Raw genomic sequence first — 57,671 nt, 5'->3', positions numbered from 1 at the left:
TAGCAAGAAGAGATTGGGAAAGCCCTTCAATAATAGAGTTTAAAAGGCTGCCATCGCATGCTCCTTTGTATCAATGGTCAAATAAACAAGATGCGTGCCAAGATATAAAACCACAATCTATTCAATGTTTAAATGGATCATGGAATTTTAATTATTTTACTGCTCCCGAAGAGGTGCCAGAACAATGGGTGCAGGAGGACCTTGAAGATCACAAAACAATTCCTGTGCCATCAAATTGGCAAATATATGGTTATGATGCGCCTATCTATACGAATGTAACATATCCTATTCTTGTGAATCCTCCTTTTGTACCAAGACATAACCCCACAGGTTGTTACTCGCTCACATTTAATGTAGATGAAGAAAAACTAACTGACAAAAATTGCCACATTATATTTGACGGTGTTAATTCCGCTTTTTATTTGTGGTGTAATGGACAATGGGTTGGATATTCTCAGGATAGTCGCTTACCCGCAGAATTTAATTTAACTAATTATTTACATGCTGGGGTTAACCGAATAGCGGTTATGGTTTTACGCTGGTCTGATGGCACGTATCTAGAAGACCAAGATATGTGGCGTATGAGCGGTATTTTCCGTGATGTTAATTTACACTATAAGCCAAAAGATTATATCTCTGACTTCGCGGTAACGCCTTCTTTGCAGGATCATTACGATTATGGAAAACTTTCCATAGAAGTTACTGTTCATAGCGATCAAGCTCGCTATGAACACTTAAAAATTCAAGCTGAATTATGGTATGGTAAAGACCATATTTGTTCTGAAGTAAAAAGAATTGGCACTGATATTATTGATGAACGTGGTAACTATCATGATAAGGTTGACTTAGAGTTATCTGTAAATACTCCATTTCTATGGAGTGCAGAAGAACCACATTTATATCGTTTAGTGCTAAGTTTACTTGATACTCAAGATAATCTAATAGAATGTGAGGCTTGTAACGTTGGTTTTAGGGAAATAACTATAGAGAATGGCTTATTAAAATTAAATGGCCAACCCTTATTAATCCGTGGCACTAATCGCCATGAACACCATCCCGAACATGGTCAAGTCATGGATAAAGCAACGATGCTGCAAGATATTCTTTTAATGAAACAGCATAATTTTAATGCAGTACGATGCTCTCATTATCCAAACAATTTATTATGGTATAAATTATGTGATCAATATGGATTATATGTTGTTGATGAAGCCAATATAGAAACACACGGGATGACCCCGATGAACAGGTTAAGTAATGATCCTGTTTGGCTAAATGCCATGATGGCAAGAATTACACGTTTAGTCCCTCATCATCGTAATCACCCATCTATTATCATTTGGTCGCTGGGCAATGAATCTGGTTATGGGCATAACCATGATGCGATGTATCAATGGGTAAAGAAAACAGATCCATCAAGACCTGTTCAATATGAAGGGGGTGGGGCTAATAGTCCTGCCACTGATATTGTATGTCCAATGTATGCTCGGGTTGATCAAGATCAAAACTTTCCAGCGGTGCCTAAATTTGCTATTAAAAATTGGATCAGCATGCCTGATGAAAATAGACCATTAATTTTATGTGAGTATGCGCATGCAATGGGAAATAGCCTTGGAAGCTTCGATGAGTATTGGCAAGCGTTTCATCAATATCCCAGACTGCAAGGTGGATTTATATGGGATTGGGTTGATCAAGGTATTACGAAAGAAGAAAATGGCGTTACTTTCTATGCTTATGGTGGAGATTTTGGAGATAAACCCAATGATCGTCAATTCTGTTTGGATGGATTAGTCTTTCCAGATCGCACCCCTCATCCGACCCTATATGAAGCCCAACATGCACAACAATTTTTCAAATTTGAACTCGTAAGTAAAAATCCATTAACATTAAAAATTACCAGTGATTACTTATTTAGACATACAGATAATGAGTTATTAAAATGGTCTTTTGAATGGAATGGAAGAAAAGTTGCTCAAGGCCAATGTCTATTAAATATTACAGCCCAAAAAGACCAACTTATCGAAATTACTGAAATTCCAGAATATATAGGTGTTGGAGAGTTATGGTTTAACGTTGAAATCGTGCAACCTCAACCTACTATTTGGTCTGATGCAAATCACAAAACAGCATGGGATCAATGGTTAATTGCACAAACATTAGACTATCAATCTTTTGATAAAACAAGTTGTCTAGCTGCAATTACTGAGAAAGAAAACCTGCTTTCTATAAAAATTGATCAGTCTGTATGGCAATTTGACACTCAAACAGGACTACTGGTTCAGTGGAATAAAAATAATGCCCCAGCACTCCTTTCTCCTTTACAAGACAACTTTACCAGAGCACCGATAGATAATGATATTGGGGTAAGTGAAGTTGATCGTATTGATCCTAATGCTTGGATAGAGCGATGGAGCCATAGCGGATATTATCATTTAGAATCAACTTTAATTGATTATAAAATTGATGTTTTGAATGATGGCGTTTTCGTAAGAACAAAACATTATTATCAAGGAAATGGCCAGTGTTTGTTTATTAGTGAAAAAGAGTTTTTGCTTAGTCATGATAATCAAATGAAAGTGCAAGTGCATGTTGAAATTGCCAAAGGTCATCCTCAACCTGCTCGTATAGGATTAACGTGCTGTTTGAATGCAGATCCTAAAAATGTGACTTGGTTTGGTAAGGGCCCTTTTGAAAATTACCCTGATAGAAAAACGGCTGCTCAAGTAAGCCTATGGCAAGCTTGTATCGAAGAATTATATACTCCTTATATTTTCCCATCTGAAAACGGATTGCGTTGTGATACGCGAACTCTGGAAATTGAAGATCATCGATTATCTGGATTATTCCATTTTAGTATCAGTCAATATAGTCAAAAACAATTGATGGATACGTCACATCGTCACTTGTTGAAAAAAGAAAAGGGAATATGGCTGATCCTAGATGCACAACATATGGGCGTTGGTGGTGATGATTCATGGAGCCCAAGTGTACACTCTGAATATTTACTTTCAGATAATCATTACCATTATCAAATCTGCTGGTCTCGCTCATAAAAGGCAAAGGGGAAATCCATCATGTATTATCTTAAAAATCAAAATTTTTGGATTTTTGGATCTTTCTTTTTTCTATATTTCTTTATTATAGGTGCATATTTCCCTTTTTTCCCAATTTGGCTTGGTGAAATTCATCATGTCTCCAAATCTAATATGGGAATTATGTTTGCCAGCATTTCTTTTTTTGCATTGGTTTTCCAACCAATTTTTGGACTGTTATCAGATAAATTTGGAACAAAAAAGCATCTCTTATGGGTTATTGTTGGGATGTTGGTTTTGTTTGGCCCATTTTTTATATTCGTTCTTGGACCTTTGCTAAAAGTCAATATTTATATTGCTTCTGTGGTTGGTGGGTTTTACTTGGGCTTTATTTATAATGGTGGTGCACCTACGATTGAAGCATATATAGAAAAAGTCAGTCGTCATAATCATTTTGAATTTGGCAGAGCCAGAATGTTTGGATGTGTTGGTTGGGCAATATGCGCCTCTGTTGTTGGTTATATGATGACCATTAATAATGAGTTTGTTTTTTGGATGGGATCTGTTTTTGCAATCTGCTTAGCAATCTTGTTATATTTGTCCAACCCAGAAAATAAAAATACTCAAGAGGAGAAAATTACACCTGAAGTTCAAGAAAAACCTTTTGATATTGGTTTGGTATTACAATTATTTAAAAATCCTAGACTTTGGTTCCTAAGTTTATTTGTTATCGGTGTTTCTTGTACCTATGATGTCTTTGATCAACAATTCGCCAATTTTTTTGTATCCTTTTTTACATCAGAAGCTCAGGGAACAAGAGCTTTTGGATATGTTACCACGCTAGGAGAATTATTAAATGCGCTAGTGATGTTTTTTACTCCTTTAATTATTAATCGTATCGGGCCTAAAAATGGACTATTAATTGCGGGTTTCATTATGTCTATGCGGATTTTAGGATCAGCTTTTGCTACTTCTGTTATTGAAGTTATTATTTTGAAAACACTCCATATGTTTGAAGTTCCATTTTTAATTGTCGGGTGTTTTAAATATATTACTACTGTTTTTGAAATTAGATTATCAGCAACTATTTATCTTGTATGCTTTTGTTTTTTTAAACAAATTGCAATTATGTTAATGTCATATTTAACTGGAAACCTATATGAAACAATAGGATTTCAAGATACCTATATTATTTTGGGTATTATCGCCTTTAGTTTTTCAGTTATCTCTATTTTCACCTTAACAGGTGGTGATGTTGATGTGAACAAGGTTATTAATAAACAAGCTCCTACCATAGAGCCCACTTCATAAAAACCAATTTATATCTACATAAATTCAAATTATTTAAATGATAAAGTGACCGCTGATTATGATAATAAAAAGTTACTATGTAAACTCAACAACTCTATAGAAGAAATGGTGTTGTATTATATTTTAAAGTAACTTTTTGTCTCATTTTGCAACGATATTATCATGTGCAATTTCTGACTATAATAGATTAATTTCATTGTAATTTAAAGCAATATATTTAAAAAAAACCTTAAATATTGTTTGTAATATACAGTTAATTTAAGCAATATAGATCCTAGTCAAGTACATCATTTATCTTGACATAGTGAGACTGTAATTTTTCTGTCTTCATCAAAATTTATAGGCCCGCTGTTTCTAGATTATTAATATTCAGCACATCCAAATAAAATCTAATTTTTATGGATACTGAGAGGCTAATATAAATAAAAAAATTCAAACTTAATGAATTAATAAATAATCATTTGTGTGATGAGGTATCACCTTGCCACAAATCTGGAGTTCAAAGAAATATGAATAAAAACCAACATGATATGAGTGGGGTTGTGGATTTAATGCGTCCACAAACAACAGGTTCTGAACGTAAAAGCCATCCCATTTATGTAGATTTACTGCCACCTTGTAATGAAGCGTGTCCAGCAGGTGAAAATATTCAATCCTGGTTAGCACATGCACAAGCTGGAGATTATTACGAGGCATGGCTTGAGTTAACAAAAAACAACCCTTTCCCAGCTATTCATGGACGCGTTTGTTATCATCCTTGTGAAACGGCTTGTAACAGAGTAGAGCTGAACAGTTCAGTCAGTATCCATGCTGTTGAGCGCTTTTTAGGGGACAAAGCCCTAGAGGAAAATTGGCAATTCCAAAAAAATATACCAAATTCAGGAAAGCGCGTTATGGTTATTGGTGCTGGACCAAGTGGCCTTTCCGCTGCGTACCACCTTGCAATGCTTGGACATACTGTCGAGATTTTTGAAGCTGGCCCTGTATCTGGAGGAATGCTTCATTTTGGTATTCCTGCGTATCGTCTGCCACGTGATATCCTACAAAAAGAAGTTGATCGGTTGATTACTCTTGGTATCAAAATTAATCTTAATCATAAAATAACTGATGTATTAAATGATCAAAAAGCTGGAAATTTTGATGCGGTTTATTTAGCAATCGGTGCTCAAGCAGGCAGTAATATTAATATTCCCGCTCGTGATTCAGCAAAAATACTAGATGCTGTTGATGTATTAAAAAAAGCTGGTGTCGGTGAGAAGCCATTATTAGGACGTAAAGTAGTCATCTATGGTGGTGGTAATACGGCAATGGATTCTGCAAGAACAGCAAAAAGGCTGGGTGCTGATGACGCCATCATCGTTTATCGTCGTGATCAAAACCACATGCCGGCACACCAATTCGAAGTTGAAGAAGCATTAGAAGAGGGTGTGAAAATTAAATGGTTATCTACCATTAAAAACATGGATGGTACCAATATTACCATTGAAAAAGTAGTGTTAAATGATGAAGGCAAACCTGTGCCAACAGGCGAATTTGAAACTTTATCTGCTGATTCTTTAATACTTGCTGTTGGGCAAACGACAGAGACTGATTTTTTACGCAGTGTAGACGGCGTTGAGTTTAAAAAAGATGGTACGGTAATTGTAGATACACATATGCAAACAGGACATGCGGGTATTTTCGCAGGTGGTGATATGGTGCCAGCCGACAGAACGGTTACCACCGCAGTCGGACACGGTAAAAAAGCAGCACACTATGTTAATGCGTGGTTAAGAGATACATTGTACCAGCCTGCTGCCAAGCATAGAGTTATTCACTATCAAGGAATGAATCTGCCAATTTATTCAGACGCAACCAAATCAGAACAAGAAGAACTGTCTTTATCTAATCGAGATAATTTTAATGAGGTTATTGAAGGATTAACCGAACGACAAGCTCAATATGAAGCAAAACGATGTCTCTCCTGTGGGAATTGTTACGAATGTGACAATTGCTATGCTGCTTGTCCTGAAGGCGCCATTAAGAAATTAGGGGTAGGTCTTGGGTATAGTGTTGATTTAGACAAATGTACGGGTTGTGCTGCTTGTTATGAGCAATGTCCATGTCATGCCATTGATATGCAAAGTGAGATTTAGTGATGAGTAAAAGAATTATAATCGATGGTAATACAGCCGCCGCGGACGTTGCCTATCGCCTAAACGAAGTCTGTGCGATTTTCCCTATTACCCCCTCCTCTACAATGGCAGAACTTGCTGATGAATGGGCAGCACAGGCTAAAAAGAATATTTGGGGTAACATTCCTCATATTCAAGAAATGCAAAGTGAGGGTGGTGCTGCTGGAGCTGTGCATGGTGCTCTTCAGTCTGGTTCATTAACAACAACATTTACCGCCTCTCAAGGGTTAATGTTAATGCTACCTAATATGTATAAAATTGCAGGTGAGCTTACATCAACGGTTTTTCATGTCGCTGCTCGTGCGTTAGCTACTTCTGCTTTATCTATATTTGGTGATCACTCTGACGTCATGGCTGCCAGAACAACAGGATTTGCCTTGTTTAGTTCTGGAAATGTTCAAGAAGCCCATGACGCCGCATTACTTTCACAAGTAGCGACATTAAAATCACGCGTGCCTTTCTTACATTTCTTTGATGGTTTCAGAACCTCTCATGAATTAAATACACTCGAAATCTTAGACGATTCAGTGCTTAGAACGATGATCGATGATGAATTAGTTTATGCGCATCGTGCACGCGCTTTAAACCCAGAAAATCCATTCATTCGTGGTACTGCCCATAACCCAGATACTTTTTTTCAAGCACGTGAAGCTGTTAACCCTTATTATGAGAAAGTGCCTGATATTTTACGAGATGCAATGAATGAATTCGCAAGATTAACAGGGCGTCAGTATAAACTGTTTGATTATTATGGTGCAGAAGATCCTGAAAAAATCTTAATTTTAATGGGTGCTGGTGCGAAAACAGCTGTTCAAGCTGCTAAATTATTAGCTGCAAAAGGTGAAAAAGTTGGCGTTATCCAAGTTCGTCTTTTCCGTCCTTTTTCTATTCAATATTTGCTGGACGTTCTACCTAAAACAGTCAAAAAAATTGCAGTTTTAGAGCAACATAAAGAAGTTGGTTCCATTGGCGAGCCTTTATATCAAGATATTATTGTGGCAATGGCTCAAGCAATTGCAAGTAAAAAAATATCTGAAATGCCTCTTATCATTGGGGGGCGTTATGGTTTGTCTAACAAAGACTTTACTCCCGCAATGGCAATAGCTGTCTATGCAGAGCTAGATAAAGAACATCCTCGTAACAGCTTTACGATAGGCATTAATGATGATGTCAGCCATACCAGTTTAACTTTTGATAAAACATTAAATCCAGAATCAGATAAAGTCACCAGAGCCGTATTCTTTGGTTTAGGTGCTGATGGAACCGTGGGGGCTAATAAAAATAGTGTAAAAATTATTGGTGATGATGCTGGCCTTTATGCTCAAGGCTTCTTTGTTTATGACTCTCATAAATCAGGTGCGCAAACAATATCTCATTTACGTTTTGGGCCAGAACCTATTGATGCGCCTTATTTAATTGAGCATGCCAATTTTGTAGCATGTCATAAATTTGAATTTTTAGAGCGACAAGATATTTTAAAACTGGCTTCTCATAATTCTGTTTTTTTATTGAATGCACCTTATGATGCCAGTGAAATATGGGATAAATTATCCAAAGACGTTCAAGAACAGATTATCGAAAAAGACATCCAATTCTATGTCATTAATGCTAGTTCGGTAGCCAAAGAACTAGGCCTTGGCTTTAGGGTAAATACAATTTTACAAACTTGTTTCTTTTCTATTTCTGGCGTTTTAGATAAAGACCAAGCCATTAAAAGCATCAAAGCACATATTCAAAAAAGTTATGGCCGTAAAGGTGAACATGTTGTTCAACAAAACTATGCTGCTGTTGATGGTGCTTTAAAATATTTACAACAAGTTGATGTACCTAAAACAGTAACCAGCAAGCTTGAAAAAATAGCACTCGTTCCTGCAAATTCTTCAGACTTTATTAAACAAGTCACAGCAAAAATGTTTGCTGCTGAAGGGGATTCTATTCCAGTAAGTGCAGTTCCGGCAGATGGTACTTTTCCAAGTGGCACTTGTGCCCTAGAAAAACGTAATGTATCGGATATCATTCCTGAATGGCGTTCTGATCTTTGTATTCAATGTGGCCAATGCAGCTTTGTCTGTCCTCACTCAGTCATTCGCTCTCGTTACTATAACGAAAAAGAAGCCGCTAATGCTCCTGAAGGGTTTCAATCTGTTCCTGTAAATGCCAGAGGGTATCCTGAAAGCAGATTTACTTTACAGGTTTATATTGAAGATTGCACAGGCTGTGGGCTTTGTGTTGAGGCTTGTCCTGCATATAGTCTTATTGAGTCTGAAACAAAAGCGCTTAATATGATTGATAAAGCAGATATTTTTAAGCAAGAAAAAGCGAATATTGATTTTTTTGAGAAACTCCCTGTAAATAACAGAGCAGATGTCGATTTTTCCAATGTTCGTGGCGTGCAATTTCTACAACCACTCTTTGAGTTCCCAGGTGCCTGTGCTGGATGTGGCGAAACACCTTATTTAAAATTATTAAGTCAATTATTTGGCGACCGCATGCAAGTTGCGAATGCTACGGGTTGTTCCTCAATTTATGGCGGTAATTTACCTGTAACACCGTGGGCAAAAAATCATGAAGGGCGTGGACCTGCTTGGTCTAACTCATTATTTGAAGATAATGCTGAATTTGGATTAGGGTATCGTCTAGCTGCAAATAACCAATTAGAGCTTGCTGTTAAACAATTAAATGAACTGGCAGATATAGTAGATACTTCTTTAATTGATGACATTATTCACGCACCTCAGGATCAAGAATCTGAAATTCGTAGACAAAGAGAAAGAATTGCCGAGCTGAAAGTAAAACTATTACCCTTAAAAGATAAGGATGCACGTGTACAAAACATGTTGTCTTTGGTAGATCATCTTGTACGTCGCAGCATCTGGATTGTTGGTGGTGATGGTTGGGCTTATGACATTGGTTATGGTGGTTTAGATCATGTATTAGCCAGTGGTAAGAATGTAAATATACTCGTGTTAGATACCGAAGTTTATTCTAATACTGGAGGGCAAGCTTCTAAGGCAACACCAATGGCAGCTATTGCTAAATTTGCTACTGGAGGCAAACACACGCCTCGTAAAGATTTAGCACTACAAGCGATTGCTTATGGTAATGTGTATGTGGCCCAAGTCGCCATGGGTGCAAATCCACAGCAAACCTTGCAAGCCTTTAGAGAAGCAGAAACTTATGATGGTCCTTCTATTATCTTAGCATATAGCCATTGTATTGCTCATGGTATTGATATGACAAAAGGAATGAACCAACAACATCTAGCAACTGAAACGGGATATTGGCCTCTCTTTAGATTTGACCCAAGAATGAGAACTTATGGGCAAAATCCTTTCCGTTTAGATTCTAATAAACCCAATTTACCCTTATCAACCTACGCATATAATGAAATCCGATATAAAGCATTGTTAAAAAGCAATCCTAAAGAAGCAGAGTATCTAATGAAAATGGCGCAGAACTGGGTAAACGAACGCTACAGAACTTATGAAGATTTGGCTGCAAGAGATGGTAGTCGCTTTCAGCCGGATCCGTTTGAATCAGGTATAGCAGCAAGAGAAAGTGTGGGAGTATAAAAATGAACCAAAAAATAGACTTAACCAGTCAATATTTGGGTTTAACCTTAAAAACTCCTATCATCGCTTCTGCTTCACCTATGCATACAGATATGGAGTATTTAAAAACGCTTGAAAAAGCAGGAATAGCAGCAATTGTATTGCCCTCTCTTTTTCAAGAACAAATCGATTATGCCTTTGAAGAGCTTGATACACTTCATCATTATCATTCTGCTGAAGCCAGCAGCTATTTACCCATAGATAATATTGCCTCAGGCCCTTATGGAGTAGGCCCCGAAGCATATCTTAAACTTGTAGAAACAGCTAAGAAAACAGTTTCTGTGCCTGTTATTGCCAGTTTAAATGGATATACAAATAGTGCTTGGGTAGAATATGCAAAACTTATCCAAGAAGCTGGTGCAGATGCTTTAGAGCTAAATATTTTCTCTGTTCCTACAAATATTAATATCTCAAGCCAACAAATCGAGGATGGTTATATTAGTATTATCGCGAATATTCGTAAGCATGTCGATATTCCTTTGGCAGTAAAATTATCTCCTTATTTTACCTCAATGGGGAATCTTGCTCAGCGTATGATTGATGCAGGCGCAAATGGATTGGTTTTATTCAATAGAATAATGTCTCCCGATATAGATATACAAAATTTGGATATAACATCTCGTTATAGCCTCAGTAACATGAGTGAAGGGTTAATTGCTCTGCAATGGATAGGATTATTAGCACGACGGGTTAATGCATCTCTTGCAGCTTCAACTGGCGTTGATGACTATCAACAAGTTGTCAAATATTTATTGGCAGGAGCTGATACAGTAATGACAACCAGTGCGCTATTACGACATGGTCCAAACTATGTTGAAGCTTTACTTGATGGTCTTTGCATGTGGCTTAAAGCTCGTCAACAAACAGATCTTAAGTTAATGCGTGGTCAAATGAGCTGGCAGAAATTAAAAAACAATCAAGCCTATGAACGTAGCCATTATATTAAATTAGTTGGTTCCTTTCATCCTAAATAATTTACATCAATGAATAACGATTTTTCATAAAATAAAATTATAATATTTCAACATAAGGTGCTTTTATTAAGCATCTTATGTTTTTATAAATATTCATTTTTGCACTAGTTATATTTCTTGTTCGATATTTTAAAATCTCTTCGCTTTTTCTAAGCATGATGTTGTATAGTTCAACTGATCAACTCCCCCATAGAAATCTTCTATTAATCTGTCCAGTCATTATATGTTGGATATATATTTATAATTTTTCGTTATTAGCTAAATAATAAATCTGGATAAAGTTCTCAGAGATAGCTCTTTTAATTAAATACTTATTATTGAACTCTGATTGATCGAATGTTTAGTTTATATTTAGTGACAACTGACGCGCATAATCCTGTTTCGCTACCCTATATCATTGTATAATGTTTAATGATAACTTTAAGATGCAATGGTTAAAATATTCTAATTATTGTCCTTCTAGCAGTAACGCTCACATTTTGGCTATCAACCAATGAGCGAAACAATAAGAATGTATATTTTTTATCTAATACTTACCAATTATTATCGGTAAGCTTTAAATAAACCATTAAGTTACTAATGAAGCGACTATAACCTCTGAACTATCAATAAATATATTTATAATTATAGAAAATTTGATATCGAAACTTAACAAAAGCAGGTTAAGTTTAAACTAAGAAATATATAGATAGAATCTTTGTATTAAATTCGTAATTTTTCTGCTTACAAGGCAATCAATATGTCAAACACAGTAGTCTCCTCAGGTGAAATTGTTTCTAATATATCCATTTCCTATGGAGAACAGCTTATAATTTCTACATTTGGAAGTGCTTATAATACATCCATCTATTCTGGAGGACAGTTAACGGTTTCTACATTTGGAAACGCTTCCAATACATCCATCTATTCTGGAGGACAATTAACAGTATCGTCGTTAGGAGGAGTTTCTGACACATCCATTTATGCTGGCGGAAAATTAACAGTTGTTTCAAACGGGAATGCTTCTAATACCAGTATTTTATCTGATGGACAATTAACGGTATCTTCATATGGAAGAGTTTCTGATACATCCATTTATGCTGGCGGAAAATTAACAGTTGTTTCAAACGGGAATGCTTCTAATACCAATATTTTATCTGGTGGGAATTTAATAGTTACTTCTTATGGAAGTGTTTCTGATACATCTATTTATTCTGGTGGAAATTTAACAGTTTCTTCAAATGGCAGCGTTACTCGTACAATCATTCTCTCTGGTGCAGAGTTTGTCGCAGCCTCCGGAACAACTGTTACTGGTACAATGATTTCCGATGGAGGTCTATTTTCAATTATCTCTGGAGCAAATATTTCTCGTACAATGGTTTCTTCTGGAGGAGTATTTATAGTTTCTGCATTAGGGAGTGTTTCTGATACATCTATTTATTCTGGAGGTCTATTTTCTGTTATCTCTGGAGCAAGTGTTTCTCGTACAATTATTCTCTCTGGAGCAGAGTTTACCGCTTCCTCTGGAGCAAGTATTACTGATATAACGATTTCTGATGGAGGACTATTTACAGCTTCCCCAGGAGCAAATGTTAAGTATGTATCAATTTTATCTGGAGCACAACTTACAGTAGCTTCAGGAGCAAATGTCGCGAATATATCTATTTTATCTGGCGTACAATATGCGGTCTCTTCAGGGATAAATATTTCTGGTATATATGTTTCTTCTGGAGGGCAATTAACAGTTGCTTCAGGAGCAATTACATCTAGTGTATCTGTTTCTTCTGGAGGGCAGATCTCAGTTACTTCAGGAGCAAGTATTATTGATACAACTATTAACTCTGGAGGACAGTTAACAGTTGCCTCAGGGGCAATTACGTCGCGTGTAACAATTTTTTCTGGAGGGCAAATCTCAGTTGCTTCAGGAGCAAGTATTATTGATACAACTATTAACTCTGGAGGGCAGTTAACAGTTGCTTTAGGGGTGAATGTTTCTGGTATATTTATTTACTCTGGTGGACAACTAACTGTTTCCTCTGGGGTCACTATTTCTAATGCATATATTAACTCTGCCGATCTTATAGGCCCCTCAGGGGTGACGTTTTATAACGCAAGTATCGGAGGGGAGTTTACAATCCCTTCTAATATGAATTTTATTCATACGAGTGTTTATACTAGCGCTAAAATTATAGTTGCTTCGGGAGCAACTATGTCTGATACGCAGGTTTTTGCTCAAGGGACGCTTATAGTTGCCTCAGGAGCCATTATTTCTAATACAAGTGTTGGATCGCTTATTGTTTCTTCTGGCGGAAGTGCCATTAATACATATGTTTATGCTAATGGAGATGTAACAGTTTCCTCAGGTGGCTCTATTACTAGTGTAGATCTCGGAGGGTTACTGACGGTTTCTTCTGGTGGCAAAATAAATGGTGAAATAACTCTTCATGGGGGTTATGCCACAATTTATCCAGATGCTGGTGGAACAATCAATTTTCCCGGAAATGGTAATCATGGCTTAACTATTTCCGGTCTTGAAAATGGTGGTATCGTAACAACCTTAATCAACAATTTTGATGGTGCAAGCACGAGTTGGTCAGATCAAATTAAATTAGCAGGCATTCAAACCTCTAATGTTACTAACGTAGCCTTTGAAGATGTTAATGGAAATATCAATGGTGATTTTGTAACCTTAATTCTTAATAATGGTAATAAAATTTCCTTAAATATTCCTGGCGCCAAAAATGAAGGATATCATCTTGCATCTGATTCAACTGGTAATTTAATTTATGAGGTTTGTTTTCTTGCGGGTTCTATGATTAAAACGCTTGAAGGAGAAATCGCGGTAGAGGATATTCGTATTGGTGATAAAATCCTTAGTTTTAACTGGCAACAAAATAAAGAAGATGTTCAATCTGTTCGTTGGGTCGGAAATAAAACCGTAAAAGTTAATCCAACATTACATGATGATGAAGCAGGGTATCCTGTACGCATTTTAAAAGATGCTATTGCTGAAGGTATTCCTTGCAAAGATCTATTAATTACCCCTGAGCATTGTTTGTTTTTTAATGGAAAATTCACCCCTGCTCGTATGTTTGTGAATGGGTATAGTATTTTTTATGATTATTCGATTACAAACTACACTTATTATCATTTTGAAACAGAGGAGCATTCAGTTATTTGGGCAAATGGAGTGTTAACAGAGAGTTATCTGGATACAGGAAATCAAACCCAATTTAATCAACATGGTGATTGTGCTATTTTAATACGCCCAAAAAAAACCAAAACTTGGGGGAAAGATGCTGGTGCCCCCTTAATGGTTGATCGCAGTTATGTTGAACCTCTTTATCATACGTTATTGCAACGTGCTATAAAGATGGATTTACCAATGATGCAAGATAAGAAACAACTTACCCATGATCCTGATTTTCATTTGATTACACAAGATGGTTTAACTATTGAACCTATATCACATTTTCAAGGTCGATATATATTCCCTTTACCTGATGAAAATATTAAAAGCGTTTATCTTGTATCCAGAACAAGCCGCTTAAATGATATTGATGGACCTTTTGAAGATAACCGTCATGAGTTAGGTATCTCAGTTGGAAGTATCCAAATCGTAAGTGCAGCCTATAATATACAAGTAATTAATATGACCAATCATCTAACGCAAGATGATTTACCAGGATGGCATACTTTGGAACAACAACCTTGTCGTTGGACAAAAGGAAAAGCATTATTGAATCTGCCTGACAATAATCATAAAGAACGAAAATTAATTATTCAAGTTTGTTCTGATAGAGCATATCCTCTTAAACAAAAACAAATTCAGTCTATTGCTGTTTAAAATAAATATTGCTTACTTGTAAAAGATTGAACTAAACTTACAAGTAAGCAATTAAAGATCATATTTTTCTTTACTAGCTGTTGCATCTTCGGTTCTATAAAAATCATGGTTAGAATTCTTGTTTCAAACTTTAAATTGTTTATCCTGACCATTTTAGGATAGTATCAAAATAATTTATATTATTGATCCATAAATATATTATGAATCAGAAGAATCTAAGACCTCATTTATTAACATGAACTGAGGTCTATAAAAAATCACCGTTAGTATAATTTAATCGAACTATATCTATTTTGAAATATAGCTCTATTTCCTTCAGTGATGATTATAAATCATAAAAAAAATTCATAAATTCTTAAAACCTTAATAAAAAAAATCGAATTAAAAACTATAGCTGTTGCATACATACAAAAAGTCATCAAAAATCGTTTTGAAATATATTGTGATCAAAATCATACAAATAGTAGTTTGATTTATATTTAAATACTATATATAGTTTAATTTTAAGAATCATTCTTAAATTACATCTTGATTCTTTAAACATTACGTTTTCAAGGTATGTTATGACACACATTATCAAAAGAGACGGGTCTCTAGCACCTTTCGACCAAGTTAAAATTCTGAATGCAATCATCAAAGCCAATAATGCAACACTTGATGAAAACATGACACCTACAGATCATTTATTTTTAACTGAGAAAGTTTGCCAAAACATCAACCAAGATCATGTTAATCATGTTGAAGAAATCCAAGATATAGTTGAACGAACTTTAATCCATTACGATTATGCTGATACGGCTAAATCATATATTTTATATCGTGCCGAGCATACTAAAATCCGTAATAGTGAAACCTATTTGATGGATATATATAAAAAACTAACCTATAGCTCTGCCAAAGATGCTGATATTAAAAGAGAAAATGCCAATATAGATGGCGATACAGCAATGGGAACGATGTTAAAATATGGTTCAGAAGGATCAAAATTTTTTATAGATAATTATATTCTGCCACCTAATATTTCTAAAGCTCACCAAAATGGTGATATTCATATTCATGACAAAGATTTCTATATGTTGACGGCTACTTGCTGTCAAATTGATCTTATTACCCTTTTTGAAAATGGTTTTTCAACAGGGCATGGATATTTAAGAGAGCCAAATTCTATAGAAAGCTACTCAGCGCTTGCATGTATTGCTATACAAGCCAATCAAAACGAAATGCATGGGGGGCAAAGTGTTCCTAATTTTGATTATGCAATGGCATTAGGGGTAAAAAAAACCTTTAAACAAGAATATTGGAAAATACTCGCCATGTATCTTCAAATTAAAACCGATATGACTGAGCAGGATATTAATCTTTTACTAGAGACCCTGAAATCTCATTTTCAAGAAGATATTCATATTAATTTAATTTCTAAATTTGAAGCAAAACTAAAACAAGTTAACAACCTTTCCGTTTCAACAGAAGCACTTATTTCAGCACATCATTATGCCTGTAAAAAAGCCCTAGCCAATACTGACCGTCGTACATATCAAGCAATGGAAGCTTTTATTCATAACTTGAATACTATGAATTCCAGAGCAGGTGCCCAAGTCCCTTTCAGTTCTATCAATTATGGAACTGATATTTCTGAAGAGGGGCGCATGGCAATTCATAACCTTCTTAAAGCAACAGAGGCAGGATTAGGAAATGGGGAGACCCCTATTTTCCCTGTACAAATTTTCAAAGTAAAATCTGGCGTTAATTTTGAAAAAATTGATCCAAATTACGATTTATTCAAACAAGCTATGGCAACTTCTGCTAAACGACTTTTCCCAAATTTCAGCTTTATAGATGCCCCTTTTAATTATCAATATTACCAACCTAACTCTTATCAATCAGAAGTCGCATATATGGGATGTCGTACTCGCGTGCTGGGTAATGCACATGATGAAAATCGAACTGAAATATGTGGGCGTGGTAATTTAAGTTTTACCTCCATTAATCTTCCACGATTAGGGTTAGACGCTGATCACAATATTAATCTGTTTTTTACACTTTTAGATGAAAAAATCGATCTGGTTATCGAACAATTATTACATCGGTTAAAAATTCAAAGTCAAAAAAAAGTTAAAAATTATCCCTTTTTGATGGGTCAAGGAATTTGGATTGATTCCCATTTGCTTAATTCGGAAGATACAGTTGAAGAAGTATTAAAACACGGAACTTTAACCGCAGGTTTTATTGGACTTGCAGAAACACTAAAAGCCCTTATCGGGGTTCATCATGGAGAGAGTAAAGAAGCACAAGAACTTGGGCTGAAAATTATTTCTCATATGAGAGGACGTATGGATGAACAAGCCAAAAAGACAAAGCTTAATTTTTCCCTGATCGCAACCCCAGCTGAGGGATTAAGTGGACGCTTTGTTATGATGGATCGTGAAAAATACGGAAGTATACTAGGAATTACAGATAGAGAATATTACACAAACTCATTCCATGTTCCCGTTTACTTTCCAATAAAAACACATAAGAAAATTGATATAGAAGCACCTTATCATGCCTTAACAAATGGTGGTCATATTACTTATATTGAACTTGATGGTGACGTTTGTAAAAATCTTGATGCTTTTGAAACGATCATACGTCATATGCAATCCAAAGGCATTGGTTATGGTGCCATTAATCATCCCTTAGACAGAGACCCTGTTTGTGGATATGTCGGTGTTATTGATAATGTCTGCCCCCGATGCGGACGTAAAGAAGGTGAAGCTATAAGCGTCGAAAAGCTTAGTCTTTTGCGCCAGCAATACCCAAATGTTCCAACCTATCACCATAAATGAGAAAATTATGACGATTAAACTTGAAAATCAAACGAATACATCCGCAAATCCCCCTCATCAAACAATGGTTGGTGAAAATATCGGTTTTGCAAGAACACGCCGTATTACTGGATACCTCGTGGGAACCGTAGATCGTTTTAATAATGCTAAACAAGCAGAAGAAAAAGACCGTGTTAAACATGACTGCTCATCAACTACGCCTTAGTGGTGTTGTCGAGGAATCAATCGTTGATGGGCCAGGTTTGCGTTTTGTCATCTTTACACAAGGCTGTCCCCATCAATGTCCAGGGTGCCACAACCCCAAAACACACCCTTTCACAGGTGGATTTTGTATGGATATTGAAACCATTTTTGAACAATTTCAGGAAAATCCATTATTAGATGGCATTACATTTTCTGGTGGCGAGCCTTTCATGCAGGCTGCCCCTTTGGTGCAATTAGCTAAAAAAATTCATTCGATAAAAAAACATATTACTATCTATACAGGTTATGTTTTTGAAAATTTATTAAAAATGAGCAAACAGAACCGTGCAATTATAGATTTGCTAACCATAACAGATCTCCTAATTGATGGCCCTTTTTTATTATCTCAAAAAAATTTAGAACTGTCTTTTCGAGGCAGCGCTAATCAAAGGTTACTGGATCAACAAGAGATGCAAAAATTAATACAGCAATGTTAGTGAACAATATTATCCACTTGACTGGGCATAAAAAAAGGAACTTTTCCTTTACCTTTAACAGACATCCATGCAGATGAAGCAGCATCACCACCAGAAGGTAACCATTGGTCTGGATCATTAATCCAAGTAATAATGTCTTTGGCTACTATTTTACGGTTTTTATCTCTTAATAATAAATGATAGCCTCCAGGCACATAGTCTTTTCTTACCCATTTAGGGAATTTTTCCCACACGGTATACATAGAACCCATAGGCACAAGCTGATCATTATCGCCATATAAAACCAAAGTATGATATCGAATATAAGGGGCTGCTTTAATAGCATCATCCATTAATTTTACCAATCCATAAATGGCCTTTATCCTGCTGTCATGTAAAGATAATGGATCAAAATATAATCTTATTAATGACTCCTCATTATCACTGGCAACTATACGTTTAATCGGGGCTTTGCGTGCACTAAGATGCCAATTAGGAGCAACAGCATTTAAAAAGCGTAAAGAAAGATCCCCAACCATACCAATTTGCTTTGAACCCCAAACCGCGGGAGCCAATAAAATATATCCATCGACCTGAGGTGCATCAGAACGCGCAGCAAGGCACATTAAAACTGCACCACCCATACTTTCACCCATTAAATAAATCGGGGTATTCGGAAAACGCTGCTTGATAATTTTAACGACATCAATAACGTCCTGCACCATACGATCGGTGCTGGACCATTTACCTCGTAAACGAGCTTGACCAAAACCTCGTTGATCAGGCGAATAAATGCTAATTCCTTTATCCACAAAATATTGTGCAGAATCCTCCCATGCATCTCGGCTATCATTAAACCCATGTAAAGCAATAATAATTACTCGTTGAGAAGGAGCTTGCCATATACGTAATGGAATTAACGCATTATCAGAAGCCATTATCCAATCATCAGCAGGAATTAGTTTTTTATATTTAGCATAAGGGTCCTGAGCACTTGCTTGCTGAGCTTGATCAACATCTTGCTGGTTATTTTTAGTTTGTGCCTTTAGACTATTTCCATTTAAAAATGCCCATCCCATCATAAAAATGCAGCATATAAAACAGAAATATGTTAAAAAGGTTCGATTTAAAATTCTCATCGGATACTCAATACTTAATACCAATATATTGTTTCTAGTATTGACGTTTCTTTTGATAATAAACAAGGATATTTTAATGAAAACCGAACAATCTTCTACTCCAACCACCCAGCGTGGACATTTCGAAACCGTTTATACCAACACAAAAACGGTCTCTTGTGAGGGTAACAATCCTGCTTTGGGTCATCCTCGTGTCTTTTTGAAATTAAAAGAAGGCAAAGTCGTGTGCCCTTATTGTTCTAAAACGTTTATTTTCCAAGAACAATCTGACAATCATTAAACAGAACTGATCTTAAACTCATGTCATCTTCTTCTGCTTCAAAACATCTGATCCTGGTTGATGGATCTGGCTTTATCTTTCGCGCTTTTCACGGCATCCCATTAATGTTAGACCCCTCTGGAACCCCTGTGAATGCGGTTTATGGGTTTACCAATATGATGATGAAGATTATTCGTGAACGAACAGCCAGCCATATGGCAGTCATTTTTGATGCAGGCAGAAAAACTTTCCGTAACGATATCTATCCTGCTTATAAAGCCCAAAGACCCCCTCCACCAGAAGAGCTTATTCCCCAATTTGCATTGGTCAAAGAGGCATCACGCTTACTTGGCTTACCAACAATTGAAATGGCTGGATGGGAAGCTGACGATCTAATCGCCAGTTATGCCAAAGCAATGGTCAAAGCTGGAGGGGAATGTACAATTATTTCCTCTGACAAAGATCTGATGCAGCTTATTAATGATCATGTTTGTATGCAAGATCCAATCAAAGAGAAACTCATTCGTGAGCCAGAAGTTATGGCCAAATTTGGCGTTGATCCTTCAAAGATGATTGCTTTGCAGGCTTTAATGGGGGATTCTGTCGATAATGTGCCTGGCGTTCCTGGCATAGGTCCTAAAACAGCAGCGGCTTTGATTAATGAATATGGTGGTTTAGAAGAAATACTGGCCGCCATTCCCACCATGAAAGCTTCTAAGCGTCGTGACAATTTAGAAGAACATCAAGAAAACGCTCGTATATCTTATCAATTAGTACAATTAAAAGATGATTTAGATCTTCCTGTGCCTATTGAGAATCTAGGATGCTGTAATGCTGAAGAAGAGCGTCTGATTACATGGCTGCAAGAACGAGGATTTCGCTCTATTCTAGCTCGGTATTCTAAAGGTCATGTATCTTCTCATTCAGCTGCCGGGAATTCTGTTCAAGCATCACAAAAAGAAGAAGAGAAAGATCATTCCTATATTCTCTCTCCAGCTTACGAGAATTATGAAACCATTACCTCTCTTGAACAGCTCAAAATTTGGATAAAGCTGGCTCAAGAAACTCACTATTGTGCACTTGATACCGAAACAGACAGTTTAAATGCATTACAAGCCAATATTGTGGGAATTTCTATGGCTGTTGCTCCAGGAAAAGCCTGTTATATTCCCATCGCACACCAACAAGAAAGTTTGTTTGAAGAACAAAGCGCTAACCAACTTGCAGTAGGCGATTTAATCAAAGCGTTTAGCGCTCTTTTTACCGATCCAGCAGTATTGAAAATCTTTCATAATGCCAAATATGATTTTCTGGTTTTTCATCATAATGGTTTTCCAATCCCCACCCCTTATGATGATACCATGATGATTTCTTATGTCCAAGCTGCTGGCAAACATCGTCATAATATGGATGAGCTGGCACAGCTTCATCTAAACCATCAGAATATCTCTTACGATGAAATAACAGGTACAGGACGTAAACGCATTACTTTTGCACAAGTTCCCATCGATAAAGCAACAAATTATGCAGCAGAAGATGCAGACGTTACATTACGTTTATGGTTATTACTTCGTCCCAATATGCGTGCGTTAAACGTATTAAGCCTGTATGAAGAAATGGAACGTCCATTAATCAATGTTTTGACGCAAATGGAGCAAGATGGAATTTTAATTGATCCAAACTTACTGCGTTCTTTATCCCAAGAGTTCAGCCAAAAGATGGATATTCAAGAAAAAGAAATCCATAAAATGGCAGGGAAAGAGTTTAACGTTGCTTCTCCTAAGCAACTTGGTGAAATTTTGTTTGATGATATGGATTTCTCTGGTGGCAAAAGAATGAAAACTGGGGCTTGGGGAACTGATTCCAAAGTTTTGCAAGAACTCAGCGATAAAGGCCATACTATTGCCGATCAAATCTTGGGCTGGCGACAATTGGCCAAGCTTAAATCTACTTATACAGATGCATTAATTGAAGATATTAATCCCCAAACAGGACGGGTTCATACCAGTTTTAATATGGTTGGCACAGTTACAGGCCGCTTGTCATCAACAGATCCAAACTTACAAAATATTCCTATTCGCAGTGAAGAGGGTGGGAAAATCAGGGCTGCGTTTATTTCTGCCCCTGATCATGTGTTAGTTTCTGCTGATTACTCTCAAATTGAACTGCGTTTATTGGCACATGTCGCCAATATTCCACAGCTTAAAGAATCCTTTATTAATAACGAAGATATTCACGCCAGAACCGCTTCTGAAGTATTTAACACCCCGATTAAAGGCATGGATCCTTTGGTTCGTCGTCAGGCAAAAGCCATTAATTTTGGTATTATTTATGGCATCAGTGCCTTTGGCCTAGGAAAACAATTAGGGGTTTCAGCAGGGATTGCAAAACAATATATTGATACATATTTTGCGCGCTATCCAGAAATCAAAGCCTACATGCAAACAACTCAAGAAGAAGCAAAAGAAAATGGGTATGTTTTAACACCGTTTGGTCGCAAATGTTGGATTGCAGGCATTCAAACTGCCAAAGGACCTCAACGTGCTTATGCTGAACGCCAAGCCATTAATGCTCCATTACAAGGAGGGGCTGCTGATATTATTAAAAGTGCCATGTTAGATATGGATAAAGCTATCAAAGAGCATCAATTACAGGCAAAAATGCTATTACAAGTTCATGATGAGCTGTTATTTGAAGTCAAAGAAGAAGATGCTGAAAAATTTGTTAATTTAACCAAAGAAATCATGCAAAAAACCGTAAAAATTTCTATTCCTTTGGTGGTTGAGGCTGGTATTGGTAAAAACTGGTCAGAGGCCCATTAAAATTATTCTTCATAATAAAAACACTCTTTTAAAATAGTAATTTGTGAATATATTCTAGTTTAACTTTATAAAACTTAGTACATAAAAGGTTCAAAGCAATGAAGATTCGTAAACTAAACACTGTTGCTTTCATAGGAGCAATCTTAGCACTCACCTCCTGCGCTGAAACACCAATGGGACCACAAGTTCAAATAACACCCCCTCCAGGTAAAACATTTGAACAATTTCTAGCAGAAAAACAAGATTGTCAAAAATATGCTGCAAATGATGTACATGGGCAAGCATCACACCAGAATAAACGCGCAATTATTGGAGGTGTCTTGGCAACAGCTGCTGGTGCGGGGCTGGGAGGTGCGCTGGGGGGTGCTTCTGGTGCAGGTATTGGTGCAGCAGGCGGTGCACTGGGTGGTGGCCTAGGGGCAACCAGTTATTCGCAAGGTAAACAAGTGGGTATCCAAACTCAATATGATCAAACCTATACGGCTTGCATGGTTGCTCGTGGGAATAAAATGACACCTAATGCAGTTGTCGTTCAACCAAATGGTGATAATTCAGTTTACGCACAATAAAACACCACCGTGTAAGTGTACAGCAATAATTTATAAGAGGGAATTATCCCTCTTATTCATAGGTGAAATATTATTCAAGCAAGTGAATTATACTTAAAAATTGAAACATTGTGCAAATCAACTTTACATTTTGAACGACTTGAGAGTTACAAAAGACAATCACTTATATAAATTGTGTAAGGACAATGAATTTTCGGACTTTACAGAAAATTTAAAATATTAATTACTATATTTAAGAAATAAACTAGACCTAGAACCTTTACAAAAAAGTAATTATTTTTTTGCTAATAGGAACTGAAATCGATCCTTATCATTCCTTTACAAAAAACAACAGATAAAGCACTATTAATTCCTTAACAAAGTCCTATTGTAAAAAATAAGCAAATCAAATGACACAAAATAAGAAAACACCTATTTTAATTATACTCATTACTGGAGTTATAATTGCCCTAGGAGCTGGTGCTGTTGGTATCTTTTATACAAAACAAGCGATCCAAACCGCCCCTCAGCAAACAGACATAATTGGTGGCGGCTTTCAATTGCTGAGCCCTTCTGGAAATGTTGTCAGTACAGGCAGTTTTAGAGGAAGATGGATGTTAATGTATTTTGGTGCTTCACGTTGCCTCAATGACCAATGCAGCCAAAACCTTAATAAAATGGGCAAAATCATGGAACTGTTGGGGAAAAAATCCACCAAAGTCATTCCTATCTTTATCTCTTTTGACAGTCAGTATGACACTCCTGATCGATTAATGTTATATATGAAGCATTTTAACAATAAAATTATTGCTTTAACTGGCGGCGATTTGGCTATTCGAGATATTTCTATTTTATATCATGTACCTCTTAAAACAGTTCAAGCTACCGAAAAAACCAAACTTATTGAACCTTTTCAACAGTTTATCCTAATGGATCCAACTGGAAAATATAATCAATCAATTAATACCGACGAAACAGCAGAACAAATTGCTGACGCTTTAAGTTCATTAATTCAATAAATCAAAGACAATTATTTCAATTTGTTTAAAGAGAAATGAACTGGCATTGTTGTTTTAATTACAGGCTGCCCTGGTGCAGCCTGACATCTCATAGCTTGCACTGCTTGTATCGCAGCCTGATCTAAATCTGAGAAACCGCTACTTTCTAAAACACCAACTTGTTTTACCTGTCCATCAGCAAGTAATTGATAGCTTACTTGGACGGTTCCTTGCTCGTGACGCCTGCGTGCGGCCATAGGGTAATCTTTAGTCAAGACACTACATCTTTGTGAAGGTGACAAAATCTGACTTGCTGATTGCACAGACGGTGCTACAGAATGTTGAGTTGGGGTTAGTTGCTGATTTGCAGAAGCTGAATGAGTAGCAGGGCTTTTATGTGTTTCATTTTGTGTCGGTTGTGTATCTGCCTGCCTCTTCTCTGATACTATTTTCTGAGACCTAGGAATTGAAATCGGAGCAATCGCATCTATCTGAGGTAAAGTTTCTGAGGCCTCAACAATTGGTTCTGTGACAGATGTTTGTAAATCACTCTGATCTATATTTGGCGCATCATCAGGAATGGGTAATGCAACAGGTGCTTCAAATGCAACCTGTATTGAAGAATACAAAGGATTATCTCGTTTAGGGATTTCCATACACCAAAATGCAATTAATACACACAAGCCATGCAATACAAGGGCAACGAAGCTCTCTCCAATCATATAGTCAAATGAGCCAATTTTTTCCAAAGAAGGCACCATGCGTTTTGACGGGGCCTTCATGGCAGAAATATGTATTGAAGGTGAAATTGGATCCTGCTTCATTAGATCATTCTATAACCATATGCATTAACTTTGCCTTTATCCTTACTTTGTTGATATACCTGCCACACCAAGAAAGCAATTCTCTATTCCTAGAAAAACATATTTGACAATCTTATGCTTTTCATCAACAAAAGAATCATCTTACAAAGAGACAAGAACGTCAATGCAGCCTCTTAATTTACACATTAATAGGATACAAAACAGAAATAAAAGCCACTCTACTTGGTTTTTATATGCCATTTATCTTGTTTTGACTCTTTTTATTACACAATTACTGATCGCACCGTTGACTTTCAGCAATTGGTGGCATTGCCCCATGATGAGCAATGCACAGACTTCTGCACCGATGGATATGGAAGATTGCATGCATATGCAACATACACCCATTTCCAAAGAGACCAAACAAGATCACCATAAAAAATCTCAGCATGGCATGGTTTTATGCCCCCTATGCACCAGCTTTGCTTTACCCACGCCACTTTTATTAAATGGGCCAGAGCTTCCAGCAATCAGTGTGATCATTATTGCCCATCAGATCAAAGCCTATTTCTCACATGCACCACCCACAAAGTTTGTGCGAGAAAACCCCGCTAGAGCCCCTCCATCTTTCAGATTCTGATCTTTCTTATCTATTATAGATAAGGAAACGCTGCATATTCATTTTTATCTATTTTATATCAGAGTCGAATTATGTTCTCTTTTCCACGCACGAGCTATAAATTCTCGCTTATGCTTTCGGTTTTTTTTATTCAATCATCTGTATCAGTATGGGCTGCGGAAACGTCTTCCTCTGCAAAAACTCAAACTTTACCTGCTATTAACATTAATGCTGATGATATAGCCGATGAACCATCCGAAATTACTCCAGGCAGTACAACGTTAAAAGCAGACCAACTGAAAAGCGTTGTAAATAATAGCCCTGATACAGGTGCGTTACTTGAGCATCAAATGGGAATCAGCCTTTATAAATCAGGACGTATTGCATCCTTGCCTGTGTTAAACGGCATGGCGGATGATCGTGTTGCCACCGTAATTGATGGAATGCGCATTACAGGGGACTGCCCCAATCATATGAATCCTGCACTATCTTACCTAAATCCCCATGATGTTTCCGTTATCAATATTATGGCTGGCATCGCACCTGTAAGCCTTGGTGGAGACAGCACAGCAGGCACCATTAATATTGAACGAAAATCCCCTGTTTTTGCCAAGAAGAAAAATAAAATTATTTCTACAGGTCAAGTCTCAGGGTTCTTCCATAGTAATGGTAAAGGGCTTGGGGCTTCTGGAGATGTTACCGTTGCCAATGATCACGTTAGTATTCGTTATAATGGGGGATGGTCGCAATCCAGAAATTACCATGCAGGCGCTGGCGGTGGTAAGGTCAAATCTACACAATATAAGATGTTTAATCATGATGTAACCTTGGCTTATAAAAAGGATAATCATTTACTCTCTCTTAATATTGGACAAACAGATACCCCTTATGAAGGCTTTCCAAATGCCTATATGGACATGACAAAAAATCAATCTGTTTTTATCAATGGAAAGTATAAAGGCGATTTTGATTGGGGAACTTTAGAAGCCAGAGGATATTGGCAACGCGTCACGCATGCTATGAATATGTTGGGTGACAAAGGCGGGCATTCCCCAACCACAGGCATGCCTATGAATAATATCGGACGTTTAGCGGGATATGATATTAAAGGTACCATTTACCTTAATAATAAAAATACTTTACGAGTTGGTAACGAATTCGCCTATTATACGCTTAATGATTGGTGGCCTGCCCTGCAAGGCAGCATGATGATGGGTCCGAATACTTACCATAATATTAATCGTGGGCATCGTAATCGCTTGGGTACCTATGCAGAGCTTGAAACCCAATGGGATCATGATATTATCACCTTGCTCGGTGTCAGAAATGATGTGGTTATGATGAATACTGGGCAAGTTTCAGGTTATAAGGGTCTTGCTGGTATGAATGCCACCGAAGTTGCTGCAATGGACCGTTTTAACAGTGCCAACCGTGGTAAAACCGATGTTAATTTTGATGTTACCGCCCTTTTGCGTTGGAAAGCAGATCCCAACTTTACTTGGGAAACAGGCTATGCCAGAAAAACGCGTTCTCCTAATTTATATGAACGTTATTCATGGGGGACTACTCCAATGGCTATGCGCATGGTCGGATGGTTTGGAGATGGTAATGCCTATCGCGGGGATATTAATCTAAAACCAGAAATTGCCAATACCATCAGTACCAGCTTTAATTTTCATGATACCAAACAAGAAGTCTGGGAATTAAAGATACAACCCTATTATACTTATATTCATCATTATATTAATGTGAACTATCTAGGCAGCGCCTCTGGACGTGCTGGCACGACTATTTCAAATCTGCAATTTGCCAATCATAATGCCCAGCTTTATGGTGTAAACTCTGCAGGTTCGTATAATGTATGGAACAGCAAAAAATTCGGTAAAGGCGTTTTACAAAGTAATTTAAACTGGGTCAGAGGCACTGATCTAACCAATCATACCAACCTCTATCATATGATGCCTGTCAACGGAACACTCAGCCTTAATCAATATATTGGGAATTGGAGTGGTCGTATCGAAGGGGAATTTGTAAATGCCAAAGGTTTAACTGATCCTTTACGACGTGAGCCAAAAACTCCTGGTTATATATTACTTAATATGGGCGCAAGCTATACTTGGAATATGTTCCGACTGGATGGGAGCATTGAAAATGTCATGAATAAAAAATATTACTTGCCTATGGGTGGCTTATCCATTGGCGACCTTATCGCAGATAACAGGGTCAGAGCTTTACCAGGAATTGGACGTTCATTTAATGTGGCTTTAACTGCCAGCTTTTAAGGATCTTTGCTGCAATTGATAAAGTGTCTTTTGCAGCACTTCCTCAAAAGGTTCTTCCTCTACCTTTATTTCAATAAAAGGTTCATTTGGTTGAAGTGGCTCAAGCGTTTCTATCTGGCTTGATAGCAAACTGGCTGGCATAAAATGCCCTTTTCTTTTCAACAACCGTTTTAATAAGATATCCTCGGGCACATGAATATATATAAAATAAAAAGGGTTTTGGATATTTTTTCTTAAAATATCACGATATCTTTTTTTTAATGCAGAACAAGTAAGAATGCCTGACCCATGATGGTTTTGTTCACTTTTTACCAACCAATCATGGCATTTTTCTAGCCATGGAATACGGTCTTCATCTGTTAAAGGAACACCACGAGACATTTTTTCAATATTATGCTCGGAATGCAAATCATCTCCTTCTTGAAAAGGCCAACTTAATTTTTCCCGTAACCCTTTGGCAAGCTTACTTTTTCCACAGCCTGAAACCCCCATCACTACAAGTAAACATGGTTTTATCGTAGATATATCAACTATAGGATCAGGCATTTTACACTCCTACTACTTTAAATGATGTAATCCATCATTACCAGCAATTAACACTTCATTCGTGCAATGAATAAATAATCCATTTTCCATCACACCGACAATTTGATTAATTTCATTTTCCAACTTGACAGGGTCTGTAATTAATCCAAAATTGCAATCCAATATCATATTTGACCCATCCGTTAAGAAAAATTCTTTACTGTCTTTTTTCAAACGAATATCAATATTAGCACCAATTTTTTCCAGATGTTTGGCCGTAGCCTCCCATCCAAAAGGGGTAACTTCTACAGGAACAGGTGTATGATCACCAAGTTGATCAACCATCTTACGCTCATCTACTACTACAACGAATTTTTTAGCAGCATACCGAACAATTTTTTCTCTGAGTAATGCTCCACCCAGCCCTTTGATTAAATTATAACCTTGACGGGTAACTTCATCTGCACCATCAATATCAAGATCAAGTTCGGGGCATTTACCTAAAGTTGTTAACTCAATCCCAAATGATTCCGCAAGATGGGCTGTATCGACTGATGTCGGAACCCCAATAAATCGCAGCCCCTCTTCTTGCCAACGTCTCCCCAAGGCTCTTACAACACAAGCCGCAGTGCTGCCACTTCCTAAACCAACCCTCATTCCAGGAGTGACCAAAGAAGCCCCAAGGTCACCGACTTTTTGTTTATAAAGCTCTATTTGGCTTGTATCTGTGCTCATTTTCTATTCCCTTTATGCCATAAAGCGTATTCTTTATTACCCAATATAGAGTAATAAAGAAATTATCTTTATAACTTACTCTCCACCTGCTGCACGATCAAGAATCCAATGTAATTCTCCCTCGGTTGTGATCGCAGCAGAAGGATAAGGTTTATTCTCGTCACGAACTTCACGAATAATTTGGGTTTTACTATCTCCACTAACCACAAACATCACGAAACGACTGGAAGCAATCGCAGGATAAGTTAAAGTCAACCTTTGATGTGGTGCGTCAGAAGGTTGGCTCCAAGACACCCATTTTTCTTGTTCTTGTAAAACAGGGGTGCCAGGAAATAACGAAGCTGTATGACCATCTGCCCCAAGACCTAACAATACGATATCAAATAAAGGTTTTCCCTTTTGTAACGTTTCAAAACCATAGATTTCTTGTAATTCTGCTTGATAAATCTCAGCAGCTTTTACTGGATCTTCCAAAACTGGCATAGGATGCACATTGCGAAATGGAATATCAATATGCTTTAACAAAGCCTCTTTAACCATATGAAAGTTGCTGTCTGCATCTGTATGGGGAACCATTCTTTCATCTCCGAAAAACAAATGAATTTTATGCCATGGCATCCGGTCTGCATATTCAGAGCTACCTAATAACTCATATAATCTTTTAGGCGTAGAACCACCTGATAATGCAATACATAAGGGCCCATCTTGTTTTTCTTCGGCATGATGTAAAATAGAACTGGCCAAGTAATCAGCTTGAGCCGTTGCATCGGATAAAACAAGCACATATCCTGTCTGCGCAGTATGACCCTTTTCCCCTGTATTTTCTATTTTATCATTCATAACCAGTCCTTTTTAAATATTTTTACGATTAAATAAACTTTATCATAGCGAGATCTAACACGATATTCTATAGAATAAAGACGCCTTAGGCTCTGGGAAGAATAAAATTCTCTACCGCATAAGCCCAGCCATTGTCTTCATTACTTTTCGTTTGAAAATGTGCATGACGATAAACACGTTCGCTGGATTGCCCCATAGCAATTGCTAAACCTGCGATCTCTAACATAGGAATGTCATTATCCATATCTCCGATACAAGCAATTTCCGAAATATCAATTCCATATTGTTTGCCTAACTCAATCGCAGCAAATCCTTTGTTTGCTTTGGGATGGGTAATATCTAAATAATGGTCCGATGAGCGCAATGCTTTGACCGTGTCAGGATATTTTTGATTAATTTGATCAGCCAATTTGTCTAATAACGCTGTATTACTTGAAACACCCTCAATTTTAACAATACGATTTTTATATTGGCTAATATGATCAATAATTTCAGGATCACCACCAACAACAGCCTTTTCATGAGAAATAAAGGGATCATTCCTATCAAAAACAACCCAATCAAATCCCCCAAAAATCCATGCTTTAACATCATTTTTTTGTAATAACTCACAGACCTCATCAGCATCCTGGGTCTTCATAGCCATACTAGAGGCAACAGATCCATCATTCCCAATAATTTCGCCACCATTTAACGCAGCAAAAGGGGTTACAATATTCAAATCCTTAAAAAACATTTGAATCCCTTGAGGCGGCCTGCTACTGACCAAACATAAATGAATGCCTGCTTCTTTTAATTTTTGAACTGCTGTCAGTGCTTCTGGTGTTATTCTTTTATCATCCGTTATTAGCGTTCCATCAATATCTGAAACAAGTAATTTAATTTTATTAGACGGTTTTTTATCAATTCTATGATTATCTAAATTACCCAACATACTCTCCTTGTAACAATATTTAATAGATCACTATTAAGCATATCAATAAATTATATGCTCAATCTTTTAGTAACAAAAAACAACATAAATATAATTGTAAGTAAAATTAACTCCATCCCATATTAACAATAGTTTCCAAAAGAGCATCATTTACATGCATCATAACTCGGAAAGGCACATCTATGAGCTCCAAAGAATCACAATTACCAACTATATCTTTTAAAGGGACATTATGATTTGTTTGAATTATATTCTCAGAATCAATAGTGAGAGCCTCCCAATTTCTAATGTAATTTTTGGGATAATAAGAGTTGTCAGGATGAAAAGAAAGAATATATCCCTTACTTGTCAATAAACACATCTTGGTTTTTTGCCCGTTTTGTATAACAAAACATAAATCATCATTAATTTTATCTGTAAAAACAAACTTTCCACCATGAGGATACGCTAAGAATTTACCATTTTCTTGTATACAAGATAAATAACGTGGTAGATTTCCATCTCTGTTAATCTTTGCAATGTTATTAAACCCAACAATTGCTGATTTATCACCATTTCCATGCCAAACAGACGGCTTTGTACCGTAATGATGGTTTTTTAATATCATCCCGTCGTAAGAAAAGTCATCAACAGAATAATTAAAGGCAGAAAATAGCTCATCATAATAATCTAATTTAATATTCACATCTTGATTTTCGTAAGCAAAATACTGCATAAGTTCCTGGTCATCTAATCTACCTGTTTTCTGAGATGCCTCATAACAAAAATTAATCATTTTACGAAGGCTACCAACATATCCCATATAAACACCACTATTTAGATATTTATTCGGAGTATCTGTTTTTTGCTTAAAAAATTCTAGAATATCATTTCTATCTACTGTACCAATTACACCAGATATTTTTACAGGAGGCCAAAAATTTTTATCAACATTAAACATCATATCGCATTCATATGACAAAAATTTATTTAAAATTACACTATAGTGATCATTAATATTTACATCATAACCATCTGTAAACAGAACAATTGAATCTTCATGCAGATAATCATTGTTTAAAAAAGCTTGTGTTATAGCAATTTTTTGACAAACTCCAACCTTACCTCTCTGATAATTCCCTGATATATTTATAAACTGAAAACCGTTATCAATTGATTGCTGTTTTAAAATATTTAAATTTGCTCCGAATGGGGCTGCAATTGTTAAATGATATATAATCATCTCTTTAATTTCTTTCTGCTATTTTATCTGCCTAAACTATCTTATATCAATATCCTCAAAACCAAAATATATTAATAAACACATAAACGCTCTCAATATCTATAGATATGAGAGCGCTAAAATTTAATAAAAAAGTTAACGTGTTTTAAGTCCAAAAACAACGGGATTGGCTTCGCTACCTTCAATAGCTGCAAGCGCTTCATATTGTTTGTATTTACGTAATACAGCTTGTTGCGCCATATCCATTATTTCCTCTGCCTCGTTTGGACGTACTCGTGCCAAGTTACGATAACGAATTTCATTTCCAGCATATTGTTTTAATGGAATAGAAGGTTTCGGAGAATCAAGTTGGAATGGATTTTTACCAATTTTACGCATCATTGGATCAAATCTAAACAAAGGCCAATATCCAGAATCTGTAGCCAACCCTTGTTGCACCAACCCTTGACGCATATCCAATCCTTGACCAATACAATGGCTGTACGCAACAATCAACGATGGACCATCATATGCCTCTGCTTGACGGAATACATCTAATGTGTGCTGAGGGCTTGCACCCATTGCAACTTGGGCTACATAGACATTATCATAAGTCATTGCCATCAGAGCCAAGTCTTTACGAACAGTTTCTTTACCCGCAGATGCAAATTTAGCGACTGAACCAAATGGAGAAGCCTTTGAAGCTTGTCCTCCAGTATTGGAATACATTTCTGTATCCATCACCAAGATATTTACATTCTGACCAGAGGCAAGCACATGATCTAAACCGCCATACCCAATATCATAAGCCCAACCATCACCACCAACAATCCAAATACTACGGCGGATAAAATGATCGGCTAATGTCAATAAGCGTTTAGCATTTTTATCATTAATCTGAGCTAATCTTGTTTTCAACTCTCCTACACGTAAACGTTGTGCTCTGATTTCTGATTCATGAACTTGATTAGATGTAAGAATAGCATTAACCAACTCTTCTCCCACAACATCTTTTATTTTCAATAATAAATTGGAAGCAACCTCCAATTGCTTATCCGCAGCTACCCTAAAGCCTAATCCAAATTCAGCATTATCTTCATAAAGTGAATTAGACCAAGCTGGTCCTTTTCCTTCTTTATTCATCGCCCACGGAGTGACAGGCATGTTTCCACCATAAATAGAAGAACACCCTGTTGCATTTGCGACTTGTAAACGATCACCAAATAATTGAGTTAATACTTTTAAATAAGGAGTTTCACCACATCCTGCACAAGCACCAGAGAACTCAAATAACGGTTCAAGGAACTGCACACCACGAACGTTAGAGAAATTAATCTTGCTGCGATCATTCACTGGAAGGGTATTAAAGAAATTTAAATTACGCTTTTCACGATCTAACAAAGTTTCTTTTGCTGTCATATTAATCGCACGAACATCAGGTTCTGTTGGGCTACTTGCTGGACAAACACTGACACATAAAGTACAGCCTGTGCAATCCTCTACATAAAACTGCAACGTAAAGTTTGTATTTGGATATCCACGTGCATTTACAGGAGCTGTTTTAAAATCCTCTGGTGCATTTTCTAATTCTTTTTTATCGTAAGTTTTTGCACGGATCACACTATGAGGGCAAACATATCCACATTGACCACATTGAATACACAAATCTTCACGCCATTCAGGGACAAAGTCAGAAATATTGCGTTTTTCATATGCCGCAGTTCCAGAAGGAAATGTTCCATCAGCTGGTAAAAGACTGACTGGCAAACTTTCACCACGACCAGAGAACATGGGTACAATCACATCATGGATAAATTTAGGGGCATTCGCTGGAACTGGATTTTCTTGCGCTAAGTTACTGGATGCATATTCTGGGACCTTGACCTCAAATAAATGATCGCAAGCTGCATCAACAGCCTTATAGTTCTTTTGAACCACTGCATCACCTTTGGCAGAATAGGTTTTATGAATTGATTTTTTAATATAATCAATCGCTTCATCACGAGGCAGCACACCAGAAATCGCGAAGAAACAGGTTTGCAGGATCGTATTTGTCCGCATCCCAAGACCAACTTCTTGAGCAACTTTAGAAGCATCCACAACAAAGAATTTTAATTTTTTCTCAATAATACGCTGTTGTGTTAAGCGTGGTAAATGTTGCCAGACTTCCTCTGCACTATAATGAGAATTCAATAAAAATGTGCCATTGTCCGCAGCATTTTCCAAAATATCTTGACGATATAAGAAATGAAATTGATGACACCCTACAAAATCAGCCTGCTGTACCAAATACGCTGCTTTGATTGGTTCATGACCAAAACGTAAATGAGAAACTGTTTGCGCTCCTGCTTTACGAGAATCATAAACAAAATACCCTTGGGCATATTGTCCTACATCTTCAGAAATAATTTTAACACTATTCTTATTCGCACCAACAGTCCCGTCTGAGCCTAGTCCAAAGAACATTGCACGTTTTGTATCTGATTTCTCAATATTAAATGCAGGATCATAATCCAAACTTGTAAAAGTTAAATCATCTTTAATACCAACGGTGAAACCATGACGCGGTTTTTCGACTTTTAATTCATCGTAAACTGCTTTAACCATCGCTGGGGTGAAATCTTTAGATGACAATCCATAACGTCCACCTATAATTAATGGTAAATGTTCACGATTTCCTCTGGCAACTGCTTCTGCCAAGGTCGCAATCATATCAAGATATAAAGGTTCACCAATTGCACCAGATTCTTTGGTACGATCCATTACAGCAATACGTTTTACAGTCTTTGGTAAAGCTGCCAATACTTGCTGTGCAGGAAATGGACGGTATAAGCGAATTTTTAAAATACCAACAGATTCTCCATTTTCACGTAACTTTGCAACAGTTTGCTCAGCTGTTTCCGCAGCCGAGCCCATCAATACAACAACATATTCAGCATTTGGATCGCCGATATATTCAACCAAATCATAATGACGACCCGTTAATTTTTTAAAACGTGCCATATATTCTTCTACAATTTCAGCCGTTTTATTATAATAAGGATTAACGGCTTCACGTGCTTGGAAGAATGTATCTGGATTATGTGCTGTTCCACGAATAAAAGGGTTCTCAGGGCTTAGCGCGCGTTCGCGGTGGGCTGCAACCAAATCATCATCAATCATTTTCTCGATGATGTCATCAGAAATCATATCGAGTGTATTGAGCTCATGCGAAGTTCTGAAACCATCAAAGAAATGAATAAACGGAACACGCGCTTTTAATGTTGCTGCATGAACAATTAACGATAAATCATGTGCTTCTTGAACAGAATCAGAACAAAGCAACGCAAAACCAGTCATTCTTGCAGCCATCACATCGGAATGGTCACCAAAAATCGACAAAGCAGAAGTCGCAATAGAACGTGCTGCAACATGGAAAACGGTTGATGTTAATTCACCTGCAATTTTATACATATTTGGCAACATCAATAACAGCCCTTGAGACGCTGTAAATGTTGTTGTCAATGCACCGGATTGTAAAGCTCCGTGAACTGCCCCTGCAGCACCGCCTTCACTTTGCATTTGTTGAACGAATGGGATATTTCCCCAAATATTTTTTTTGCCTTTTGCAGCCCAATCATCAATATCCTCTGCCATCGGGGACGAAGGGGTAATTGGGAAAATTGCACAAACTTCATTAACACGATAGGCAATATGCGCAACCGCTGTATTCGCATCCATAATTGTCTTAGACATTTATATATTATCCCTTACCTTATACCCGTTGTTCTGTAACCATATCGATTGCTTGACATGGGCATGTTTCAAAACAAGCAGAACACCCTGTGCAACGATCCATATTGACTTCATACCCATTTCCTGGGCCTAATTTTGTTAATGCTTGCTCTGGACATGCTGCCAAGCAATTGTCACACTCATAACAATTCCCACAAGACAAGCATCGTTGTGCTTCATACACGGCTTCATTTTCTGAAAAGCCGATTAACGTTTCTTTGAAACCAATCCGTTCATCAACAGGCAATTCTTTTTGAATGATTTGTGGTGTTTCTGCTAACAAAGGCAAGTGTAAATCTTTATAGTATGAAATTGGATTTTTCGATGGAATTTGATAGGCGTTCGCACTTAACCAACCATTTATAAATCTAGCCGCCTTTTTCCCTAATCCTACCGCAGTGGTTACACTGCGTGGCCCACGAATGGCATCACCACCAGCAAAAATACCCTCGGCACCCGTCATCATATCTTTACCAACCACAATCGTTCCATCTGGATTTAATTCGATTCCAGAGACCTTACTAAGAAAGCTACTTTCTGGTCTTTGTCCTAATGCCATAATCACAGTATCCATTGGCATGTCTTCGAATTCTTCTGTCGGTTCTGGGCGACCTGTATCACCAACAACCATTTTTCTCAAGACAACTTTATCTTTTTCAATGGACGCAATGGTACTCATACATTTAAATTGAGTTCCCTCGGCATCCGCATCAACGATTTCAAAATCATGTGCTTCCATATGAGGGCGATCCCAAAAGAAAATGATTTTAACAGTCTTGGCACCCATACGAAAAGCTGAACGTGCAGCATCCATAGCGGTGTTGCCTGCCCCATACACCAAAACATTTGCACCAACTTTAGGTTGGTTTCCTGCGCTGACATCATGTAAAAATTCAGCTGCTGATAATACATGGGCCCCTTCTTGCGTCGGAATATCAATCAAAGAAGGCTTGCCCGCACCAATTCCAAGGAATACTGCGTCAAAATTCCCCCCTTTCTTTTCTTGCTCTAAATCTTTGACACGATGATTACATACAATCTTTACGCCCATCTCGACAATACGATCTATATCTTGCTTTAAAATATCACGAGGTAAACGATAAGCTGGAATGCCGTATTGCATCATTCCACCAGGAATTGAAAACGCTTCTCTGATTTCAACTTCATGCCCCATACGACGCAAATGATAAGCTGCAGATAAACCACCCGGCCCCGCACCGATAATCAAGATTTTTTTGCTATTTTGATTGTCTGCAACGGGGACTTTCCAACCGCTAGCATTCGCCATATCACCCAAAAATCGCTCAACAGCATGAATAGTAATAGAACCATCCAAATCACCACGATTACATGAATCTTCACAGGGATGGTAACAAGCACGTCCATGCACTGCTGGCATTGGGTTATTCATCAGAATATGTTCCCAAGCAGCTTGGAATTTGCCCGCTTGCGCTAATGAAAGCCATCCTTGAATATCCTCACCAGCTGGACAAGCATGGTTACAGGGAGGTAAATGATGATTATATACAGGGACTACTGTTCGAATTGGCCCTGCAAAGTCCTTTTTCTCCATATTGATACGGGGACTCATATCATGTTGTTTGATTGTCATACCATGACCTCCATCTATGAACAGACACTACTCATGTCTATTCATTATTTTGTTTCTTGAATGATAAAATTATTAATTTTTTTTATTACGATATTTATAAAATACCGAGTGAGAAGTATAATTATGTTTTATACTTAAACTAAGAAAATATGATTATTGGTTCATAAATTCTTCACCTTTTAATCCTTAATTATAACCGTGTAATGACTGTTTAAACGTTATTCTATATTAGAATATCGCAGAGAATGTATAACAAATTGTTTACTTTGCTTAAAAAAAATTTAGAAAACATCCAAAAATTATTAAATTATATTTTTATAAGCTCAAAAGAAATAAATGGCATAAAAAAAAGCTTTAACCTTTACGATTAAAGCTTTTATTGCAGAAATACTTACAAAAATTTTATTTTTTTTCTACGTGTCCGCCAAAGCCAAAACGCATTGCTGATAACATTTTTTCAGCATATGTGTTTCCTGAACGTGAACGGAAACGAGTAAATAACGCAGCTGTAATAACTGGCGCAGGAACAGCTTCTTCGATTGCAGCTTCAATCGTCCAACGACCTTCACCTGTGTCAGCAACGTCCCCTTGGAATTTAGAAAGGTCACCATCAACAGCCAATGCATCAGCACAAAGATCCAATAACCATGAAGGAATTACACTACCGCGACGCCATACTTCAGCGATATCAGCCATATTTAAATCAAAACGTTGTTCTTCTGGTAAACGATCAGACCCTTTCATACGCATAATGTCAAACCCTTCTGCATAGGCTTGCATCATTCCGTATTCAATACCATTATGAACCATTTTCACAAAGTGACCAGAACCTGCTGGACCGCAATGTAGATATCCTTTTTCCGCACGTGGGTTTAAATTTGAACCACGGTTTTTTGTACGAGGAATATCCCCAATCCCAGGTGCCAAAGATTCAAGAATAGGGTCAATATGATCTACAGCTTCTTGATTTCCACCATACATCATACAATAACCACGTTCTAGACCCCAAACCCCACCAGAGGTTCCAACATCAACATAGTGAATACCTTTTGCATGTAAGATCTTCGCACGACGAACATCATCTTTGTAACATGTGTTACCACCATCAATAACGATATCGCCTTTGCTAAGCATATTACCAAGCGTTTCAATGGCTTTTTCAGTAACATCACCAGATGGTAACATCACCCAAATCACTTTAGGAGAAGGAAGTGCTGCAACCAATGCTTCTAAATCATCTACAACAGCGCTTTTAGGTGCTTCAGCATGAATTTTATCACTGACTGCACGAGTACGGTTTAATAAAACAACTTCATGACCATGACGAGCCAAACGAACAGCCATATTGCCACCCATTCTGCCCAAACCATACATACCTAATTTCATAATAATTTTCCTTTAAATTAACATCATAAAATGAAGGTGCCTTGAAGATTAATCCCACAAGACACTTTCTGTTTTAAACTACAAAGCGCTTAAAATAGTCTTGCTCAAAGTTTCCAAGCCCGCTTTCATATCCCCTTTGACATGAATACGGATCACTCTTCTATCACGTTCTGACAAAACATCAAAATCACCACGAGCTTGTGCCTCTTTTACAATTCCAAATGTATATTTTTCTGCTGGAACTGGCAAATCTTTGACATCATCAACAGTGATTTGCAAGAATACACCTGTTTTTGGCCCACCTTTATAGGCTTGGCCTGTAGAGTGTAAGAAACGAGGACCAAATTCCGCAGCTGTTGCAACTTTTTTCTTGTCACGAATAGCCAAACGAATTTTTTGAATCCAATCACGCGTTGCAAGATCACGTTCGATATAAGCCAATACACCAACATAATCCCCAGTTTGAACCTGAGAAAATAATGTTTTTAAAGCATCTGTCAAAGAAGAAGCATTTTGTAATTTTTCAACTTCAACTTTACCTGCATATACTTCAAAATTACCATCACGAACCACAGGGGTAATATCTGGTAACTTACCATGCTCATTATAAGCTGTGGTAATTTTTTTGGTTTCGATTTTACTTGCTTCAACATCAGGTTGATCAAATGGATCAATTCTAATAAAGGAACCAGCGACTGCCGTTGCGAATTCGGTTTGATAGAAAACTTGTGCAATTTGGTTCTTATCTTGTAAATTCAAGGTAACCACTGGATGACCAGCTGCTTTTAAAGCTTCTAATGCTTTATCTTGAGCTGCATCAACATTACCATTTAAACGCAAATACACAAACAAACGATCATTACCATAATGATCTGGGGTTGTCAGAGTTTCCTCATCAATTGGAACAATACCCTTACCAATCTTACCTGTTGATTCAGCAAGCAACTGTTCCAACCAAGCACCCAAAGAGTTAATGGCAGGAGAAGCAATAATGGTAAATTTATCTCTTTTGAATTGTGCAACCGCTGTTCCCCAGATAGCGCCCAACTGGAGACCAAGATTTTGAGTCAAAGAAGTTTCTGCGGCACATGCTTTTTGCATTTTATGAGCAGATTGTAACAAAGCCCTTAGTGGTAGTCCAGCTGCTGCTGCGGGGATAATACCAAAATTAGATAAGACAGAATAACGTCCACCAATATCTTTTTTACCGTAAAAGATTTTCCAAAAACCGTCTTGTTTAGCAACATCTTCCATATGAGAACCAGGATCAGTTACAGTCACAAAATGGCTTCCGACCTTATCACCAACAACTTTTTTAGCTTCATTATAGAAATAAGCTTTTAAAATGTTTGGCTCTAATGTTCCACCAGATTTAGAAGAAACAATGAATAACGTTTTCCCTAGATCTACTTTTTGTTGAAAGGTAAAAACTTGTTGTGGGTCTGTACTATCCAACACATGCAGAGTTGGGAAACCTGTTTGATGACCAAATACTTCACCTAAAACTTCTGGCCCAAGACTAGACCCTCCCATTCCAAGCAATAAAACATCCGTAAAACCTCTGGCTTTAACTTCGTTTTGAAAAGCCTCAAGGGTTGCAAGGTCACCAACTTGTTCATCAACAATATCTAACCACCCAAGCCATTTACTTTCATCTTTTCCTGTCCACACAGAAGCATCACGCGCCCAGATTTTTTTGACTTTACCCTCTTTATCCCAAGCGTTTAGGCCTTCTTGCACGGCTTTTTGATGATCTGCTGGTAATGCAGATTGCATTTGAATTAATTGTTCGTCCTGCATTAAATTATTTCCCACTTTGTAAAGTTTCTAGTTTTTCTTTAACAGAACCCAACAGTTGATCAAATGCAGTTGCAAATTGAGCAACACCATCAGCTAACAATTTATCTGTTACACCTGCTAAATTTAAATTTAAACGTTGAGCTTCTGATAATATTTTTTTAGCTCCCTCAACATCCTTATCTAGTGTTTGAGAAGCCGTTCCATGATCGCGAAAAGCATCCATTGTTGCAGGAGGAATTGTATTCACGGTATCTTGACCAATCAACTCATCAACATAGATTGTGTCAGGGAAAGATTTATCTTTACATCCAGTACTTGCCCACAATAAACGTTGTGGTTTAGCACCAGCAGCAGCAAGCTTTTTCCAACGATCTGTTTTTAAAACTTCAAGATAATGTTGATAAGCCATTTTCGCATTCGCAAGGGCGACTTTACCACGAACAGCTTTTAATGCTGCACTATCTTTGTCACCAGCAGCAACACGGGTATCGATTTCTTTATCAATTGCTGTATCAATACGACTTACAAAGAATGAGGCAACACTGGAAATATGACCAATATGATGACCTTTGGCTAGATGTTTTTCTAAACCAGCAATATAGGCTTCTAAAACATTTTTATAAGCATCCAAAGAGAACAACAAAGTGACATTAACGTTAATGCCTTCAGAAATTGCTGTTTCAATCGCAGGAATACAGGGTGCTGTTGCTGGAATTTTAATCATCAGATTTTTTTCAGCAACTTGTTTCCATAAACGACGTGCTTCTTCGATTGTCTTTTGACCATCCATCGCAATATAAGGAGACACTTCCAGGCTTACATATCCATCAACGCCTTTGGTTTTTTCCCACACAGGAAACATTACTTTACATGTATTGCGGATATCTTCAATCGCGGCTGTTTCATATAATGTTGGAACATCAGTCAAGCCAGATGCAATTAATTCTTTGAATTGTGGATCATATTCTGTTCCATGACCCATTGCTTTTTCAAAAATTGCTGGGTTAGAAGTAACCCCTTTAAGGTTATCTTCATCAACCAATTTTTTAAGACTGCCATTCGCAGTAAAAGAACGTTGAATAAAATCTAACCACGGAGATTGTCCATATTTTTCAAGTTGAACAAGAGGATTTTCAGCCATTTGAATTTTTTCCTTTTAAAGTTAACTTATAAAACAAATTATGTACTAATTATGTCATATTACAAATATTAAAGCCCTCTTTCTAGCTATTGTAAAGAGGGCTCTTTTCATCTAATCCACTATTTTTTAAGCTGCTCTCTAGCAACTTTAAGAACATTTTCTACTGTAAAACCGAAATGTTCGCGTAATTTATCATAAGGTGCAGAAGCCCCAAAACTGCGCATTGCAATGATGGCTCCAGTTGGACCTGCATAACGGTCCCAACCAATTGGAGATCCCTGTTCGATCGCAACACGACCCGTGATATGTGGAGGTAATACTTCGTCACGATAAGATTGTGGTTGCTCTTCAAAGATTTCCCATGAAGGCATAGAAACAACACGAGCTTTTTGACCTTCTTTAATCAATACCTCATATGCTTCCATCGCCAGCCCAACTTCACTGCCAGATGCAATCAAGATCACTTCAGGCAACTCACCACAACAAGCAACAACATAACCCCCTTTGTGTAACCCTGCAGCAGAGGCGTATTTAGAACGATCAATAGTGGGTAAATTTTGACGGCTTAATGCCAAAACAACAGGATGAGCATGATTATAATCTTGTCCCATTGCCAGTTTCCATGCTTCTACAACTTCATTTGCATCCGCTGGTCGAATTGTACGAATCCCTGGAGTTGCACGGAAATGTGCTAATTGTTCAATAGGTTGATGGGTCGGACCATCTTCGCCAACACCAATACTATCATGTGTAAATACATAAACAATCGGCAAGCCCATAATAGAAGCCAAGCGAACTGGGTTTTTCATATAATCAGAGAAAATAAAGAATCCAGCAGCGTAAGTTCTAAGACCACTTAATGCGATACCATTGGCGATTGCACCCATTGCGTGTTCACGAACACCGTAATGAATATTACGACCACAAAAAGTGCCATTACCTTCTGGATAATCAGGGCTTTGGAATACACCTGCGTCAGCAAATTCTAACCAGCTTTTATTTGAAGGTGCAAGGTCAGCAGACCCACCAACCATCCAAGGAATGTTTTTAGCAATTGCGTTCAATACTTTTCCAGAACTTGCACGAGAAGCAACCCCTTTTGGATCAGCCTCAAAAACTGGAATATCTTTGTCCCACCCTTTTGGTAAACGATGATGAATAATATCTTCAATTTCTTGAGCAAGTTCTGGATGCTTTGTTTTATATTCAGCAAATAATGCATTCCATTTTTGGCTTGCTTCCGCACCACGTTTACCAATGCCAGCAGCAAAATGTTCTTTGACGCCATCTGCAACATAGAATGTTTTATCTTCAGGCATACCATATACTTTTTTAGTTGCCTTAACTTCATCTGGTCCAAGAGGTTCACCATGAACACCATGTGTACCAGCTTTGTTAGGAGAACCATACCCAATGATACTATCTAAGATAACCAAACTTGGTGCATCAGATGCTTGACGTGCTTCATGTAATTTTGCTTGGAAGTCTGCAATGTTATTGGCATCTTTCACTTCATGAATATGCCAACCTTGGGCTTTGAAGCGTTTTGCAACATCGTCTGTAAAGGCAATGTTAATATTACCTTCAATAGAAATGCGGTTACGGTCGTAAACCCAAACCAAATTTCCAAGTTTTAAATGACCAGCAACAGAAGCAGCTTCATAAGAAATTCCTTCCATTAAATCACCATCACCACAGAAGGTATAGATGTGATAATCAAACAAAGGAAAACCTTGTTGATTATATCTTGAGGCCAACCATTTTTGTGCAATGGCCATCCCTACAGAAGTTGCCAACCCTTGTCCCAAAGGTCCTGTGGTTGTTTCAACACCAGCTGTATGACGATATTCTGGATGACCAGGAGTTTTTGAATTAAACTGTCTAAACTGTTCTAAATCTTGTAGAGTCAATGCTGGCTTTTGCTCAACTTTACCATCATGGGTAACATTGTGAATTCCAGCTAAATGAATCATTGAATATAATAATGCAGAAGCGTGACCACCAGAAAGCACAAAACGATCGCGTGCTGGCCATAATGGGTTTGCTGGATCATAATTTAACACGTTATTCCACAGCGCATATGCAGCTGGTGCCAAACCCATTGGTGTTCCAGGATGCCCAGAATTGGCAGCCTGTACTTGGTCAATCGCTAAACCACGAATTGTATTAATACAAAGTTCATCAATATTCATTCAAATCTCTCCTAAATAAAGTCTTTTACCCTAATCAATCATAGAGCAATTAATACATGATCTTAATACGCATTTAAAAAAAGAAAACCAAAATTCTTTACTAAATTAGATTATCATCTCTTTATATCACAAAAAGTTGGGAGTTAAAAAAAACAAAATGACCATTTAAAAACAATAGAGACCATTATTTTTTTGGTAAAAAAAAACACTATACGCCCAAATAAAAAGGATTATTAATTTTAGATCAAAGCGTTAAAAACTTATAATTACTGTATCAATATAATAAACAATCTTTAACACTTAAGAATTAAACTCGTCCACAATCCATATTCATAGCGATAATAATTTAAAAAAATCACCAATAGTAGAGAAGAAGAAAAATGATATAAAACGCAATAATAATACCCAAATAACAAAAAGCATCCATGGACTCTTGGTAATCGACCTTACAATCTCTTTGCAAGCACATCTCTAGTGTAAGTATCAAGGCTAGTATAATTGCCCCTATCATAACCGAAGGGGCACCAAAAAACATCCCCACTAAAGGAACAGGAATATTGCAAGTAAAAAGACCAATGGCAAAATAAAAAAATATCAACAGAGAAAATTCCAACACTTTTATTGGATTATCTGTCTTGTTTCAGCACTAATAATTTTAGGAATTGATTTTGCTTGTTATCATAACGACGCTTATTACTTAACCCATAAAACCGAAATTCAACGGGACAAACTTGAACAAGAATTAAAAACAAAAAAAATCAAGGATTAACTTTTCTTTTCAAACTATCTCGATAAAATAAAAAAAATATTCTTTTATTTATAAAACGAGGGGATAACCATGACCTCCAATTCAGATAAGCCTGCGTCATCTCAAAAACCAACTTTTACCCCAGAGCAAATTGAAGCACTCTATTTTGATACAGCACGTCAAGGAGAAATAGAACTTCTGACAGAGTTTATCAGAGCAGGTATGGATATAAACCACCAAAATCATGAAGGACACACAGCCCTTATATTGGCAAGTTATCATAATCATACACAAGCCGTACAATTATTACTCGATCATGGTGCAGATCCCAATATACTCGACAATAAAGGCGCCACCGCTTTGACGGGCGTTGCGTTTAAAGGCTATATCCCGATTGCCGAGCTTTTGATCAAAGCTGGAGCAGACGTTAACGCTGAAAACAACCTTAAACGTACAGCATTAATGTTCGCCATTCTGTTTGGGCGCAAAGATATGATTAAACTTTTATTACAATCAGGCGCTAATCCTCATCACGAGGATGGTGAAGGAACGACCCCTATCAAACTTGCCGAGAGCCAAGGCGATATCGAACTAATTCAATTATTAAAACAACAGAACTAGCTTTATTTAAAAATTACTAATCTAGGAAACTAAAATGACTAATCCTTATTGGAGCCCTTTTGTTAATGATATTGTTCCTTATACCCCAGGGGAACAACCCAAAGTAACAAACCTAATTAAATTAAACACGAATGAAAACGCCTATGGTGTGTCTCCAAAAGTATTAAACGTCTTAAAAGAAGCCCTTACCGATCATCTAAAGCTGTATCCAGACCCAACCTCGAATCAACTTTGCTCAGAACTAGCCAAATTACATAATGTAGACACAGATTATATTTTTGCAGGAAACGGTTCAGATGAAGTTCTAGGCTTTGCTTTTTTTGCTCTATTAAAGCACGATAAGCCCATTTTATTTCCTGATATTACCTATAGCTTTTATCCTGTTTACTGTAATTTATTTAACATTGCTTTTAATACAATTCCACTAACAGAAGATTTTGAAATTAATTTACAAGATTATGCCGATAAAGATTGCGCTGGTATTGTCATAACCAATCCTAATGCCCCTACTGGTGTTTTATTAAACCCTCAATTAATTCAAGAATATTTAAGGAAACACCGTAATCAAGTCGTCATTGTGGATGAAGCATATATAGATTTTGGCGGGGAATCCGTGGTCTCTTTAGTAAAGCAATTTCCTAATTTATTAGTCATCAGAACTTTTTCCAAGTTTTATGCCTTGGCTGGTTTAAGGGTTGGATACGCTGTTGGTAATCCAGATTTAATTGAGGGTATCAGACGCATTAAAGACAGCTTTAACTCTTATCCATTAGATCGTTTGGCACAAACCGCCGCAACAGAGGCTGTCAAAGACATTGAATGGTCTGTTCATAATGCCCAACGTATAATTGCCAATAGAAGTCATCTGATACAATCACTTAGAAAGATTGGGTTTAAAATACTAGAATCACAAGCTAACTTTATTTTTACATCTCATCCTAATATTTCAGGAGCTACTCTTGCATCACGACTTAGAGAAAAAAATATTTTGGTGCGGCATTTTAATACACCTCGGATTAAGAATTGGCTGCGTATTACCGTTGGAACCGAAGAAGAATGCAAACAATTAGTTCATGAAATTCAATATATTTGTAATCTTGATATTTAATATAAAATTGATAAATAATTAAACCCTATATCTGCAGATTCTAACGTTAAATAATGTACTTTAATGTTGGAATCTGACACGCCAACTCAAGTTGATCTTTATCAAAATTCTACAAAATTTAATAGTCATTTTAATTTACTCTAAGCATATACAATATTCACATTTATCTTTTAAAAAATATGCTTAAACGTACCCAAGCAGCACCTTCAAAAATTGAACAAGATAAAAATATCACATCATTAATATAATGTTATTAACTGGTCTAATATATAAATTGACAAAACTTAACGTCATTAATTATTGTTAATGATTATTAATTTCATTTACATATAAGATCAACGCTGATGCTCAACACGTTAAATCATTTCTTATACACACGTTCTATATATAGTAAGAGATTACTTTTCTTGTCTATTTATACCACGTTAAGCCTTTCGCTTTTCGGTCAACAAGCAGATGCGGCTCGTTCCTCACCCTTGCTTGATCAAAATGCTGCCCCTTCATCAAATTCAAGCAGTGGCGACCCGACAAAAAAAACGCCTCCCCCAGCAAAAGTGTTAGACCAAGATACGGGCCAACATCCTGAAAATGACGATATGTTACTTAAAAGCATGTGGGGTGTTCGACCTTGGTTAGCCCAATACGGTATTACCTTTACTGCGGTTGATGTTAATGAAGTTTGGGGGAACCCATATGGTGGTATCAAACAGGGTGCTGCTTATGAGGGTATGACGACATTGACCCTCAACTGGGATCCAGAAAAAGTGCTTGGTTTTAAACATGGGCTTTTTAATATCAGCACTATGCAAATCAGAGGACGTTCATTTACAGGAGAAAATATAGCCAACTTCAACCCTATCAGTGGTACTGAAGCGGATCGTTCTACTCGGTTATGGGAACTCTGGTATCAGCAAGGATTTTGGGATGATAAATTTACCGTTAGAATTGGTAAACTTGCCCTTGACCAAGAATTTAATATCAGTGATTATGCCGCTCTTTTTATGAACTCCTCTTTTGGATGGTCAATGGTCAGCTCCCTTGATACTTATAGTGGTGGTGTTGCGTATCCTTTAGCTGCTCCAGGTATTCGTTTTGCTTTTCAACCCAATGAAAACTGGACTAATTTATTCGCTATTACCAACGATAATCCAAATGATGTTTCTTTTTGTAACCCTTCTGGTCCTTTTACTTGTGATCCACAGTCAAAACATCTTTCTGGTACCCGTTTCAATTTTACGACAGGGGTTTTCATTATTAATGAACTGCAATACCATTTGAACCCAGCACCAGCGGATGAAAAAGATGATAGTAAATCTTATGGCTACCCTGGAACTTATAAATTAGGCGCTTATTTTGATAGTGCTGGCTTTCCTGATCAAAGATATAATGCACAAAGATTATTATTAGCCGCATCAGATACAGATCAGACAAAATATATGCATAATAACAGCTGGTCTGTTTACGGAATCGCAGATCAAATGATTTGGCGTAACCATGATAAAAAACACTCTATAGGTTTGTTTGGGCGTATTCAAACCTCACCAGGAGATCGAAGCCCAGTTAACCTTGGTGGTGACGGAGGTATTGTTTATAAAGGTATTTTTGGCAGAGAAGACGATTCTCTTGGTTTAGGGTGGGGATTTGGTCGAATGAGTGACCGTGCAAGACAATATGACAGAGATTATCGCCGTTTAAATGACCCAACCTGGCGCATACGAAAAACTGAGCATCACATAGAGCTTGCTTGGCAAATCCAAGCAACTCCTTGGTGGGAAATAAAACCTGACTTTCAATATATTTTCAACCCTGGTGGAGGTTTAAATCTAGAGGAAGGATCATATAAACGTATCCAAAATGAAGCCGTTTTCGGATTAAGATCAACGATTAATTTTTAAACAAAATCTTCTATGTTTTTTCAGAAGAAGAATTTTTTATATATAAAAAATTACTTTATTTTAATAGACTACACCATCAGTAATTTTTTTTGTTTGTAAGAAATACAAAATTTCATAAAAAACCGTGCTTTTCAGTAAAAGAGCACGGTTTTCAACTTATAAATTAATATTTAACCTAAAAATTAATTCATCTTTGATTCAAGGCTGTCAGCTAACTGAGTAACCAATAAACAACATGAAGCTGCACCAGCATCTAGCACGCCTTTAGAGCGCTCACCTAAACGGCTAGCACGACCAATCTTAGCAACAAGATCCTTAGTTGAATCACGACCTTTGGCGGCGGCATTTTTCATAATAGTTAATGCTTCTTTAAAGCTTTTACCATCTTTGACAGCTTGTTCAAAACTTTCAACGGCAGGAAAAAGTGTATCAACCAAACATTTATCACCTTTTTGAGCTGGGCTGATATCTTGTAACTCACTTATTCCATTAGCCAACATAGCTTGAACATCTTCTTTGGTTAGCTCAGTTTTACCTTGAATGCTATCTGACCAACCCGTAAAGATACAGCCATATAAAGGCCCCATAGAACCGCCAATTCCTTCCATTAAGGAATCACTTAGTTCTGCCAAAGCTTCAGATAATGTTAATTCTTTGCCATCAATACGTTTCTTACAAATATTGAATCCTTTAGCCATATTAATTCCATGATCTCCGTCCCCAATAGCACCATCGATCTCACTTAAGTAATCACGATTACTAACAATTACATTGATCAAATCATCAACAATATCAACACCATTTTTAATAACAACAACTTCAGACATTTTATTAACCTTGAACCATACCAAGAGAATGAACAGGAGCATCAACAAGTTTCTTCAACTCGTCATCTAGTTTCATCATAGAAAGCGTAACACCCATCATTTCAAGGGAGGTGAAATAATTTCCAACATAACTACGATGAACTTTTACGCCTTTTTCTTTTAAAATACGATCAACTTCAGCATAATAAATATAAAGTTCCATTGTAGGGGTCGCACCCAAACCAGAAACTAATACAACAACTTCAGAACCTGCTTCAAAGATTCCTTCTTTTAAAATTGGCTCTAACATTGTATGAGCCATTTCTTTGGCAGGTTGTAAAGGAACAACGTTAATCCCTGGTTCACCATGATGTCCAATACCAACTTCCATCATACCATTATCAATATTGAAGTTTGGATGACCCACAGCAGGAATAATACAAGAACTTAAACCAACACCAATGGAACGGCAATTATCAATAGCTTTTTGTGCAGCAGCAATAACACCATCAAGATCATATCCAGCCGCAGCAGCCGCACCACCAACTTTCCACATTAGGATTTCGCCAGCAACACCACGACGTTTTTCCCTTTCTGTAATTGGAGCAGAAGCAACATCATCATTTGCAACAACAGTCTTAACCGTAATACCAGCAGCAGCAGCTTTCTTAACTGCCATTTTAACATTCATATTATCGCCAGCATAGTTCCCATAAAGACATGCAACACCAGCACCACCATCAGATGCTTTCATTGCATCAAGGAACGCTCCTGCTGTTGGTGAAGAAAAGATTTCACCAATAGCCACAGCATCAACCATATTTTTACCAACATAGCCCAAGAATGCAGGTTCATGACCTGAACCACCACCAGTTACAATCCCGACTTTTCCCTTTTGAGGAATAGCAGGGTATTTCAATACTCTTTCGTGATCTGTTTTTGCGAAAAGCTCTGGATGAGCAGCAACATAACCTTCAATTGCATCTTCGACTACAAGATCAGGATCGTTAATAATTCTATTTAATTTCATAATTCATTCACTTTAATTAGAGAAATACCACTGTGATATTACTGGACTGTAAAACCACCATCGATAACTAAATTAGCGCCATTAATAATGGATGCTTCACTACTCGCCAAGTAAACAGCTGCTGCTGCAATTTGTTCAGGTTCAGCAAAACGACGTGATGGAATTTTTGCCTTAAATTCTTCACCAATTTTACCTGCCCATGCTTTTTTACCGAGTTCAGTTAAAACAACCGTAGGGGAAATAGAGTTTACATTAATATTGGATGGCCCCCATTCCAATGATAATACTTGAGTAAGACCAATCACACCAGCCTTACTTGCACAATAAGCGACATGATTAGGCAAAGCAACCACACCAGCTTGAGAGGCAAGGTTAATAATAGAACCATGCCCTTGTTTTAACATCACATTACCCACTGCTTGGCAAACAAGAAATGTGCCTGTTAAATTAATATTAATCGTTGCATTCCACATATCTTCGCTAATATTTTCAGCAGCATCTAATAACGCAACACCAGCACAATTTACCAAAATATCAATACAGCCATAATGATCGACAACAGCTTTTACTGCTTTCGTAATTTGATCTTTACTGGTGACATCAAGCTGAATACCAATCGCTTTATCTGCGCCTAAGTTTTTGGCGATATCTGCAATGTTATCTGCACGATCTAATAGAGCAACTTTTACACCTTTAGCAAGATAAGCATGAGCAATCTCATTCCCAATTCCTGCACCACCACCTGTAATAACAGCAACTTTACCAGCTAAATCAAACATTTCTTTCTTAGACATCAACGATACTCCTTAAATAATCAACTATAAAATAAACTATAATGCTTCTTTAACAGCAACAGCAACTTCGTGCTCAACACTATCAGTTTTAGGTTGACCAACATTTACGAAAACCATTAAGCATGCTGCAACTAAATACAAAACTGTATAGATATAAATAACGCCTGCATTACCAACAGAAGCAATAAATAGTGTTACGATAAAATATCCAAAGAAATAACTCATCCCAGCACCAAAGTTTAGGATAGACATTGCTGCACCTTTATCTTTAGGCGCCAACATTGGCATAATCGCAGACAATGGAACAAATGCAGCAAGGAAACAACCATATACACTGGCAATTAATGTAATTGTTAACACTGAAGCATGAGCCTCGATTGCATAGTAGAATAGGAAAGTTGTAATCGCACAGCCTACACAACCAAACCACATCACAACGTTACGCCATCCTAATTTATCGCCAATAATACCCCATAATAAATTAAAGATAACATTTACCATCCAAAGCCAAGTTACCACTGATAACCACACATCTTTATCATAATGTTCGGCAATCAATAATGCAGGAATAAATACTGGAAAACCATAGGCTGCACTCGTATTAATCATACGAACAATACCACCCATAGCGACTTTTGGTTTTTTGGTTAAAATTGTTAATCCATTTAACAAATAAGAAAAAGAAGCTTTTTCTGTTTTCTTGTTTTCACTATTTTTATCTCCACCACTTAATGCCAAAGCAACAACAGCACCAATGGTAACAAAAATCAATGCTGTCCATAGAACATGCAAATGTGAAATATGGTAATAGTTTAACATAACGTTAGAGTATCCAGTACCAATGACTGCAACCCCTCCAGAATACATAAACCAGAAAATACCTACTGCTGATCCTAATTTTTCAGCAGGTGCTTCATAAGCAACCCAAACCAAGAAACCATAAGCAAATAATGGATAAGCCAATCCTCTGATCGCATAAGTAGGAATAATCCAATATAAATTATGCGTAGGCATTCCAAAAGTTAAAAAGAAGAATGAACCAACATAAAACAAAATCAGTCCAATAAACATTACGCGTCTAACGCCATAGATCTCAGCTAAAACACCAGAAAACCATGATGAAATGGCAACCATCAATCCATAAATCGTATAAATTAAACCTGTTTGAGCCTGAGTCATATGACCAGATTGCTGCAAATATTCTGGCAACCAGTTTAGCTCTAAACCTTCACCAGCCATAAAAATCATCACCCCGAAATAGCCAAGCATTAATTTAGGAGAGACAAAAATTTTGTTAATTAAATTGGACATACATTCTTCCTTAATCTTGATAAAAGCCTAGTGTAAACACCAAGCTTTTAATCAAAAAAATGCTATTTCATGTTTGGATCTAAAACGACTTTCAAAGAGCCAACACCCTTTTTCATGATGTCAAAGGCTTCCTGATATTTTTCCAATGGAAAAACATGCGTAACCACACCCTCGGTTGGGAAATCACCATTTTGAATGCCTTTGATCGTCATTGGATAACAATAAGGTCCAAGATGAGATCCTAATACATCCAATTCTTTACGATCACTAATGATGCTCCAATCCACAGCCACTGGATCTTTGAACACAGAGAATTCAACAAAACGACCCAATTTACGGATCATTGCCAATCCTTGCTCCACAGATTTACCGGCACCTGTTGCTTCAATATAAATGTCACAACCATAACCTTCGGTCATATCTTTAATTTTTTGAACAACATCTTCTTTAGCTGGGTTCATTACAATATCAGCACCAAACTGTTTTGCAATTGCAAGACGTTCTTCGCTAAGATCAAGAACAACCAGTTTATCTGGGCCAGACTTTTTAATCGCACCAATCATTCCGAGACCAAGGGTTCCCGCCCCTGAAAGAACAACAAAATCACCTAGTTTAACACTAGCACGTTGAACAGCATGTAAAGAACAAGCATAAGGTTCAATCAAAATAGCTTTGTTCATTGGAAGATCATCTGGAACATGGTGGTTAATTCCCTCTTTAGGAATTTTAATATATTCAGCCATTCCACCATTTACATTATATTGGAAACCGTACAAATCGTGTTTTTCACACATCCAATATTCACCACGATTACAAAAACGGCAATCCCAGCAAGGAACAATTTGCTCAGATGTAATACGATCATTTAACTTAAAATCTTTGACCCCTTCACCATAAGCAACCACATGTCCAATAAATTCATGGCCAGGAATCATCGGAGCCTTAATATATGCAGGTTGTTTATCATCCCCCCAAAAACTTGGAGCCCCTTCGAAAGATTTCACATCGCCTGCGCAGATGCCACACGCTTCGATTTTGACTAAAATTTCATTTGGACCAATTTCAGGAACAGGCACTTCTTCAAAACGATAATCATGAGGGGCATAAGCAACAATTGCACGCATTGTTTTAGGGATGTTGTCCAATTTAGCTACTGGGCCAATTTTACTTTCTGTCATCGCTATTACTCTTTCTTGAACGATTTTAACTTTAATTCCAACTTTGCATCATTGAGTAATTTAGTTTTTAATACAAATAAAATACATGTGATTTGACTTTTAAGACTATTGGAACAACAAGGGTAAATAGGAGATGTTTTCATTGACTTAAGATATTGATTACGTAAAATTCCTATATTTTCTATGTGTTATATTTAAATTCTTCGTGATAATTTTTGAAAACGCGTTTAAACATTTTAACTTGTTAAAACTTTTAACCTAAGGAAAAAAAATAATGTTACCTATTGCAATTGGTTGTGATGACGCTGCAGTTAGTTTAAAAAATACTTTGGTAGAATGGTTAGAATCTATCGGTATAAAAGTTGTAGATTACAGCACTGATGCAAGTCGTGAATCTAATTTATATCCTGATATTGCATGGTCTGTTGGACAAGCTATCAAAGAGGGCAAACATGAACGTGGAATTTTAGTCTGTGGAACAGGCATTGGCATGGCAATTACAGCGAATAAAATTCCTGGCATTCGTGCGGCACAATGCCATGATACATTTTCCGCCGAACGAGCAAGAAAAAGCAATAATGCACAAATTATTACATTAGGGGAAAGAGTTGTAGGTCCTGAATTAGCAAAAATGGTAGTTAAAGCATGGTTGGATTCTGAATTCTCTGGTGGTAGCTCTGCACCAAAAGTAGACCGTATTAATTATTACGAAAAAAAAGCAATATCTTCATAATTTAATTTTCTTCATAGTCAATCCTTAGCCATTCTTATTTAAGTTTAAGAATGGCTAAGATATTTTCATTATCAAGAATCTTCTTTTGCATAAAAAGAAAGCTGGCATCGTATATTATTACTATATGCCGCAATACGATGATATTGCTTTGGCTTGATCAAAGGGGGCTGTTGTAGAGTAGAGTATTTAATACGATTCGTAACTGTTCCATCCCCTAACATAAATTCCATTGTTAAATCGCCTGACAAGATCTGTAACTTAGCCCACGTTCCAGATTTAGTATTATGTCGATTTTTGAAGGCTTCTGGTAAGGTATCTGCTGTCCAAACAGAAAGCATTTTATAACATATTAAATTTTCATCTTGATTACTCATCATTAGCCCCTATTAAAAATGAATATCACGTCATTTTGACCACTATTTTCAAAAGAATAATTGTTCCTCTTTCTGAAAATGTTATAGTAAACTTAACAGATCTATACGATATATAAATCCGTTATTGTTCTTTTTAAAGAATATATAAATATCAAGACTATCCAGAAAGATTGTTGAACACGAAATAAACTATATACACATAGAGCTATGTTGAAAAATTAAATATAGTCAATTTGTTAGGGTAATAACCTAATAATTATCATAGGAGGCGGGAATGCATATTCTCAAACTTAAAAACTGGTTAAAAGTTTGTGCGATTAGTGCAGTAATGATTTTAATAAAACCAATGCTGGACGACCCCGAATTCTTGATTAATTTGTTTATGACTTGGGAATAATTAAAGTTAATTTACAAACATAGGCAAAACATAATGTATTACATAGTTTTAAAAGTTAAAATAAATTATGAAATAATTTGTGCATATATGTTTTGAAAGCAAGAATTATTTTACCATACATAACCACTATGAAAAATCTCTTAAATTTATTGAATATAAATAACTGATAAAAATAATTTTAAATATCGATTATCTTTTTGCTTGGAAATAATCACTTTTTTGTGATTGTTCAATAAATATAGATGGTGCTATCGCTAGAACATAGATATTTTTCTCTTCTTTTAGGAGGTTTTTATGGCAAAAGCTCTTGTTTTAGAAAGCAAAGGCAACCTAAGTATTCGTGACATTGATTTGCCCGGCCACGTTGGGCCTAATGATGTTAAAATCAAAATTAATACTGTTGGTGTATGTGGCAGTGATGTTCATTATTATACACATGGTAAAATTGGGCCTTTTGTTGTTAATGAACCTATGATACTTGGTCATGAAGCTTCGGGAACAATTATTGAGATTGGTAAAAATGTTACCACTCTTAAAATTGGCGACCGTGTATGTATGGAACCTGGTATTCCCAATCCTTTGTCAAAAGCTGCAAAATTAGGCATATATAATGTTGATCCAGATGTATCTTTTTGGGCGACCCCTCCTATTCATGGATGTTTAACAGAAACTGTTGTTCATCCAGCCGCATTTACTTTTAAACTACCAGACAATGTTTCTTTTGAAGAAGGTGCTTTTGTAGAACCTTTTGCAATTGGTGTTCATGCTTGTGTTAAGGCTAAAATTAAACCTGGTGACATTTGTTTAGTTGTTGGGTGTGGACCTATTGGAATTTTAACCGCAATAGGCGCGCTTGCTTCTGGTGCTAGCAAAGTATTTATTTCAGACGTTGCAGCGCCTAAACTTGAAATTGCTGGACAGTATGAGGGAATTATCCCTGTTAATATTACTAAAGAATCTTTGGAAGATAAAATCACTGCTGAATGTGGTAAAGGTTGGGGTGTTGATGTGACTTTTGAAGCATCAGGCCACCCATCAGCATACGATACCGTTCTTGCTTGCACCAGACCTGGCGGAACCATTGTATTTGTTGGTATGCCTGTAGATAAAGTTCCTTTTGATTTCGTTACTGCACAAAGTAAAGAAATTCATATGGAAACAATATTCCGTTATGCACATGTTTATGATCGTGCAGTCAATTTGATTGCATCTGGAAAAGTAAACTTAAAACCACTTATGTCTGGTATTTACCCATTATCAAAAGCAATTGAAGCCTTTGAACGTGCAGCATCTGCACAACCAACTGATGTCAAGTTGATGATCAAAGTTGCTGAATAAGTAACTTTCTCTTTTGCTTCGATAAACAGCCCGTTATAATTTTATTATACGGGCTTTTTCCTCCCTTTTTACCCAATATTTTTTGTGGACATCACAAATGAGCAATTCCCAAGCAAAATCCCGTATGGTCATCGGCATGCCTGTTTCCCTTTTTTGGGGATATATTGCCGTTGCCCTATTTATGGCTGGAGATGGCTTTGAACAAAGTTTCTTGGCCCATTATATTCATCATGACTTAGGTGTGGCTGAAGATAAGGGCAGCTTAATCTTTTCTATTTATGGATTAACAGCAGCTATTTCCAGTTGGTTATCAGGGGTTTTTGCAGAAACCTTTGGTGCTAAAAGAATCATGGTTATCGGCGTGATCATGTGGATTGTTCTGCATGCTGCCTTTATGCAGTTTGGTATTGTTCCTCAAAACTATTATGCTATTTTTATTTTTTATGGACTTAGAGGATTTGCTTATCCTTTATTCTTTTATGGTTTCTTTTATTGGGTAGTCAAAGAAACACCTGATAATCAACTTGCATCTGCCGTAGGTTGGATTTGGTCAATGTTTACAATTGGCTATGGAATTATAGGATATGGTATTCCTTATTTCTTTGTTGAAAAGATGGGAGCTGAGTTTACTCTTTGGCAAGCATTAATTTGGGCTTCTGCTGGTGCTGCAATTACAATTTTCTTTTTAAAAACGCCACCAGAAAATAAAACTGAGGTTCAACACACAGTAAAGCCATCTCTTGGCGAACGAATGAGTGATATTGTCAGTGATTTAACACTTGTTTTCCGCAGTAGAGATCTGGCTATTGCATTAGTAATCAGAGCCATCTGTAACTTCTCTTTATTTGGTGTCTTAACAGTAGTATTACCAAACTTTATGACCGCAAATGATGGTGGACAATTTACCTTACATCAATGGCAATTAATCAGTATTTTCATTTATCCTTTGCAACCTTTTAGTAACGTTTTATGGGGCATTATCGGGGATCGTATTGGTTGGTTAAAGCAAATGCGCTGGGCGGGTTTTGTTGGATGTGGAACCGCGACAATTCTACTATACTATATCCCCACATTATTCCCAGGTAATATTTATGCCAGTATTGCCGCAATGCTTTTCTTTGCACTTACTATTACCTCCTTTGTTCCTATGGGAGCCATTTTTCCAATGTTAGCCCCTGAAAGAAAAGGCGCTGCTGTTTCTATTCAAAATCTTGGAGGAGGGCTTAGCCAATTCCTGGGTAATGCGTTGGTATCTGTCATTTACTTTATTGGTTTTGGTAATTATGGTGTTTTCATTATCTATGGGCTTTTATATT

General features: G+C 37.0%; 39 protein-coding genes and 1 pseudogene (2 of these 40 only partly in view). 22 read left to right on the top strand and 18 right to left on the bottom strand.

Annotated features, from left to right (window positions below; all coding sequences use genetic code 11):
- The 9 genes from COMX_RS08815 to nrdG form a co-directional block, all read left to right on the top strand.
- A protein-coding gene (locus COMX_RS08815) for a beta-galactosidase (protein WP_034340055.1) crosses the window boundary here: on the top strand, positions 1 to 3,053 show its 3' portion. The gene continues 46 nt to the left of window position 1, outside the view; 3,053 of the gene's 3,099 nt are visible here — the last part of the coding sequence; its start codon lies off the left edge, out of view; its stop codon occupies positions 3,051 to 3,053.
- A 21-nt stretch (positions 3,054 to 3,074) separates the two neighbouring features.
- Positions 3,075 to 4,343 carry an MFS transporter gene (locus COMX_RS11035; RefSeq protein WP_034340053.1) on the top strand — a complete coding sequence of 423 codons (1,269 nt, stop codon included), beginning with the start codon at positions 3,075 to 3,077 and terminating at the stop codon, positions 4,341 to 4,343.
- Positions 4,344 to 4,804: 461 nt separating this feature from the next.
- On the top strand, positions 4,805 to 6,478 hold the full coding sequence (locus COMX_RS08805) for an NAD(P)-binding protein (protein WP_371827977.1): 1,674 nt from the start codon (positions 4,805 to 4,807) through the stop codon (positions 6,476 to 6,478).
- Positions 6,479 to 6,480: 2 nt separating this feature from the next.
- Positions 6,481 to 10,089, top strand: coding sequence for a pyruvate:ferredoxin (flavodoxin) oxidoreductase (gene nifJ, locus COMX_RS08800; protein ID WP_034340052.1), 3,609 nt, complete (start codon positions 6,481 to 6,483; stop codon positions 10,087 to 10,089).
- 2 nt (positions 10,090 to 10,091) lie between these two features.
- Positions 10,092 to 11,102, top strand: a complete 1,011-nt coding sequence (locus tag COMX_RS08795; RefSeq protein WP_200867631.1) for a dihydroorotate dehydrogenase-like protein — start codon at positions 10,092 to 10,094, stop codon at positions 11,100 to 11,102.
- A 739-nt stretch (positions 11,103 to 11,841) separates the two neighbouring features.
- On the top strand, positions 11,842 to 14,928 hold the full coding sequence (locus tag COMX_RS08790) for a Hint domain-containing protein (RefSeq protein WP_051462047.1): 3,087 nt from the start codon (positions 11,842 to 11,844) through the stop codon (positions 14,926 to 14,928).
- Between the two features lie 563 nt (positions 14,929 to 15,491).
- Positions 15,492 to 17,753, top strand: coding sequence for an anaerobic ribonucleoside triphosphate reductase (locus tag COMX_RS08785; protein WP_034340049.1), 2,262 nt, complete (start codon positions 15,492 to 15,494; stop codon positions 17,751 to 17,753).
- 7 nt (positions 17,754 to 17,760) lie between these two features.
- Entirely contained in the window at positions 17,761 to 17,958 is a 198-nt protein-coding gene (nrdD, locus tag COMX_RS08780) for an anaerobic ribonucleoside-triphosphate reductase (RefSeq protein ID WP_034340046.1), read from the top strand.
- Complete coding sequence (gene nrdG, locus COMX_RS08775) at positions 17,933 to 18,433, top strand: anaerobic ribonucleoside-triphosphate reductase activating protein (protein ID WP_034340044.1); 501 nt, start codon at positions 17,933 to 17,935, stop codon at positions 18,431 to 18,433. The genes nrdD and nrdG overlap by 26 nt, the downstream gene beginning before the upstream one ends.
- On the opposite strand, the gene COMX_RS08770 is transcribed toward nrdG, so the two are convergent.
- The gene (locus tag COMX_RS08770; RefSeq protein WP_235176842.1) at positions 18,430 to 19,494 is read right to left on the bottom strand and encodes an alpha/beta fold hydrolase; all 1,065 of its coding nucleotides are present in this window, start codon (positions 19,492 to 19,494) and stop codon (positions 18,430 to 18,432) included. The genes nrdG and COMX_RS08770 overlap by 4 nt on opposite strands.
- 133 nt (positions 19,495 to 19,627) lie before the next feature.
- Here COMX_RS08770 and COMX_RS08765 point away from each other — a divergent pair, with 133 nt between their 5' ends.
- The 4 genes from COMX_RS08765 to COMX_RS08750 all read left to right on the top strand — a co-directional run bounded on the left by COMX_RS08765 (position 19,628) and on the right by COMX_RS08750 (position 24,199).
- Positions 19,628 to 19,831, top strand: coding sequence for a zinc-finger domain-containing protein (locus COMX_RS08765; protein WP_034340040.1), 204 nt, complete (start codon positions 19,628 to 19,630; stop codon positions 19,829 to 19,831).
- 20 nt (positions 19,832 to 19,851) lie between these two features.
- Complete coding sequence (gene polA / locus COMX_RS08760) at positions 19,852 to 22,632, top strand: DNA polymerase I (RefSeq protein ID WP_034340039.1); 2,781 nt, start codon at positions 19,852 to 19,854, stop codon at positions 22,630 to 22,632.
- 98 nt (positions 22,633 to 22,730) lie between these two features.
- Complete coding sequence (locus COMX_RS08755) at positions 22,731 to 23,201, top strand: glycine zipper family protein (RefSeq protein ID WP_034340038.1); 471 nt, start codon at positions 22,731 to 22,733, stop codon at positions 23,199 to 23,201.
- A 389-nt stretch (positions 23,202 to 23,590) separates the two neighbouring features.
- Positions 23,591 to 24,199 (top strand): SCO family protein, encoded by a 609-nt coding sequence (locus COMX_RS08750; RefSeq protein ID WP_034340036.1) that lies wholly within the window; start codon positions 23,591 to 23,593, stop codon positions 24,197 to 24,199.
- 11 nt (positions 24,200 to 24,210) lie between these two features.
- Here the strand turns inward: COMX_RS08750 and COMX_RS10760 are convergent, their stop codons facing one another.
- Positions 24,211 to 25,002 carry an energy transducer TonB gene (locus COMX_RS10760; RefSeq protein ID WP_051462046.1) on the bottom strand — a complete coding sequence of 264 codons (792 nt, stop codon included), beginning with the start codon at positions 25,000 to 25,002 and terminating at the stop codon, positions 24,211 to 24,213.
- Positions 25,003 to 25,165: 163 nt separating this feature from the next.
- On the opposite strand from COMX_RS10760, the gene COMX_RS08740 reads away from it, so the two are divergent.
- Positions 25,166 to 25,621 carry a DUF2946 family protein gene (locus COMX_RS08740; protein WP_034340033.1) on the top strand — a complete coding sequence of 152 codons (456 nt, stop codon included), beginning with the start codon at positions 25,166 to 25,168 and terminating at the stop codon, positions 25,619 to 25,621.
- A gap of 71 nt (positions 25,622 to 25,692) precedes the next feature.
- Positions 25,693 to 27,882, top strand: a complete 2,190-nt coding sequence (locus COMX_RS08735; RefSeq protein WP_034340030.1) for a TonB-dependent receptor — start codon at positions 25,693 to 25,695, stop codon at positions 27,880 to 27,882.
- Here COMX_RS08735 and COMX_RS08730 read toward each other — a convergent pair.
- The 10 genes and pseudogenes from COMX_RS08730 to tkt form a co-directional block, all read right to left on the bottom strand.
- The gene (locus COMX_RS08730) at positions 27,865 to 28,428 is read right to left on the bottom strand and encodes a gluconokinase (protein WP_034340027.1); all 564 of its coding nucleotides are present in this window, start codon (positions 28,426 to 28,428) and stop codon (positions 27,865 to 27,867) included. The genes COMX_RS08735 and COMX_RS08730 overlap by 18 nt on opposite strands.
- 12 nt (positions 28,429 to 28,440) lie before the next feature.
- Positions 28,441 to 29,142: a ribose-5-phosphate isomerase RpiA gene (gene rpiA / locus COMX_RS08725; protein WP_034340025.1), complete on the bottom strand. Its 702-nt coding sequence runs from the start codon at positions 29,140 to 29,142 to the stop codon at positions 28,441 to 28,443.
- Positions 29,143 to 29,217: 75 nt separating this feature from the next.
- The gene (pgl, locus tag COMX_RS08720) at positions 29,218 to 29,982 is read right to left on the bottom strand and encodes a 6-phosphogluconolactonase (protein WP_034340022.1); all 765 of its coding nucleotides are present in this window, start codon (positions 29,980 to 29,982) and stop codon (positions 29,218 to 29,220) included.
- A gap of 85 nt (positions 29,983 to 30,067) precedes the next feature.
- Entirely contained in the window at positions 30,068 to 30,916 is an 849-nt protein-coding gene (locus tag COMX_RS08715) for a Cof-type HAD-IIB family hydrolase (RefSeq protein ID WP_051462045.1), read from the bottom strand.
- A 106-nt stretch (positions 30,917 to 31,022) separates the two neighbouring features.
- Positions 31,023 to 32,138, bottom strand: coding sequence for a glycosyltransferase domain-containing protein (locus COMX_RS08710; RefSeq protein WP_034340021.1), 1,116 nt, complete (start codon positions 32,136 to 32,138; stop codon positions 31,023 to 31,025).
- Between the two features lie 135 nt (positions 32,139 to 32,273).
- Positions 32,274 to 35,852: a pyruvate:ferredoxin (flavodoxin) oxidoreductase gene (nifJ, locus tag COMX_RS08705; RefSeq protein ID WP_034340018.1), complete on the bottom strand. Its 3,579-nt coding sequence runs from the start codon at positions 35,850 to 35,852 to the stop codon at positions 32,274 to 32,276.
- A gap of 19 nt (positions 35,853 to 35,871) precedes the next feature.
- Positions 35,872 to 37,503, bottom strand: coding sequence for an NAD(P)-binding protein (locus tag COMX_RS08700; protein ID WP_034340015.1), 1,632 nt, complete (start codon positions 37,501 to 37,503; stop codon positions 35,872 to 35,874).
- A gap of 402 nt (positions 37,504 to 37,905) precedes the next feature.
- Positions 37,906 to 38,889, bottom strand: coding sequence for a phosphogluconate dehydrogenase (NAD(+)-dependent, decarboxylating) (gene gnd / locus COMX_RS08695; RefSeq protein WP_034340012.1), 984 nt, complete (start codon positions 38,887 to 38,889; stop codon positions 37,906 to 37,908).
- A gap of 78 nt (positions 38,890 to 38,967) precedes the next feature.
- A pseudogene (locus COMX_RS11425) lies at positions 38,968 to 41,830 on the bottom strand (bifunctional transaldolase/phosoglucose isomerase).
- Between the two features lie 119 nt (positions 41,831 to 41,949).
- Positions 41,950 to 44,022: a transketolase gene (gene tkt / locus COMX_RS08680; protein ID WP_034340005.1), complete on the bottom strand. Its 2,073-nt coding sequence runs from the start codon at positions 44,020 to 44,022 to the stop codon at positions 41,950 to 41,952.
- Between the two features lie 838 nt (positions 44,023 to 44,860).
- Between tkt and COMX_RS08670 the strand changes: the two genes are divergently transcribed.
- The 3 genes from COMX_RS08670 (at position 44,861) to COMX_RS08660 (ending at position 48,394) form a co-directional block, all read left to right on the top strand.
- The gene (locus COMX_RS08670; RefSeq protein WP_034339999.1) at positions 44,861 to 45,391 is read left to right on the top strand and encodes an ankyrin repeat domain-containing protein; all 531 of its coding nucleotides are present in this window, start codon (positions 44,861 to 44,863) and stop codon (positions 45,389 to 45,391) included.
- Between the two features lie 34 nt (positions 45,392 to 45,425).
- Positions 45,426 to 46,499 carry a histidinol-phosphate transaminase gene (gene hisC / locus COMX_RS08665; RefSeq protein ID WP_034339996.1) on the top strand — a complete coding sequence of 358 codons (1,074 nt, stop codon included), beginning with the start codon at positions 45,426 to 45,428 and terminating at the stop codon, positions 46,497 to 46,499.
- A gap of 407 nt (positions 46,500 to 46,906) precedes the next feature.
- Entirely contained in the window at positions 46,907 to 48,394 is a 1,488-nt protein-coding gene (locus tag COMX_RS08660; RefSeq protein ID WP_051462044.1) for a carbohydrate porin, read from the top strand.
- Between the two features lie 182 nt (positions 48,395 to 48,576).
- Here the strand turns inward: COMX_RS08660 and dhaL are convergent, their stop codons facing one another.
- The 5 genes from dhaL to COMX_RS08635 all read right to left on the bottom strand — a co-directional run bounded on the left by dhaL (position 48,577) and on the right by COMX_RS08635 (position 53,513).
- Positions 48,577 to 49,221 carry a dihydroxyacetone kinase subunit DhaL gene (gene dhaL / locus COMX_RS08655; protein WP_034339993.1) on the bottom strand — a complete coding sequence of 215 codons (645 nt, stop codon included), beginning with the start codon at positions 49,219 to 49,221 and terminating at the stop codon, positions 48,577 to 48,579.
- 4 nt (positions 49,222 to 49,225) lie between these two features.
- Positions 49,226 to 50,230: a dihydroxyacetone kinase subunit DhaK gene (locus tag COMX_RS08650; RefSeq protein WP_034339990.1), complete on the bottom strand. Its 1,005-nt coding sequence runs from the start codon at positions 50,228 to 50,230 to the stop codon at positions 49,226 to 49,228.
- A 38-nt stretch (positions 50,231 to 50,268) separates the two neighbouring features.
- Positions 50,269 to 51,024, bottom strand: coding sequence for an SDR family oxidoreductase (locus COMX_RS08645; RefSeq protein ID WP_034339987.1), 756 nt, complete (start codon positions 51,022 to 51,024; stop codon positions 50,269 to 50,271).
- A gap of 36 nt (positions 51,025 to 51,060) precedes the next feature.
- Positions 51,061 to 52,335, bottom strand: a complete 1,275-nt coding sequence (locus COMX_RS08640; protein ID WP_034339984.1) for an MFS transporter — start codon at positions 52,333 to 52,335, stop codon at positions 51,061 to 51,063.
- A gap of 62 nt (positions 52,336 to 52,397) precedes the next feature.
- Positions 52,398 to 53,513, bottom strand: coding sequence for an MDR/zinc-dependent alcohol dehydrogenase-like family protein (locus COMX_RS08635; RefSeq protein ID WP_034339981.1), 1,116 nt, complete (start codon positions 53,511 to 53,513; stop codon positions 52,398 to 52,400).
- Positions 53,514 to 53,787: 274 nt separating this feature from the next.
- Between COMX_RS08635 and rpiB the strand changes: the two genes are divergently transcribed.
- Positions 53,788 to 54,246 carry a ribose 5-phosphate isomerase B gene (gene rpiB, locus COMX_RS08630; protein ID WP_034339978.1) on the top strand — a complete coding sequence of 153 codons (459 nt, stop codon included), beginning with the start codon at positions 53,788 to 53,790 and terminating at the stop codon, positions 54,244 to 54,246.
- 71 nt (positions 54,247 to 54,317) lie between these two features.
- Here the strand turns inward: rpiB and COMX_RS08625 are convergent, their stop codons facing one another.
- Positions 54,318 to 54,620, bottom strand: a complete 303-nt coding sequence (locus tag COMX_RS08625; protein ID WP_034339975.1) for a DUF1971 domain-containing protein — start codon at positions 54,618 to 54,620, stop codon at positions 54,318 to 54,320.
- A gap of 274 nt (positions 54,621 to 54,894) precedes the next feature.
- Here COMX_RS08625 and COMX_RS11395 point away from each other — a divergent pair, with 274 nt between their 5' ends.
- The 3 genes from COMX_RS11395 to COMX_RS08615 all read left to right on the top strand — a co-directional run.
- On the top strand, positions 54,895 to 55,017 hold the full coding sequence (locus COMX_RS11395) for a hypothetical protein (protein WP_255343290.1): 123 nt from the start codon (positions 54,895 to 54,897) through the stop codon (positions 55,015 to 55,017).
- Positions 55,018 to 55,311: 294 nt separating this feature from the next.
- The gene (locus COMX_RS08620; protein WP_034339972.1) at positions 55,312 to 56,355 is read left to right on the top strand and encodes an NAD(P)-dependent alcohol dehydrogenase; all 1,044 of its coding nucleotides are present in this window, start codon (positions 55,312 to 55,314) and stop codon (positions 56,353 to 56,355) included.
- Positions 56,356 to 56,452: 97 nt separating this feature from the next.
- Positions 56,453 to 57,671, top strand: partial view of an MFS transporter gene (locus COMX_RS08615; protein ID WP_034339969.1) — the 5' portion only. The gene runs 68 nt beyond the window's last position; only the first 1,219 of its 1,287 coding nucleotides appear in the window; the start codon lies at positions 56,453 to 56,455; its stop codon lies beyond the right edge, outside the window.

The organism is Commensalibacter papalotli (ex Servin-Garciduenas et al. 2014), from assembly GCF_000527695.1.
In the GTDB taxonomy this organism is placed as follows: Bacteria; Pseudomonadota; Alphaproteobacteria; order Acetobacterales; family Acetobacteraceae; genus Commensalibacter; species Commensalibacter papalotli.
This window is presented reverse-complemented; position numbering and strand designations above follow the sequence as displayed.

What these genes read in the sequence shown, in the direction of transcription:
- COMX_RS11035 (WP_034340053.1), top strand. Translation starts at nt 3,075, where the DNA reads ATGTATTATCTTAAAAATCAAAATTTTTGGATTTTTGGATCTTTCTTT.
- nifJ (WP_034340052.1), top strand. Translation starts at nt 6,481, where the DNA reads ATGAGTAAAAGAATTATAATCGATGGTAATACAGCCGCCGCGGACGTT.
- COMX_RS08795 (WP_200867631.1), top strand. Translation starts at nt 10,092, where the DNA reads ATGAACCAAAAAATAGACTTAACCAGTCAATATTTGGGTTTAACCTTA.
- COMX_RS08790 (WP_051462047.1), top strand. Translation starts at nt 11,842, where the DNA reads ATGTCAAACACAGTAGTCTCCTCAGGTGAAATTGTTTCTAATATATCC.
- COMX_RS08785 (WP_034340049.1), top strand. Translation starts at nt 15,492, where the DNA reads ATGACACACATTATCAAAAGAGACGGGTCTCTAGCACCTTTCGACCAA.
- nrdD (WP_034340046.1), top strand. Translation starts at nt 17,761, where the DNA reads ATGACGATTAAACTTGAAAATCAAACGAATACATCCGCAAATCCCCCT.
- nrdG (WP_034340044.1), top strand. Translation starts at nt 17,933, where the DNA reads ATGACTGCTCATCAACTACGCCTTAGTGGTGTTGTCGAGGAATCAATC.
- COMX_RS08770 (WP_235176842.1), bottom strand. Translation starts at nt 19,494, where the DNA reads ATGATGGGATGGGCATTTTTAAATGGAAATAGTCTAAAGGCACAAACT.
- COMX_RS08765 (WP_034340040.1), top strand. Translation starts at nt 19,628, where the DNA reads ATGAAAACCGAACAATCTTCTACTCCAACCACCCAGCGTGGACATTTC.
- polA (WP_034340039.1), top strand. Translation starts at nt 19,852, where the DNA reads ATGTCATCTTCTTCTGCTTCAAAACATCTGATCCTGGTTGATGGATCT.
- COMX_RS08755 (WP_034340038.1), top strand. Translation starts at nt 22,731, where the DNA reads ATGAAGATTCGTAAACTAAACACTGTTGCTTTCATAGGAGCAATCTTA.
- COMX_RS08750 (WP_034340036.1), top strand. Translation starts at nt 23,591, where the DNA reads ATGACACAAAATAAGAAAACACCTATTTTAATTATACTCATTACTGGA.
- COMX_RS10760 (WP_051462046.1), bottom strand. Translation starts at nt 25,002, where the DNA reads ATGAAGCAGGATCCAATTTCACCTTCAATACATATTTCTGCCATGAAG.
- COMX_RS08740 (WP_034340033.1), top strand. Translation starts at nt 25,166, where the DNA reads ATGCAGCCTCTTAATTTACACATTAATAGGATACAAAACAGAAATAAA.
- COMX_RS08735 (WP_034340030.1), top strand. Translation starts at nt 25,693, where the DNA reads ATGTTCTCTTTTCCACGCACGAGCTATAAATTCTCGCTTATGCTTTCG.
- COMX_RS08730 (WP_034340027.1), bottom strand. Translation starts at nt 28,428, where the DNA reads ATGCCTGATCCTATAGTTGATATATCTACGATAAAACCATGTTTACTT.
- rpiA (WP_034340025.1), bottom strand. Translation starts at nt 29,142, where the DNA reads ATGAGCACAGATACAAGCCAAATAGAGCTTTATAAACAAAAAGTCGGT.
- pgl (WP_034340022.1), bottom strand. Translation starts at nt 29,982, where the DNA reads ATGAATGATAAAATAGAAAATACAGGGGAAAAGGGTCATACTGCGCAG.
- COMX_RS08715 (WP_051462045.1), bottom strand. Translation starts at nt 30,916, where the DNA reads ATGTTGGGTAATTTAGATAATCATAGAATTGATAAAAAACCGTCTAAT.
- COMX_RS08710 (WP_034340021.1), bottom strand. Translation starts at nt 32,138, where the DNA reads ATGATTATATATCATTTAACAATTGCAGCCCCATTCGGAGCAAATTTA.
- nifJ (WP_034340018.1), bottom strand. Translation starts at nt 35,852, where the DNA reads ATGTCTAAGACAATTATGGATGCGAATACAGCGGTTGCGCATATTGCC.
- COMX_RS08700 (WP_034340015.1), bottom strand. Translation starts at nt 37,503, where the DNA reads ATGACAATCAAACAACATGATATGAGTCCCCGTATCAATATGGAGAAA.
- gnd (WP_034340012.1), bottom strand. Translation starts at nt 38,889, where the DNA reads ATGAAATTAGGTATGTATGGTTTGGGCAGAATGGGTGGCAATATGGCT.
- tkt (WP_034340005.1), bottom strand. Translation starts at nt 44,022, where the DNA reads ATGAATATTGATGAACTTTGTATTAATACAATTCGTGGTTTAGCGATT.
- COMX_RS08670 (WP_034339999.1), top strand. Translation starts at nt 44,861, where the DNA reads ATGACCTCCAATTCAGATAAGCCTGCGTCATCTCAAAAACCAACTTTT.
- hisC (WP_034339996.1), top strand. Translation starts at nt 45,426, where the DNA reads ATGACTAATCCTTATTGGAGCCCTTTTGTTAATGATATTGTTCCTTAT.
- dhaL (WP_034339993.1), bottom strand. Translation starts at nt 49,221, where the DNA reads ATGTCTGAAGTTGTTGTTATTAAAAATGGTGTTGATATTGTTGATGAT.
- COMX_RS08650 (WP_034339990.1), bottom strand. Translation starts at nt 50,230, where the DNA reads ATGAAATTAAATAGAATTATTAACGATCCTGATCTTGTAGTCGAAGAT.
- COMX_RS08645 (WP_034339987.1), bottom strand. Translation starts at nt 51,024, where the DNA reads ATGTCTAAGAAAGAAATGTTTGATTTAGCTGGTAAAGTTGCTGTTATT.
- COMX_RS08640 (WP_034339984.1), bottom strand. Translation starts at nt 52,335, where the DNA reads ATGTCCAATTTAATTAACAAAATTTTTGTCTCTCCTAAATTAATGCTT.
- COMX_RS08635 (WP_034339981.1), bottom strand. Translation starts at nt 53,513, where the DNA reads ATGACAGAAAGTAAAATTGGCCCAGTAGCTAAATTGGACAACATCCCT.
- rpiB (WP_034339978.1), top strand. Translation starts at nt 53,788, where the DNA reads ATGTTACCTATTGCAATTGGTTGTGATGACGCTGCAGTTAGTTTAAAA.
- COMX_RS08625 (WP_034339975.1), bottom strand. Translation starts at nt 54,620, where the DNA reads ATGAGTAATCAAGATGAAAATTTAATATGTTATAAAATGCTTTCTGTT.
- COMX_RS11395 (WP_255343290.1), top strand. Translation starts at nt 54,895, where the DNA reads ATGCATATTCTCAAACTTAAAAACTGGTTAAAAGTTTGTGCGATTAGT.
- COMX_RS08620 (WP_034339972.1), top strand. Translation starts at nt 55,312, where the DNA reads ATGGCAAAAGCTCTTGTTTTAGAAAGCAAAGGCAACCTAAGTATTCGT.